The 57,671-nt window shown below is 50.7% G+C and carries 52 protein-coding genes, 6 pseudogenes and 1 riboswitch (2 of these 59 cut by a window edge); of the genes and pseudogenes, 31 read left to right on the forward strand and 27 right to left on the reverse strand.

The window, feature by feature from the left end; all coding sequences use genetic code 11:
* The 3 genes from AXE86_RS10645 to AXE86_RS10655 all read left to right on the forward strand — a co-directional run.
* Window positions 1–504: the 3' portion of a zeta toxin family protein gene (locus tag AXE86_RS10645; RefSeq protein WP_061946740.1), read on the forward strand. The gene continues 318 nt to the left of window position 1, outside the view; only the last 504 of its 822 coding nucleotides appear in the window; the start codon falls outside the window, past its left edge; its stop codon occupies window positions 502–504.
* 28 nt (window positions 505–532) lie between these two features.
* Window positions 533–1,075 (forward strand): hypothetical protein, encoded by a 543-nt coding sequence (locus tag AXE86_RS10650; protein ID WP_061946741.1) that lies wholly within the window; start codon window positions 533–535, stop codon window positions 1,073–1,075.
* 359 nt (window positions 1,076–1,434) lie between these two features.
* Window positions 1,435–2,667: an ankyrin repeat domain-containing protein gene (locus AXE86_RS10655; protein WP_061946742.1), complete on the forward strand. Its 1,233-nt coding sequence runs from the start codon at window positions 1,435–1,437 to the stop codon at window positions 2,665–2,667.
* Between the two features lie 385 nt (window positions 2,668–3,052).
* Here the strand turns inward: AXE86_RS10655 and AXE86_RS10660 are convergent, their stop codons facing one another.
* Window positions 3,053–4,462, reverse strand: a complete 1,410-nt coding sequence (locus AXE86_RS10660; protein ID WP_061946743.1) for a DASS family sodium-coupled anion symporter — start codon at window positions 4,460–4,462, stop codon at window positions 3,053–3,055.
* Window positions 4,463–4,775: 313 nt separating this feature from the next.
* Window positions 4,776–4,951, reverse strand: a riboswitch (cobalamin riboswitch).
* A gap of 298 nt (window positions 4,952–5,249) precedes the next feature.
* Between AXE86_RS10660 and AXE86_RS10665 the strand changes: the two genes are divergently transcribed.
* The 8 genes from AXE86_RS10665 (at window position 5,250) to AXE86_RS10700 (ending at window position 13,090) form a co-directional block, all read left to right on the forward strand.
* On the forward strand, window positions 5,250–6,194 hold the full coding sequence (locus AXE86_RS10665; protein WP_061946744.1) for a LysR family transcriptional regulator: 945 nt from the start codon (window positions 5,250–5,252) through the stop codon (window positions 6,192–6,194).
* Window positions 6,169–7,758, forward strand: coding sequence for a hypothetical protein (locus AXE86_RS10670; protein WP_061946745.1), 1,590 nt, complete (start codon window positions 6,169–6,171; stop codon window positions 7,756–7,758). The genes AXE86_RS10665 and AXE86_RS10670 overlap by 26 nt, the downstream gene beginning before the upstream one ends.
* Window positions 7,759–7,876: 118 nt before the next feature.
* Complete coding sequence (locus AXE86_RS10675) at window positions 7,877–8,944, forward strand: ABC transporter substrate-binding protein (RefSeq protein ID WP_061946746.1); 1,068 nt, start codon at window positions 7,877–7,879, stop codon at window positions 8,942–8,944.
* 8 nt (window positions 8,945–8,952) lie between these two features.
* On the forward strand, window positions 8,953–9,966 hold the full coding sequence (locus tag AXE86_RS10680) for a FecCD family ABC transporter permease (RefSeq protein ID WP_061946747.1): 1,014 nt from the start codon (window positions 8,953–8,955) through the stop codon (window positions 9,964–9,966).
* On the forward strand, window positions 9,963–10,730 hold the full coding sequence (locus AXE86_RS10685) for an ABC transporter ATP-binding protein (RefSeq protein WP_061946748.1): 768 nt from the start codon (window positions 9,963–9,965) through the stop codon (window positions 10,728–10,730). Before AXE86_RS10680 ends, AXE86_RS10685 begins: the two co-directional genes overlap by 4 nt.
* Window positions 10,731–11,073: 343 nt before the next feature.
* Window positions 11,074–12,063, forward strand: a complete 990-nt coding sequence (locus AXE86_RS10690; RefSeq protein WP_061946749.1) for a helix-turn-helix transcriptional regulator — start codon at window positions 11,074–11,076, stop codon at window positions 12,061–12,063.
* Window positions 12,060–12,479, forward strand: coding sequence for a hypothetical protein (locus AXE86_RS10695; RefSeq protein ID WP_009442255.1), 420 nt, complete (start codon window positions 12,060–12,062; stop codon window positions 12,477–12,479). The genes AXE86_RS10690 and AXE86_RS10695 overlap by 4 nt, the downstream gene beginning before the upstream one ends.
* Before the next feature lie 5 nt (window positions 12,480–12,484).
* On the forward strand, window positions 12,485–13,090 hold the full coding sequence (locus AXE86_RS10700; protein ID WP_232294876.1) for an HD domain-containing protein: 606 nt from the start codon (window positions 12,485–12,487) through the stop codon (window positions 13,088–13,090).
* On the opposite strand, the gene AXE86_RS12375 is transcribed toward AXE86_RS10700, so the two are convergent.
* Window positions 13,077–13,571: a site-specific integrase gene (locus tag AXE86_RS12375; protein WP_232294877.1), complete on the reverse strand. Its 495-nt coding sequence runs from the start codon at window positions 13,569–13,571 to the stop codon at window positions 13,077–13,079. The genes AXE86_RS10700 and AXE86_RS12375 overlap by 14 nt on opposite strands.
* A gap of 17 nt (window positions 13,572–13,588) precedes the next feature.
* Between AXE86_RS12375 and AXE86_RS12935 the strand changes: the two genes are divergently transcribed.
* Window positions 13,589–13,735: a hypothetical protein gene (locus AXE86_RS12935; RefSeq protein WP_009442253.1), complete on the forward strand. Its 147-nt coding sequence runs from the start codon at window positions 13,589–13,591 to the stop codon at window positions 13,733–13,735.
* Window positions 13,732–14,640 (forward strand): IS3 family transposase, encoded by a 909-nt coding sequence (locus AXE86_RS10710; protein ID WP_009442252.1) that lies wholly within the window; start codon window positions 13,732–13,734, stop codon window positions 14,638–14,640. The genes AXE86_RS12935 and AXE86_RS10710 overlap by 4 nt, the downstream gene beginning before the upstream one ends.
* A gap of 107 nt (window positions 14,641–14,747) precedes the next feature.
* On the opposite strand, the gene AXE86_RS10715 is transcribed toward AXE86_RS10710, so the two are convergent.
* From AXE86_RS10715 to AXE86_RS10735, 5 genes are read right to left on the reverse strand one after another with little or no spacing between them, the layout of a single operon-like run.
* Window positions 14,748–16,217: an ABC transporter ATP-binding protein gene (locus AXE86_RS10715; protein ID WP_061946751.1), complete on the reverse strand. Its 1,470-nt coding sequence runs from the start codon at window positions 16,215–16,217 to the stop codon at window positions 14,748–14,750.
* A gap of 30 nt (window positions 16,218–16,247) precedes the next feature.
* Window positions 16,248–16,982, reverse strand: coding sequence for an energy-coupling factor transporter transmembrane component T (locus AXE86_RS10720; RefSeq protein ID WP_009442250.1), 735 nt, complete (start codon window positions 16,980–16,982; stop codon window positions 16,248–16,250).
* Window positions 16,982–17,584: an MptD family putative ECF transporter S component gene (locus AXE86_RS10725; RefSeq protein ID WP_009442249.1), complete on the reverse strand. Its 603-nt coding sequence runs from the start codon at window positions 17,582–17,584 to the stop codon at window positions 16,982–16,984. The genes AXE86_RS10720 and AXE86_RS10725 overlap by 1 nt, the downstream gene beginning before the upstream one ends.
* A 36-nt stretch (window positions 17,585–17,620) precedes the next feature.
* Complete coding sequence (locus AXE86_RS10730; RefSeq protein ID WP_061946752.1) at window positions 17,621–19,354, reverse strand: ABC transporter ATP-binding protein; 1,734 nt, start codon at window positions 19,352–19,354, stop codon at window positions 17,621–17,623.
* The gene (locus AXE86_RS10735; protein WP_198145267.1) at window positions 19,347–21,146 is read right to left on the reverse strand and encodes an ABC transporter ATP-binding protein; all 1,800 of its coding nucleotides are present in this window, start codon (window positions 21,144–21,146) and stop codon (window positions 19,347–19,349) included. The genes AXE86_RS10730 and AXE86_RS10735 overlap by 8 nt, the downstream gene beginning before the upstream one ends.
* A gap of 207 nt (window positions 21,147–21,353) precedes the next feature.
* Here AXE86_RS10735 and AXE86_RS10740 point away from each other — a divergent pair, with 207 nt between their 5' ends.
* Window positions 21,354–21,971: a TetR/AcrR family transcriptional regulator gene (locus AXE86_RS10740; protein ID WP_009442246.1), complete on the forward strand. Its 618-nt coding sequence runs from the start codon at window positions 21,354–21,356 to the stop codon at window positions 21,969–21,971.
* A 57-nt stretch (window positions 21,972–22,028) separates the two neighbouring features.
* Here AXE86_RS10740 and AXE86_RS12380 read toward each other — a convergent pair whose 3' ends face one another.
* Window positions 22,029–22,187: a cysteine-rich KTR domain-containing protein gene (locus AXE86_RS12380; RefSeq protein WP_009442245.1), complete on the reverse strand. Its 159-nt coding sequence runs from the start codon at window positions 22,185–22,187 to the stop codon at window positions 22,029–22,031.
* A gap of 126 nt (window positions 22,188–22,313) precedes the next feature.
* On the opposite strand from AXE86_RS12380, the pseudogene AXE86_RS10745 reads away from it, so the two are divergent.
* Window positions 22,314–22,902, forward strand: a pseudogene (locus AXE86_RS10745) (magnesium chelatase domain-containing protein); the annotation flags it as partial.
* 932 nt (window positions 22,903–23,834) lie between these two features.
* Here the strand turns inward: AXE86_RS10745 and AXE86_RS10755 are convergent.
* Entirely contained in the window at window positions 23,835–25,133 is a 1,299-nt protein-coding gene (locus AXE86_RS10755; protein ID WP_061946753.1) for an MFS transporter, read from the reverse strand.
* 79 nt (window positions 25,134–25,212) lie between these two features.
* Here AXE86_RS10755 and AXE86_RS10760 point away from each other — a divergent pair, with 79 nt between their 5' ends.
* Window positions 25,213–26,619 (forward strand): aminotransferase-like domain-containing protein, encoded by a 1,407-nt coding sequence (locus tag AXE86_RS10760; protein WP_061946754.1) that lies wholly within the window; start codon window positions 25,213–25,215, stop codon window positions 26,617–26,619.
* Window positions 26,620–26,712: 93 nt separating this feature from the next.
* On the forward strand, window positions 26,713–27,408 hold the full coding sequence (locus tag AXE86_RS10765) for an aspartate/glutamate racemase family protein (protein ID WP_269465284.1): 696 nt from the start codon (window positions 26,713–26,715) through the stop codon (window positions 27,406–27,408).
* Window positions 27,409–27,481: 73 nt separating this feature from the next.
* Here the strand turns inward: AXE86_RS10765 and AXE86_RS10770 are convergent, their stop codons facing one another.
* Window positions 27,482–28,051: an RBBP9/YdeN family alpha/beta hydrolase gene (locus tag AXE86_RS10770; protein WP_061946755.1), complete on the reverse strand. Its 570-nt coding sequence runs from the start codon at window positions 28,049–28,051 to the stop codon at window positions 27,482–27,484.
* Window positions 28,052–28,135: 84 nt separating this feature from the next.
* Window positions 28,136–28,480 (reverse strand): winged helix-turn-helix transcriptional regulator, encoded by a 345-nt coding sequence (locus tag AXE86_RS10775; RefSeq protein ID WP_061946756.1) that lies wholly within the window; start codon window positions 28,478–28,480, stop codon window positions 28,136–28,138.
* 113 nt (window positions 28,481–28,593) lie between these two features.
* Here AXE86_RS10775 and AXE86_RS10780 point away from each other — a divergent pair, with 113 nt between their 5' ends.
* The 5 genes from AXE86_RS10780 to AXE86_RS10800 all read left to right on the forward strand — a co-directional run bounded on the left by AXE86_RS10780 (window position 28,594) and on the right by AXE86_RS10800 (window position 32,940).
* Window positions 28,594–29,643, forward strand: a complete 1,050-nt coding sequence (locus AXE86_RS10780; protein WP_061946757.1) for an oxidoreductase — start codon at window positions 28,594–28,596, stop codon at window positions 29,641–29,643.
* A 200-nt stretch (window positions 29,644–29,843) separates the two neighbouring features.
* Window positions 29,844–30,941 (forward strand): YifB family Mg chelatase-like AAA ATPase, encoded by a 1,098-nt coding sequence (locus AXE86_RS10785; RefSeq protein WP_083501191.1) that lies wholly within the window; start codon window positions 29,844–29,846, stop codon window positions 30,939–30,941.
* A 113-nt stretch (window positions 30,942–31,054) separates the two neighbouring features.
* Window positions 31,055–31,360 carry a nucleotidyltransferase family protein gene (locus AXE86_RS10790; protein WP_061946758.1) on the forward strand — a complete coding sequence of 102 codons (306 nt, stop codon included), beginning with the start codon at window positions 31,055–31,057 and terminating at the stop codon, window positions 31,358–31,360.
* Window positions 31,357–31,719: a HepT-like ribonuclease domain-containing protein gene (locus AXE86_RS10795; protein WP_061946759.1), complete on the forward strand. Its 363-nt coding sequence runs from the start codon at window positions 31,357–31,359 to the stop codon at window positions 31,717–31,719. The genes AXE86_RS10790 and AXE86_RS10795 overlap by 4 nt, the downstream gene beginning before the upstream one ends.
* Window positions 31,720–31,902: 183 nt before the next feature.
* On the forward strand, window positions 31,903–32,940 hold the full coding sequence (locus AXE86_RS10800) for an IS30 family transposase (RefSeq protein ID WP_061946760.1): 1,038 nt from the start codon (window positions 31,903–31,905) through the stop codon (window positions 32,938–32,940).
* A gap of 193 nt (window positions 32,941–33,133) precedes the next feature.
* Here the strand turns inward: AXE86_RS10800 and AXE86_RS10805 are convergent, their stop codons facing one another.
* Both AXE86_RS10805 and AXE86_RS10810 read right to left on the reverse strand, forming a co-directional pair.
* Window positions 33,134–33,787, reverse strand: coding sequence for a potassium channel family protein (locus AXE86_RS10805; RefSeq protein ID WP_061946761.1), 654 nt, complete (start codon window positions 33,785–33,787; stop codon window positions 33,134–33,136).
* Window positions 33,788–33,797: 10 nt separating this feature from the next.
* Window positions 33,798–35,120 (reverse strand): TrkH family potassium uptake protein, encoded by a 1,323-nt coding sequence (locus AXE86_RS10810; protein ID WP_061946762.1) that lies wholly within the window; start codon window positions 35,118–35,120, stop codon window positions 33,798–33,800.
* A gap of 180 nt (window positions 35,121–35,300) precedes the next feature.
* Between AXE86_RS10810 and AXE86_RS10815 the strand changes: the two genes are divergently transcribed.
* The gene (locus AXE86_RS10815) at window positions 35,301–35,642 is read left to right on the forward strand and encodes a hypothetical protein (protein WP_157064446.1); all 342 of its coding nucleotides are present in this window, start codon (window positions 35,301–35,303) and stop codon (window positions 35,640–35,642) included.
* A 77-nt stretch (window positions 35,643–35,719) separates the two neighbouring features.
* Here AXE86_RS10815 and AXE86_RS12820 read toward each other — a convergent pair whose 3' ends face one another.
* On the reverse strand, window positions 35,720–35,896 hold the full coding sequence (locus AXE86_RS12820) for a hypothetical protein (protein ID WP_157064447.1): 177 nt from the start codon (window positions 35,894–35,896) through the stop codon (window positions 35,720–35,722).
* Window positions 35,897–36,041: 145 nt separating this feature from the next.
* On the opposite strand from AXE86_RS12820, the gene AXE86_RS10820 reads away from it, so the two are divergent.
* Window positions 36,042–37,025, forward strand: a complete 984-nt coding sequence (locus AXE86_RS10820) for an IS5 family transposase (RefSeq protein WP_061947016.1) — start codon at window positions 36,042–36,044, stop codon at window positions 37,023–37,025.
* Between the two features lie 52 nt (window positions 37,026–37,077).
* Window positions 37,078–37,395 (forward strand): annotated as a pseudogene (gene tnpA / locus AXE86_RS10825) (IS200/IS605 family transposase); the annotation flags it as partial.
* Window positions 37,396–37,527: 132 nt separating this feature from the next.
* Here tnpA and AXE86_RS12825 read toward each other — a convergent pair.
* Window positions 37,528–37,668, reverse strand: a complete 141-nt coding sequence (locus AXE86_RS12825) for a hypothetical protein (protein WP_157064448.1) — start codon at window positions 37,666–37,668, stop codon at window positions 37,528–37,530.
* A 194-nt stretch (window positions 37,669–37,862) separates the two neighbouring features.
* Between AXE86_RS12825 and AXE86_RS10830 the strand changes: the two genes are divergently transcribed.
* The 3 genes from AXE86_RS10830 (at window position 37,863) to AXE86_RS12940 (ending at window position 39,998) form a co-directional block, all read left to right on the forward strand.
* Window positions 37,863–38,573 (forward strand): PepSY domain-containing protein, encoded by a 711-nt coding sequence (locus AXE86_RS10830; RefSeq protein ID WP_061946764.1) that lies wholly within the window; start codon window positions 37,863–37,865, stop codon window positions 38,571–38,573.
* Between the two features lie 214 nt (window positions 38,574–38,787).
* Entirely contained in the window at window positions 38,788–39,390 is a 603-nt protein-coding gene (locus tag AXE86_RS10835) for a phosphatase PAP2 family protein (protein ID WP_071884728.1), read from the forward strand.
* A gap of 56 nt (window positions 39,391–39,446) precedes the next feature.
* Window positions 39,447–39,998 carry a class I SAM-dependent methyltransferase gene (locus AXE86_RS12940; RefSeq protein ID WP_061947018.1) on the forward strand — a complete coding sequence of 184 codons (552 nt, stop codon included), beginning with the start codon at window positions 39,447–39,449 and terminating at the stop codon, window positions 39,996–39,998.
* Between the two features lie 71 nt (window positions 39,999–40,069).
* Here AXE86_RS12940 and AXE86_RS12945 read toward each other — a convergent pair whose 3' ends face one another.
* Both AXE86_RS12945 and AXE86_RS13530 read right to left on the reverse strand, forming a co-directional pair.
* Window positions 40,070–40,252, reverse strand: coding sequence for a hypothetical protein (locus tag AXE86_RS12945; protein WP_061946766.1), 183 nt, complete (start codon window positions 40,250–40,252; stop codon window positions 40,070–40,072).
* Window positions 40,253–40,259: 7 nt separating this feature from the next.
* Window positions 40,260–40,519, reverse strand: a pseudogene (locus AXE86_RS13530) (biotin carboxylase N-terminal domain-containing protein); the annotation flags it as partial.
* Window positions 40,520–40,992: 473 nt separating this feature from the next.
* On the opposite strand from AXE86_RS13530, the pseudogene AXE86_RS13440 reads away from it, so the two are divergent.
* Both AXE86_RS13440 and AXE86_RS10860 read left to right on the forward strand, forming a co-directional pair.
* Window positions 40,993–41,142: pseudogene (locus tag AXE86_RS13440) on the forward strand (magnesium chelatase domain-containing protein); the annotation flags it as partial.
* Window positions 41,143–41,559: 417 nt separating this feature from the next.
* Window positions 41,560–42,705, forward strand: a pseudogene (locus AXE86_RS10860) (recombinase family protein); the annotation flags it as partial.
* Between the two features lie 4 nt (window positions 42,706–42,709).
* On the opposite strand, the gene AXE86_RS10865 reads toward AXE86_RS10860, so the two are convergent.
* From AXE86_RS10865 to AXE86_RS13455, 10 genes and pseudogenes are all read right to left on the reverse strand, one after another.
* Entirely contained in the window at window positions 42,710–44,380 is a 1,671-nt protein-coding gene (locus tag AXE86_RS10865) for a ShlB/FhaC/HecB family hemolysin secretion/activation protein (RefSeq protein ID WP_061946769.1), read from the reverse strand.
* 33 nt (window positions 44,381–44,413) lie between these two features.
* Window positions 44,414–44,653, reverse strand: coding sequence for a DUF7336 domain-containing protein (locus AXE86_RS10870; RefSeq protein ID WP_061946770.1), 240 nt, complete (start codon window positions 44,651–44,653; stop codon window positions 44,414–44,416).
* Window positions 44,654–44,658: 5 nt separating this feature from the next.
* The gene (locus AXE86_RS10875; protein ID WP_083501194.1) at window positions 44,659–45,093 is read right to left on the reverse strand and encodes a DUF7336 domain-containing protein; all 435 of its coding nucleotides are present in this window, start codon (window positions 45,091–45,093) and stop codon (window positions 44,659–44,661) included.
* Between the two features lie 619 nt (window positions 45,094–45,712).
* A pseudogene (locus AXE86_RS13605) lies at window positions 45,713–46,795 on the reverse strand (hemagglutinin repeat-containing protein); the annotation flags it as partial.
* A 104-nt stretch (window positions 46,796–46,899) separates the two neighbouring features.
* The gene (locus AXE86_RS10885) at window positions 46,900–47,232 is read right to left on the reverse strand and encodes a DUF2019 domain-containing protein (RefSeq protein WP_061946772.1); all 333 of its coding nucleotides are present in this window, start codon (window positions 47,230–47,232) and stop codon (window positions 46,900–46,902) included.
* Between the two features lie 14 nt (window positions 47,233–47,246).
* Window positions 47,247–48,620: a hypothetical protein gene (locus AXE86_RS13445; RefSeq protein WP_232294880.1), complete on the reverse strand. Its 1,374-nt coding sequence runs from the start codon at window positions 48,618–48,620 to the stop codon at window positions 47,247–47,249.
* Entirely contained in the window at window positions 48,617–49,603 is a 987-nt protein-coding gene (locus AXE86_RS13450) for a hemagglutinin repeat-containing protein (protein ID WP_232294881.1), read from the reverse strand. The genes AXE86_RS13445 and AXE86_RS13450 overlap by 4 nt, the downstream gene beginning before the upstream one ends.
* A complete protein-coding gene (locus tag AXE86_RS10895; protein WP_061946773.1) occupies window positions 49,578–49,997 on the reverse strand; it encodes a hypothetical protein in 420 nt (139 codons plus the stop codon). Before AXE86_RS10895 ends, AXE86_RS13450 begins: the two co-directional genes overlap by 26 nt.
* 23 nt (window positions 49,998–50,020) lie before the next feature.
* Window positions 50,021–55,012: a hemagglutinin repeat-containing protein gene (locus tag AXE86_RS10900; RefSeq protein ID WP_061946774.1), complete on the reverse strand. Its 4,992-nt coding sequence runs from the start codon at window positions 55,010–55,012 to the stop codon at window positions 50,021–50,023.
* The gene (locus AXE86_RS13455; protein ID WP_061946775.1) at window positions 54,924–56,810 is read right to left on the reverse strand and encodes a filamentous hemagglutinin N-terminal domain-containing protein; all 1,887 of its coding nucleotides are present in this window, start codon (window positions 56,808–56,810) and stop codon (window positions 54,924–54,926) included. The genes AXE86_RS10900 and AXE86_RS13455 overlap by 89 nt, the downstream gene beginning before the upstream one ends.
* A 257-nt stretch (window positions 56,811–57,067) precedes the next feature.
* On the opposite strand from AXE86_RS13455, the gene AXE86_RS10910 reads away from it, so the two are divergent.
* Window positions 57,068–57,671, forward strand: the start of a protein-coding gene (locus tag AXE86_RS10910; RefSeq protein ID WP_061946776.1) for a YifB family Mg chelatase-like AAA ATPase. 926 nt of this gene lie beyond the right edge of the window; only the first 604 of its 1,530 coding nucleotides appear in the window; its start codon is at window positions 57,068–57,070; its stop codon lies off the right edge, out of view.

A 57,671-nucleotide genomic window follows, 5' to 3' on the forward strand; every position in this document is an offset into this window, starting at 1 on the left:
TCGCGGTATCATCTTATCATTGAAGGGACACTGTGGACGACCGAGGTGCCGCTACGGACGCATGATCTTCTTGCCGCACGTGGATATGATGTCTCTCTAAATGTGATTCTCGTGCGTCCCGAAAAATCATATCTCAGTACACTGAAACGCTATCGACTGATGGAGGAGGCAGGGCTTACTCCGCGCATGACACCAAGGGAACATCATGACCGTGTTGTTCGCTCTCTCGTCGACAACCTGCATACGCTCTACGAGCAGGACGCTTTTCAAGACATCCGTGTCTACAACCGCGCAGGAGAATGTCTCTATGACAAGGAGAAAACGCCATTTCGCGATCCGTCCGATCTCTTTCGTGAGGAGTTCGCGCGAGACCTGACGAGCCGCGAGAAGACAGATATTGAGGCGGACTATGCACCGTATGTTGGTCGATCGAAGGTCGAGGAGACCCTACGTGCTTATGCGAAGTTCTTCCCACAGGAGGAGCGAGGAAAAGGCGGACACTGAACAGGGAAAATAAACAGGAGGGATTTTCATGTATCGGAATATCTTTTGTTTCACAGTGGCACTGATGCTGCTCCTCATGAGCAGCGCGCTAGCTGCGCCACGTGACATGACACTTGAGGATGCGTCAATCGCAGGGATTTCCCCCGGCAATGATCTGATGTATGTGCGAAGTATCTACGGCGAACCGGATGGAGAGAAGACACGAAAAATAGGAAATTATCCATCCTATTTGGTAGATTATTATGGGCAGGGGTTTGTCATCACATACGACATTATTGGCGGTAAAACGAATCCACTCGTTCAGACCATTGAGAGCACGAACAGTGCACTGGTTATGCCATCCGGGGTACGTGTTGGAATGAAAATTGCTGACGTACTGAAGATCTTTAAAAACTTAGAGGTACGTCCTGCAGCAGAAAAAAAATATGCGAAGGATTACATGCCGCCGTTTGGGGCGCTTCCTTTCTCCCTTCCAAGTGGCGAGGTGGGCATTCGCTTTGTTGTTTTCATGACGGATCAGAATGGCGTTATTCAGAAAATCCTCATCAAGGATAAATACGGTGACGTATAAAACAGCATAGAAAAATTGCCTGTTCCAGCTTCTGCCGGGGGCCAATTCCCCATGGCAGCTGGAACAAGCAATTTTCATATTGTTAGTATTGCACGAAAAACAAGCATGTCAACAAAAAGCGATACCCTTCAAACCAAGCCCAAAGATGGCACGCATCAGTGACTGAGAGGTATCGCTCTTTCTATACGTAGTCGCTACGCGGGGAGGATGCCAAGCCGTTGCCTAATACAATGGTCGATCTGGCAGGGGAGGAATAGGCTCTACTCACAAAGCAGTGGAAATGGTATAATTACTGTCGATTGAATGTCTCTTTCCGATGTCTGTTTCGTTGCTGTTATCTGTTGTAGGAGATGTATAGCATGAATATTTCCGATATCTATAGCGTGAACGATTGTCTGCGAAATGCGGATATACGGACTTATAATTGCGGATATTTTCCAGTGGCGATAAGCAGACCAAAAGAAAGCATTCGGATTTATGGACAAACGCATGATGAATTGCCCTTTGATACGTCAATTCTGAATCAAATTACATCACTTAAGCTGTCCTATGCCATGCAGCTAATCGTTATGTCATTGGGCGTAATGAAATCTAAATACTCCTCGGCCTTTGATGTGAAATGGGTTCCTATCAACAGTTCCTTTAATAAACTGGTCTATAAAAATGGTACACCTAATGATGCAATTGATTCACTGTATGAAACGATGGCGTCGATTGCAGAATCTGGAATCATAAGAGTTTCCGAGGGGTATTCAGTTTCCACGGAATATCAAATAACAGATTCTACCTTTATTGATGGGCCTTCGTTGAGCATGACTCCGGCCCCTGTTCTGAACATTATCATCGACACAGATGACGTAAAAAAAGATTATGGAGCTCACGATTTGCTCAGCTGGAACAGATATAAACGAAAGGACATTTCTTATGGATGGGACGAAATCAAGGATTATTTTACGACGCTTTCTCTCAAGGATATGGAGCTACTACACGGCGAGAAGATAAATCGCTTTACAGAGAAGGATATATCACTATTTAAGGCCTGTGATAATCTCGACATAGATGCCATACGGATTGCAATAGAAGCCGGTGCAGATGTACTGGCGATAGACCAAGACGGTGGGACTCCGGTCTATAAATGTGTTGAGGCTGTCGCAGATGATTATTTGGATGAATGTGATCCTAGGAAATCCATGGACGATGTGGAACAAAAAATTTCCCAGATGCAGAAGTGCGTTGATTACCTTCTCGAGCATGGGGCTGATATCAATTTATACGGATTTGGGTGTCTGTGTACTCCGCTATGCGAATCGGTATATATTCCAGACGCTCGTATTATGGAATTTTTACTAAGCAGAGGGGCTGACCCTAATTACAATACGGATTTCGATTCTATGTGCAGTACGAAGGATGAGTGGCATATTCGGTCATCGGCGTTAAGCATGGTTTATGATGAGCTGTCTGTTGTAGGAGAAAAATACAACGAGGAACAAAAAGAATTGTTGTTGGCACATGGTGCAGAGCTATTTATAGATGGGTTCAATCCAAAAACCGGAAATATGGAGGAAACCTATGAAAATGGCAATTCGTACTGACAGCTGTGATAGTTCATACTGCTTAGTCAGCTGTACTTCATTACAAGCATATGGCAGAGCGATTTGATGAAGGTCAACCTATCACAGGAAAATAGGATATCCGTCCGTACGTCTGAACGAAGAAAAACTCTATCATACAAGAGATCCCAGTCACTGTACTAGCGTTTGGGATCTCTTGTAGTTTTGCAAAGAATCATTAGCCATTTTCCCCTACACTAAGTCATAATTCTCTTATTCTGGAATTATATCAAGAATCAGTTACAAGAGGATATTATGACAGACTCAGGGAGCCTAAAAGAGTTTGTCGTCCTGTTTACGGGCAACGAGGGAGGGGAGAATGGTATATAAAAAGCCCCCACGTAGGGGGCTGCCAGTGATTTACTATTTACCAAAGGCCCAAGACTTTCCACCATGCCGCGCCGATTGTCAGGTAGATCAGCGTCGTAATGGTCGTCATGATGAAGCCGTTCTTCCACCATTCGCTTTGCGAGACATAGCCTCCGCCAAAGTAGATCGGGGCGCAGCCGTTGCCGTAATGCGTGAGGGAGATCGGCACATCGGCGAAGATGCCGAAGATGATGGCGACCAAAAGGGGCGGTGCACCGACGCTGACGCTGACAGCGATGAATGCCGCATAGAGGGCACTGATGCGTGCCGTGACACTGGCGAAGGCGTAGTGGATGTAGGTGTAGAAGAGCAGGATGATGAGGCAGGAAATAAGCCAACCGAAGCCGAGCGAGGAAATCGCCGCGCCCGCACCATTGGCGATCCATGTGATGATGCCCGATTTTGCGAGAGCCGAAGCGAGTGTCATCAAAGAGCCCATCCAGAACATCGCGTCCCATGCACCCTTTTCCTGGATGACGTCCTGCCAGTTGATGATGTCGAGTATCAGCATGAGGCAGACTGCGCCCATGGCAACGGGTGTCGCGTCGATGTTCGTGAGGCCGGAGCTTGCCCAGAGTGCGAGAGAGACAACGAAGATGACGGAAAGTCCCTTTTCCGCAAGGCTCATCGGCCCCATTTCAGAAAGCTCACGCTGTGCCAGATCCTTGGCGTCGGGAATACGCACGAGTTCGGGCGGCGAAAGTTTCATCATGACATAGGGGACGAGCAGGAGCGCGATGAGTCCCGGCACAATTGCAGCGCTCGCCCAGCCCATCCACGTGACCTGAACGCCCAGCGTCTTCTCGGCGAGCGCCACGCAGAGCGGGTTGCCCGCCATCGAGGTCACGAACATCGTGCAGGTCACGGCGTCTGTATGGTAGCCGACCTGCATGAGGTAGGTGCCGATGCGGCGTGCGCTCTCACCGGGTTTTGAGCCTAGAGCCTCCGCGAGTGAACGCACGATTGGATAGAGAATGCCGCCGCCGCGCGCTGTGGCCGAGGGCGTTGCGGGCGAGATCACAAGCTCGCTCAGGGCGATGGCATAGCCGAGCGACAACGCGCTCTTGCCGATTGCCTCGATGATGCGGAAAGCGATGCGTTTGCCGAGTCCGCTCTTGATGAAGCCGCGGGAATAGAGGAACGCACAGACGATCAGCCAGATCGTGCTGTTGCCGTAGCCTGCCAAAGCATCGGACGTCTTTAGCAGGCCTGTCCATGCGGAGAAGGAAATCGCGATGAAGGCCACCGCGCCGATCGGCAGCGGATGCAGAATAAAGCCCAGCACTGTCGCGATAAAGACCGCAAGCAAATGCCAGGCGAGTACTGTGACTCCGTCAGGAACCGGCAGGAACCATAGGATGAGTCCGACGCCGATCGTGATGAGTGCATTTCTTCTCTTCGTGTTCATGTGTTCACCCCATCAAAAATATGAGTTCTCCGCCGCAGTCCCCTTTTGCCGAAAGCATTTCCTGCGACGCCCATGGAAGCTGTAGATTTGCAGAGCATACGTCCGAGGCCGGCGGGAAGAGGGCAGTTCTGCGTCCTGAACGTTCGCAAATAAAAGCAGCCCCTTTCTGCAAATGAGAGAAGAGACTGCAAAATATCCTTGCCTTGCCGCGTGCAGCGTCACAGCGCATAAAACCGCCGTCGAAAGGTCACCGCAAAGATGCGGATCGATCCAGCGCAAGACACAGATCCCCTTCCCGTCGCTCGCAGGTCAGACGGTGATCGTCGATCAGGCAGTTCTTCCTGGCTCCAGTTCATCGCTCCTCTGCGCCTTCCAAAGTTTCCTCAGTGACGTTTTCTGCAGATTCGCTCGCTGACACAGTGGCGGGACTGCGCCGGCTCTTCCGGCTTCTCTATTAAGTCTTGCGACACCTAATTCATCAGTATGCTGTTTGTCGTGATGATGGCTTCCGTGAGGAAGAATATCACTGCTTCTGCCTATTGTCAAGAGAGAGGCGAAAGGAGTTGAACCATCGGCTTGACTGTATGCGCTGATTGACGTTTAGATGTTTGAATACGCGGTATTTTATGGTAGAATGAGCGTCGAATATACTGGTCTTGGCAAAGGTGTTTTGCCGGAGCGATTTTGTATGTTCGACTTTTTATGTGTCCAATTTCATTTTACAATGAACGATTTCTTCTCTACATTTTTTTGAGTATTTCGTACTTGCCAATGAGGATAGATACGGATGGAGCTAAAGATATTCACGACGTTCAAGACAATTGTACGCACGGGCAGCTTTACAAAGGCGGCGCGTCTCCTCAGTTACACGCCGTCGACGATTACGTTCCACATCGCGCAGCTGGAAAAGCTGACGGGCGTACCGCTTTTTGAGAAAAGCGGGCGGCGCATGATCCTGACAAAGGCGGGAGAGGAACTGATTCCGTATGTGGACGAGGTGCTTGCTGCAGTGAAGAAGGTCAAAAGCTTTCAATACGGTGTTGCCGCCTATCAGGGGACGCTCACAGTCGGCGCGCCGGAGTCGCTGCTCTGCTTCCGTCTGCCGCCCCTGCTCAAACGTCTGCATGGGCATGCACCGCGTGTTGATCTGCGTCTGCGTTCACTCACGAGCCGTGATGTTGTTGCGGCACTCCGTGACGGGCAGATCGATGTCGGTCTTGCATACACGATTCAGGAGAGAGACAAGGAGAACCTTGCGTTCCGGGTGTTTGAGGAGTGCCCCGTGCATTTCTATACCTCGGTTGGTGCAGCTGTATGGTGCCCGAACCTTCGTGAGCGGGAGATGGAGATCAACGAGATGCCGCTGATCACGATGCCGCATCCGGGTGAGATTCGGCAGCTGGCAGACGACTATCTGCGGCAGCGGGGGATCTCGTTTACGAATATGATTGAGCTGCGAAGCACGCAGACCATCATCAATCTGGTTGAAAACGATATGGGGATTGCGCTGCTGCCGGATCATGCGGTGCGGGAGCGCATGGCTCTCGGCCGGCTGTCTGCAGCGCAGTCGGATCCGATGACTGTAACATCATACTACGGGGTTCATCGGAATAAATGGCGCAGCCCCGCAATGAATCTCTTCCTTGACATCCTTGGGGAGGAGAACGGAAACCAGGGCGGAGAGGAATTGCTTCACGATGAGGAGGATGTCGATGCAGCCGATTCTCGCTGAGGAAATTCGGGACTTTGACACGAGTCTCGACCGCCTGTGGGCGCGACGTGATCTCGTCGTTGTCGCAGCGGGGGCACTCATCTGTTTTCGCTCCATCTACCATCGCGCAATGCAGATCGGTGCATGCGGGCGGTTCCGTTATGCTGCTGTGCGGGCAGAGGATTACGTGCTTGGAACGGCGGAGGAAACGATCCGAGATGCAGTGCGCGATGCCGCACGCCTGCTCGGTGTACGTGTGGTCGTGATCTATCTCTCCTGTCTCGACATCCTCACACGCCTGGGTTTTGCAGATATCGAGTGTACGCTCTCTGCGGAGACGGGCTGCATCGTGCGCTGTTTCTTTCGTGGGCCGCTGGCAAAGGCGGACAGCATCCGGCACGAGACTGCAGAAGAGCTCCTCGCCGCGCTGCCGCCGGAGGAGGGGACGGTCACGGCATCGGCGCCGCTGCCGCCGCCGATGAGCGATACGGCGGGCGTGTCGGATTTCCTGCGGGAAGAGGGCGCGGCGCATGTCCTTGTCACGCCGTCGGGCTGCCGGAATGCGCTTGCACGCATGGATCTCATGCCGGAGCGCAGCGATGTCTATGCGCTCATCCCACAGGCGGAGGACTATATCTTTGGCATGGAGGAGACCGCTGCCACAGAGATCGGTGCGCTCACAGCAGAGGGAACGTACCGTACGGTGCATCTCCTCAGTTCACCGGTGCCCGCATTTATGGCGATGGAGGCTGCGCCGGTTCTGCAGGCTGCGGAGGAGCAGGGTTGCCGTGCGTGTGCATCGCCGACGGACGGTTTTCATGATGCTGTGTGCGGTGTTGCAGCGGAATTGCTTCGCCTCGTGCAGGAGGCGGCCAATGGGTGGTGGGCGGCGTGGCAGACGGTTCTCATCCTCGGGTACAGCCCGCTGCTGTTCGGCGATATGGCACAGCTGGATGCCCCGACTGCTTTTCTCACTGCATACGGCTGCGACGTGTGCACTGCAGGGCGCGACGCACTGACCGAACGCCCCTCATTGGTCTGGTTGGTATCTGCTGCCGGTGTGTCGGCGGCAGAATGGCTGCACAGGGAATATGATGTGCCCGTTGTCCGCAGCCTGCCGCTCGGGACCGCGGGGCAGACTGCATGGCGGGCTGAGATCGCTTCGGTACTTGGCTTGCCCATAGAGGGGGCATCTGTGGAGCAGACAGCAGGAGATCCGCGTTCGGATAAGATCCTCGTCATCGCCGACCCGATTGCGGCCGCAGCCATTGATCGCTTGCTTCGTGCACATGGATTTCGCAATATCCGCTGTGCAGCCTATGCGTGGGACGAGGAGACGGCGGCACTGTATCGACAGGCAGCTGAGACCGACGTGCTCGTCTTTCGTACGGCTGCGGAGCTGCAGCCCGCATGGGATGCGGCGGATGCTGTCGTTGCTGATCCTGCGCTGCCGCCTGCGATGGGGGAGAAGCGCATTGTTCCTCTGCCGTCGGGGCTGCTCTCGGGCAGAGATGCCGCAGGAGAGGGGAGCGGCGTGCTTGGCACAGACTTCGCTGCGGCGTTGGACGCATTTCTGAAATGTTGATAGTTCAAAAATATTGAAGTATTGCTTTGAATCTATTCGATTGTACTTAATCGTAGACTATGATAATCTTTCCGTCAATTGATCGTTTCATGGGGATTTTTAGAAGAAATAGGAGGACATGATGACACATCGTTTTTCATTCGATCTCCTTGCGGGACTGTTGCTTATATGCGCTGTGCTCGCAGGATGCGGATCACAGCAAACGTCCGCGCCCAAGGCGGAGCGGGTCGTGACGGACACGGCCGGACGCGAGGTGCATTTGCCGGAAGAGGTTAAGAGCATCGCCGTTGTGCCGATTCCGTGGGCATCTGTTGCCTTTGCGGTAGACGGTTCGGCCGACCGCATTGCGGGCATGCACCCGTCGGCGAAGGCGTCGTATGAGAAGTCCATGCTCAAGGTGCTTGCGCCGGGGATGGCGAATGCCGCAACAGACTTTGTCGGGCAGGACTTCTCCATCCACATGGAGGAACTCGGCAAGCTGAACCCGAGCGCCATCATCGTCTGGAACTATCAGGAGGATGAGATTGCGCAGCTCGAGAAGCTGAAGGTCCCCACGATTGCACTGAAGTACGGTACATTGGAGGACGTCCAGCAGGGCATCCGCGTCATCGGGCAGGTGTTCGGCAAGGAGAAGCGTGCCGAGGAGCTAGTGGGCTTTCAGCAAGACATCATGGCGTATTTTGAGACGAAAAAGGCGGCGCTCGAAGGCAAAGAAAAGCCGAAGGTGCTCTATCTGCGCGATCGTGATCTCAAGGTTGCGGCGGGTGGAACCGTCAACACGATGATGATTGAGACGGCGGGCGGTGTGAACGTCGCAAAGGATGTGCAGGGACAGTGGACGCCGGTCACAATGGAGCAGATCGCTGCGTGGGATCCCGATGTTATCATCCTCAGCAATTTTGACCCGATTCAGCCTGCCGATCTCTTCGAGGATAAACTTGAGGGACAGAATTGGAAGAACATCAAGGCGGTGCGCGAGGGGCGTGTCTACAAGGCTCCGATTGGTCTGTACCGCTGGGATGCACCCTGTGTCGAGACACCGCTGATGATCAAGTGGATCGCGCAGAAACTGCATCCGGATGTTTTTAATGACTACCGTCTGACAGACGATCTGCGCGGCTTCTATGAAAAATTCCTCTCATACACGCTGACAGATGCCGATCTCAAGATGATTCTGCACGAGTGAGCCGCCCTATGAAACAAAGCAATGCAGCTCTCTGGACGATCATGACGGTGCTGCTCATCGCTGTGTTCTTCCTTTCGCTTGCAGCAGGACGCTTTGCGATCGAGCCGGTGGCTGTCTGTGACATTCTCATGCGTGCGGCCGGAGGCAATGCGGGTACGGATATGGCATCGACTGTCGTTCTGGAGCTGCGCCTGCCGCGGACGATCCTTGCCATGCTCGTTGGCGCGGGGCTTTCACTCTCGGGGGCAGTCTACCAGGGCATTTTCCGCAATCCGCTCGTCAGCCCCGATGTGCTCGGCGTCTCAAGCGGTGCAGGGTTCGGTGCCGTACTGGGCATCCTCCTCTGGGGGACAGGCACGGGGACTTCGGTCATCGCCTTTGCCTGCGGCATGGCGAGTGTCGGACTTGCGTACTATTTCTCGCGCAGCCGTGGCTCTGTCTCGATGATGTCGCTCGTGCTCTCGGGCATCATCATCTCGTCGATCTTCTCCGCGCTCATTTCGCTCGTGAAATATGTCGCGGATCCTTATGACAAGCTCCCCGCCATTACTTATTGGCTCATGGGCAGCCTTGGCAAGGCGGACTTTGATAAAATCCAGATCATCGGGCTGCCGATGATTGCCGCAGGGGTGCTCCTGATTGCGATCCGTTGGCGCATCAACATCCTTTCGCTCGGCGAGGAGGAGGCACGCAGCCTCGGGGTGAATCCTGCGCGCATCCGCAACATTGCCATCGTCGCGGCGACGATCCTCACGGCACTCTCGGTGACGGCCTGTGGCATCGTCGGATGGGTCGGGCTCGTCATCCCGCACATATGCCGCCGCATGGTCGGTGTCGATCATGCGCGGCTTCTGCCCGCTGCATGCTTTACGGGGGCGATCTTCCTCGCGCTCGTCGATATCTGTGCGCGGAGTCTCCTTGCGGCAGAGCTGCCGATCGGCATTCTCACGGCACTCCTTGGCGCACCATTCTTTGCCTTCCTGCTGAAGCGCACGCGGGAGAAACAGGGGGATTGGTCATGATTACGGTGAAGAATGCCGCCTTTTCCTACGACGGCAGAAATGAACTGTTCTCCGATCTCTCCTTCTCCCTCGCGGCGGGGGAGGTTCTCACCATTCTCGGGCGCAATGGCATCGGCAAGACGACGTTCCTGCGCTGTCTGCTCGGCATTCTGCCGTGGACGCGCGGGGAGTGTCTGGTGGATGGGCAGCGACCCGACCCTGCTGCGGTCAGCGATGTGATCGGCTATGTGCCGCAGAGCCATGCGCCCGCTTTCCCCTACACTGTCTTTGAGATGGTTATGATGGGGCGTGCGCGGCGCATCGGACTCTTTCGGACACCTGCGGCGGCAGACCGTGTACGCGTTGCGGAGCTGCTCGATCTGGTCGGAGTCCTGCCGCTCGCGGAGCGTGCCGCGACCGAGCTAAGCGGTGGACAGTTGCAGATGGTCTATATCGCCCGTGCGCTCGAGGTCGAGCCGAAGTTGATGATCCTCGACGAGCCGGAGGCACATCTGGACTTTCATAACCAGATGATTGTCCTGCGCCTGCTGAAGAAGCTGTCACTAGAGCAGAACATGACCATTGTCATGAACACGCATTCGCCCGAGAACGCGCTCAAGATCTCGGACAAGAGCCTGCTCATGCGGCGCGGGGAGCAGCTCTTTGGACCGACAGAAGCCCTGCTCAGCGAGGAGAACCTTCGTCGGTTCTATGACATTGACTGCCGCGTCACGGAGACGCGCGTCGGGGATGAGGTGCATCGGGGGCTGCTGACGCTGTTGTAAAAGATTATTTTCAATTTATCAGCGATTTCTTAGCAAGAATTGGATATGGAATCAGCCTTCGCGGAGAAGTAATTTTCCGTGAGGGCTTTTTTGATGGAGGTGAAGCGATACCGAGAAAACCGAAGCGACCATATTGCATGACGGGGTGTCCGAATCTTATAGACTGAAAGTGCTGCTGTTGAGGGGTACACGAGAAAATATGCAGCGCCATATCGTGGAGTTGAGATTGAGGTCGATGGATTATTTCTCCATTTACTTATATGCGCATGGAGAAATGTGCAAAAAAATGTATATCACCTGTGCTATACTCTCTGTGTAATCAAGACGAGAGGGAGATAGCGTGATGTACGGTGCAAACAAGAAAATGTTGAATCTGCTGATTCTAAAGGTGCTGCAGGAGCACTCGGATGCAGACCATCGGCTGACACAGGGCGAGATCATCCGTCTGCTGCATCTGCAGTACGGGATTACCTGTGATCGTCGTTCGGTGCGCAGCAACATTCAGTCCCTGCAGGACATGGGCTACGACATAGCAACGCATGGCGGCTGCTGGCTTGTGGAGCGGGACTTCGACGATGCCGAGCTGCGCATGCTGATCGACAGTGTTCTGTTTTCGCGGACGCTCTCTACGGCGCAGGCAAGGCGGCTCGTTGAAAAGCTGCGGTCATTTGGCAATCGCTACTTTCATGCGAAGGTGGCGCACATCTCGAATCTGCCCGAACTCGCACATGCGGACAACAAGCAGGTAATGATCGCCCTCGACGTGCTCAACGATGCCATCGAGGAAAAACGCAAGGTGCGGTTCACCTACAACACCTATGGGACAGACTTCAAGCTGCATCCGAAGAGCAGTGTTCCGTACATCGTCAATCCTTATCAACTTGTTGCGAACAACGGTTGGTACTATCTCATCGGTAACTACGATAAATGCGATGACGTATCGCACTACCGCATTGACCGCATCACGGCGATTGAGATGCTGCCAGATGCGGCAAAGCCGAAGAGTGCTGTGCGTGAGTTCGCCCGTGGATTCAGCCTCCCGCGCCACATGGCAGAGCATATCTATATGTTCGGCGGCGAGAGTGTCACCGTGAAGATGCGGACATTTCCCTATATGATGGATGCGCTCGTTGACTGGTTTGGCAAAGACTTCCGCATCATGCAGGAGGAGGACGATCAGATGATTGTTACGCTTTCGTGTAATGAGGCAGCGATGCAGTACTGGGCACTGCATCGCTGCCTGTATGTTGAGATTTTAGAGCCGCAGAGTCTGCGTACAACAGTTCGTGAGAACCTGCGGCGGATGGCAAGCATGTATGAGGGGAACGTATGAATCTTTGGAGCAACATCTACACCTACGGACTGACACCGGAGGAGATGGAGTGGGTGCGCAGGACATTCGTGACAGACTTTGGGTATCATCTGTATGAAGCGGAGGAATTCAGCGATCTGCTTGCATTTCCGGCGATTGGCCTTTTCGTGCAGCCACACGCAATGGACGCAGACGAGCGTGAGATTTTGCTGAATTTTTATCACGAAGCCTATGCGGAGGACAGGAGTCTCGTTATCGTATTCATGGAGCGCGTGGAGATTCCTCCTGCACTTATAGATACTTCGCTCTATATCTATGACGGGGGGCCTGAACATACTGCGCAGGTGCGCGGGGCACTTGCATTCTGTGCAGGTGTACGGGATTGTGAGCGGAGTGAGGCTCAGGCGACAATGGTCGATTTTGACGAGGAGGAATGAAGGATATGGAACTCATGGAGCGTTACGAGGCTCTCAAGACAAAAGTCGTGCAGCGCAGAGAGGAGTTTCGCGCACTGATGGCGTATATTGAGCAGGAGACGGCCTATCTGACGGTACCTGCCTCGACGCGATACCATTTCTGTCGAGAGCACGGATTGCTTGAACACAGCATCAATGTCGCTGAACATCTGCTGCGAATCAAGGCGGTCCTCGCCCCTGAGATTAGCGACGAGAGCTGCGTCATCGTTGCTCTCCTCCATGACCTCGGCAAGGCAGGAATGCCCGGCACACCGCAGTATCTGCGCAGCGAACCGTCATCTGGTGAGCGAGCATCGCGCAGCCCTTATCAGTTCAACCGCGACCTCCTCTATCTGAGTGTTCCGATTCGCGGACTTTATCTCGCAGCGAGCAGATTCCCACTGACAGAGGAGGAGGTACAGGCGATCGTCTACCATGACGGGCAGTATGTCGAAGATAATAGGAGCGTTGCCACGCGGGAGGAAAAGCTGACGCTTCTCTTGCAGTATGCGGACAACTGGAGTGGAATAACTAAAAATAGCGAAGAAATCCTTATATATCAGGGATTTCTTCGCTTGTTTATTTCTCTGTGACCACCGTTTGACCCCTTTTTGCTGCAGGATCGCTTTCGATGGCATCAATAATTATATCTCGCTCTTGGGGGTATAGGTGTGCATAGGTTTGCAGTGTGGTTTCGATTTTCTCATGACCAAGGCGTTGTGAAATCGCTATAATAGGTATTCCACGATGGATGAGATAGGATGCATGAGAGTGCCTGAGATCATGCACTCGAATTTTCTCTATACCAATACGTGCAGCCACGCGTTTTATTTCATTCCCTAGTGCATCTTTACTTGTTTCAAACAATCGTGTATCTGAATCTACTGCATGTTGCATACAGATAAACTGCTGGATTTCATCGACAAGAAATGCAGGGATGGTAATATCACGTCTGCTTTTTGGCGTTTTGGGTGGACCGATTAAAACTACGTTATCCAGTCGTGCATAGCTTTTGTTTATATGTATCAAATTCTTGTCAAAATCGTCTGGATCTTGGATGTGGCACGCAAACACCGCAGAGCACCTTATCGGTGCATGAGGAACTCACCCGATTGCGTGCACAACTCAAAGCGCAGGATAAGGAGATTCGGCGATTGAAAAAAGAGAACGACTTTCTGGAAGAAGCAAGCGCTTTTTTCGCCGCCAGCCGTCTGAAGTCAACAAAAACGAACGTATGAAGTTTATTGCGTTCAAGACTTCAGATGGCGCGCTCACGGGGAATATCAGCTTCTGTTGCAGGATGCTCCATGTTACAAGGCAGGGGTTCTATCAGTACATGTCAAACAAAGACCGTCCGTGGAAATATCAGGCGCTGGCCGATGCCATGATGCAGATTCATGCAGAGGATGAATGCAATGACACCTACGGAAGAATCCGCATGTGGCAAGCACTCAACATCAAGCAGCCGGAGGGCGTGCGCATTCCGAGCGAACGTACCGTTTACCGTGTCATGGAAGAAATCGGATTAAGCCATCGGCCCAATCGAAAGCCAAACGGTATCACCAAAGCAGATCGGCAGGCACACATGTCGGAGGATCTGCTGCGCCGTGATTTTCATGCCGATATGCCTCTGTCCAAGTGCATTACGGACATAACGGAGCTCAAGGCGTGTGATGGAAACCTCTATATTTCAGCGCTCTTTGATTGCTATGATGCCGCAGTGCTCGGCCTGTCCATGGATACGAACATGAAAGCACCTCTGTGCGTCAAGATGCTCGATAATGCCATGATTTCATATCCAAAACTCAAAGGGGCAACGGTGCATTCCGATCGCGGCAGCCAATATACGAGCTGGCTGTATCGACAAGCCGTTCAGGATTATGGGATTCGCCAAAGCATGAACAGTGCCGGTGGTCGCTGTCATGACAACGCACGCTGTGAGAGTATGTGGGCACGCATGAAGTCGGAACTGCTTTATGGTCGTTATGACACACAAAAGATGACAACGGAAGAATTGAAGGTGTTGATCTGGCGATACTTCATGAGTTATTGGAACAACCGTCGAATTTGTTCGAGAAACGGCGGGCTTCCTCCGATGGTGAAACGCCGTCTATTTTATGCTTCTCTAGACGTTGCTTCTTAAGCGTTCATTCCCTTGTGGAAAATCTGTCAACTGTTCTTGACAATATCATCTTCACCGGAAGTATGAAGTTTCATTCCATAACACCCGTCCTTTCAAATAGCAAGAGACTATCTCGCGTTTTCAAAGTAGCAAGACGCAAACTCAACATTGTCATCCGTCCATTCCCCAAAACGGGACACAGCTCCGTTTTCCATAAACACCATATAATCGCAGCAATGAGCTACAAGCTCAGGGTCATGGGTGATGATCATTTGCGTTTTGCCCATTTCAGAGAGTTTCTGGATACACGCAGAGACCTCCTTCATATGTCGATAGTCCAGGCCGCTGGTAGGCTCGTCGTACACGATGATTTCTTTATGGGAAGCAATGGCCCCTGCTATGGCGACGCGCTGTTTCTGTCCACCTGAAAGAGACATGGGGTGCTTGTCTTTGTGTGCCAGCAGATCCAGCATGGACAGGATGTTCTGGGCATACTCTGTTTTTTCTTCTTCCGCTATATCCTTGATGCCAAGCGTCACTCCATCAAGCACGCTCTCGGCAAAGAGCTGGTGGTTTACGTCCTGCATAACCATATAGCAGAGTTTCAACCGCTGCTTTGGTTTATATTCCTTGCCGAGAAAAACGAAAGCACCGCGCATTTTCTTTTCCAGACCGCATAGGCACCGGGCCAATGTTGTTTTGCCCGCGCCATTATTCCCCAACACGGCAACAACGGCTCCTTTAGGGATCGTCAGGTTTTCAATATGGAGAATGTCTTTCTTTTTGCTCGTAAAGCAAAAGCTCCTCAGCTCCAGGCTCTCCTTCGTTCTGCTCTTTTTTACGCATTGCGGAACAAAACGGTTTATTGCCCTAAGCCCCATTTCATGCAGATCCTGTGGCGGTTTTTCAAAGAAGGCTGCTCCGGTAAATTCCCGTTCAATTTTCCCATCTTTGAAATAGAGCACCCGGTCTGCAAGGAGGCGAAGCCAATCCAACCGATGCTCCGCTACAATGACGGTTTTTCCCTGTGCTTTCCACAAGCGCAGAATGTTCTCCAGTTCGTGGATTGATCCTATGTCCAAATTTGAAGTTGGCTCGTCTAAAACCAACACATCAGGCTGAAGGGCATGGACAGAAGCGCAGGCTATTTTCTGTTTTTCACCACCGGACAGCGTAAAAAGATTCCTTCCAATCAGCGGCTCCAGGTGCATTGCTGTCACGGTGGTATCAAAACGACGCAGGATTTCGCCGCGATCCATACCCATATTCTCGCAGGCAAATACAATTTCCGTATCTGTTATCAACGTGTAAAACTGCGCCTTGGGATTCTGAAACACGGAGCCAACATATGGTGCCAGCTCGTGCAGCTCGACCTCCTCCGGGTTCTTGCCCTCGACCTGAACTTTACCGGTAAGCGCGCCTTCATAGTAGTTTGGGATCAGCCCATTTACCAATCGGCTGAACGTGGTTTTTCCACTGCCTGATTCCCCGCACAGCAGGACGATTTCCCCTTTGGAAATTTGTATGGAATTATCAAGGATTGCCGCATCATTGTCGGCATTTTCATAAGTAAAAGATACGTTCTCAATTTTTATCAAAGGGAAATCTCCTCCTTAAAGCAGTTCCTGCTACCATCCATAGAAGGTTGAGAGAACAAAGCAAGTGATGACCGCGATGCAGAGCAGTAGTGCGACACCGTCCTGCCAATGAAATCCAATCGGGCAGACATTGGTGCGTCGTACAGGGGAATCCAGCCCTCTCGTAAGGGCGGATGTGGACAGTTCGTTCCCGATTGTGACAAGGCCGGTCAGCAGCGGCACCATCCGATATTCCAGCATCTCCATGGGATTGCGCCATGATCCGACTTCCCGGAGCCGCATGGCATCCCGAATCGCTTTGTATTCCTCCCGTATCGTAGGAAAAAAGCGAAACATCACGGATACCGGGATTGAAAACTTCTTGGGTATATGCAGCCTGTCCATAGCTGCAACAAACTCGCTTACCGTAGTTGTCAGCACCAGAAGGCAAAACATGGACATTCCCGGAATCAGCTTTGTAAACATGGCGATCATGCCAGTAAACAAGAGGTTGAACAGGGGTGATACATGCGGCATCAGCAGCCGGGGAACCGTCGCCGTGAACAAATACATCACTGCATAGTAGGCTGCAATCTGCGGTTTTTTGAGTAAAATGAGGAATAACAACGGGATCGCGGCAAGGCACGGCAGTACAATGTTCATAATTCCGAAGCTGTCGCTTGAAATCATAACGCTGGAAACCGTAAGGCAAAGCAGAATCTTTGTCCGCGGATCAAGAAACATCTGCTTTGCTGTCGGCCTTGTGTTTTTTAGCACGGTTTCCATCAGACCAACCCGCTTCTCACAAAGTGTTTTTTCAGTACAGCCCTGCCAAGCAGTCCACCAATCAAACCTCCAATGAAGGCGGAAAGGATAACCAAAGGCAGCATCCACCAATAGTCAAACCAGCCGGAAATTGTGTACATAAAATCCTGTCCATATGTTGCCGCATTTTTATCAAGCCACTCTGCGCTGGCATTCAGCCAATGGATGTAATTGGCACAGGTTGTGATATTCAGGACAGCATACCCCAAAAGGGCACGCTTGGCGCTCTGGTAGTTTCCGGACTTCATAATAAACTCTACAATCAGGCTGATAATAATTCCGCAGATCAGCGCGTCGGGACCCATACCCGTCAGTAAAAGAACAACGCCGTTAATAATCTCAAAAATCAAGATCATTCCAAATTTTTTGATCTTGGCAAAGTAAAGCATCATTGGAATACCAAGGATGATTGCAGCAACAAACGGAATCAACATAAAGCCAATGGGCGTCAAACCAATCGCCACAGCGATCAACACACCGCCTATGACATTGATTGCCGTAAAGATACCAACATTCATCAGGTCTTTTCCGTTCAGCCGGTTTTTGTTCGTTGCTTTTTTCATGTTAATCAGTCCTTTCTAATAAATAAATGATTGAATTCATTTGACTTTCCATGCCAGACTCTCGTTTTGCAGTGAATAGAGGCGATGATACAAGCCGTCCCTCTGCATCAGTTCTTCGTGTGTGCCGGATTCCATCAGTTTCCCTTCGTTCAAAACTATGATCTTATCGCACGCTACTATGGAGCGCAGTTTATGGGCAATAATCAGCACCGTCTTGTTTTCAATAAGCCTTCCGATGGCCTTCTGTATTTTTGTTTCGTTCTCAGGATCAATGGAAGCCGTGCTCTCATCCAGCAGGATTACAGGCGCATCCTTCAGGAATGCGCGGGCAATCGAAAGCCGCTGCCTTTCGCCGCCGGACAGGGTCGTTCCATTTTCTCCAATTATGGTTTCATAACCTTGCGGGAGCCGATCTATAAACTCGTCGCAGCAGGCCAGCTTTGCCGCAGTCAGGACTTCTTCATGGGTTGCATTCTCTTTCCCGATCTTGATGTTGTTATAGATCGTATCATTGAACAGAACCACGTCCTGAAAAACAAAAGAATAATTCTTCAACAATGTGTCCGGAGCAATTTCATTTATGTTGATGCCCCCCAGAGACACGCTCCCTCTGTTTACGTCCCAGAAACGGGCGGCAAGCCGGCAAAGCGTGCTTTTTCCACAGCCCGACGGACCCACCAATGCAGTGATTTGTCCCCGCTTCGCCGTAAAAGAGATATCATGCAGCACATCCTCTTTGTTGTAAGCAAACGACACATGATCAAAGGAAATATCAAAAGATTCTGGTTGCAGATCCGCGTCTCCCTGCTGCTCCGGATAATCCATCAAGTCCCGAATCCGCCCTGCGCTGACCAAAGACGAAATCATTACCCCCAGCGATTCACACGCCTTGGTCAGGGGCTCGTAAATCCTGACCGCAACGAGGAGAAACAAGAGGAATGTAAACAAACTGATTTCTCCCGAAATCAGGAGTGTGGAACCGGTGACGATGACAAGCCCTAAACCGATCCGCATAATGTTATGGGACAGGCCAATCGCAAAGCCAGACAGAAATTCGTACAGAACAAGCCCCCTCAAAATGCGTTTGATCGTGGCTGACAGACGGTTTTGGTAGCCTTTCATTGTTTCTGAGGAACGCAGTACCTTTATGTTTTCCAGGTATTCCTGTAAACCGTCGCTGATGTCCAGCTTTTTTTGCCTGTTTCTTTTATTTGTCCCCTCAGAGATGACCCGGCACAAGGCCATTGCGATCACGACTAATGGGAGGCAAATCGCCAGACTGCCAGCCAGTTTCCAGTTGTAAAACGCGAGGATGACAAGGGCCGTTACGCCCGACAGAAATCCTCCTATAAACTCTGCCACGCTCGTAGAAAGCGCTAACTCCACAGTGGCAACGTCATCCATAACCGTAGAGGTTAAATCGCTCAAGTCGCGCCGCCCGATGTAAGAGAGCGGAAGCCTTCGGATTTTGTCTGCGATCTCCATGCGAAGCCACATGTCTTCTTTTGTGGAAGTCAGGTACTTCTTTCGGTATGTCAGGCGGTAAGCAAAGTAAATTGCGAACAGCAGCAAAAGGGCAGTTCCCCAATATCCCCACAGTGGTATGTTCCCATGTGTTTCGCCAAAGTATCGGTTCATCATTTCATTTGCAACCATTGCAAGCAAGAGAACAGGCAACAGCGTAGCAAGATTGAACAGACACATATACAAACCGGATTTCAGGATGTTCCGACTTCCCTCGTCGCTAATGCGATATATTCTTTTAAGCATATTGCTCCTCTCCAATCCTCCATGAAATACTGCTCTGGTATTCTTCATACATCCTGGCATATACGCCGTGCAAATCCATCAGTTCACGATGGGTTCCCTTCTCAACAATCTTTCCCCGCTCCAAAACACAGATTTGATCAGCGTGTATGATGGTGGAAAGGCGGTGGGCAATCATAATGACGGTTTTCCCTCGCAGCAGTTCGTCCAGAGCTTTCTGTATCAGGTATTCATTTTCTGCGTCAGCAAATGCAGTAGCTTCATCCAGCAGCACCACAGGGGCATTTTTCAGGATTGCGCGGGCCAGGGCGATTCGTTGCATTTCACCACCGGAAAGATAGACTCCCTTTGTCCCGATCACCGTGTCTGCGCCTTGTGGCAGCTTTTCCAAAATATCGTCACACTGTGCCAAATGGAGGGCTTGAAAAATATCCTCACGCGAGGCACTTGGATTGAAAACGGCGACATTTTCCATAATCGACATCTTAAATAAATTCGTGTCCTGGAATACAATACTGACCTGCTCCATCCAATGCCTATAGTCCATTTCCCGCACATCCACTCCGCCGACCCGGATAACGCCGTCATCGACATCCCAAAATCTCGCAACCAGATTTGCAATGGTGCTTTTTCCACCGCCAGACTTCCCGACCAGCGCAGTAATCGTACCCTCCCGCACGTCTAAAGAAACATCGTCCAAGGCTTTTCCGGCAGCATCCTCATAAGAAAATGAAACATGGTCAAGGGATATACCATACCCCGTCGGAAGTTGCGGCGTTTTCGTTTCCGGCAGTGGCTTTTCCTTCAAAATCTGATCGATTGCGTCCAATGACGCCTGGGAGATCATTAGGTTGGACGAGCTGTTCATAATACGTGCTAAGATCGTTACGACGGTAGGAATCAGAACCGAAAAGAACAGAAAACTCAATACCGTTTTTTCAGGGTTGTAGCTTGCGTTGAAAAGGATAATGCCTCCGGGAATCAGGAAAAAGAAGATACCGTTAATTGCGGCATGATAAGCGCTGTCTGTATTTTGCATGGAGAGCGCGTACTTCAGCAAATAATCGCCGTACTCTTTTACCGCAGCTTTATAGCGCTGAAAAGAATTGGCAGTTTGCTGAAATACCTTTACAACAGCAATGCCCCTGACGTATTCCGTAACGGCATTGCTGATGTCCTCGGCAGATTTCTGATATTGCTTGACAAAACCTTCGCTTTCATCCTTCAGCATATAATAAAGGATACCAAAGCCAATCAGAATCGGGATCAGGCAGATGAAAGACAACCGCCAGTCATACACAAACATAAATGCAAGAAAAGCAACCGGCAGCGCAACCGCTCCTGCAAAGTCCGGAATCTGGTGTGCAATCAGCGTTTCCAGATTGTCCGAGTTCTTTTCAATAATTTTTCGTTGTTTCCCGCTGGGATTTGTCGTGTGATACCCCAAAGGCAGATTCCCAATGTGTCGGACAATCTGAATCCGCAGCTTTGCAACCGTATTAAACGCGGTGATGTGAGAAAACAGCAATGCCATCCCGTATAATCCAAAGGATATAAGGATCAAGGATACGGCGCGCCAGCCCATATCGACCATATAGGCCTGATCCAGTGAAGAAATATTGCCAAGAGACTGAACGATCTCTTTTGCCACGTTATACACGCACACAAAGGCATATAGGTTGATAACTGAGGAAACAGCAGATAATACAATGGCGATGCCCATTGTGATTTTGAACATTCCCATATGCCGGAACAGACGCCCCAGCACCCCTTTTTCTTTCATATTGTCTTTCATACTGTCAACTCCTTGATTTGCATATTGGTTAGTCAGAGCTAACTATAGAGCCAAAATTTTTGCCCCTTTCGAGGCATTTGAAACGATGTTTCAAATATGATTTTACAGCTTATATCGCTTATTGTCAATCTGTTCTTTCTTGACATGTAGCATCCTGTTCTATAAAATGAAAACAGAGTTTCAATCTTTCAGGAAGAGAGGATTCACATGAAACGAATTGCCGGTGTATCAGAACGCTTATTAGAATGTGCCAGAAGTGAATTTTTAGATAAAGGGTTCCAAGCTGCCTCCATACGGGAGATTGCCAAAAAAGCAGAAACCAGCGCACGTGCTGTCTATACGCGCTTTCCAAATAAAGAGGGCCTTTTTGACGCAATCGTTTCGCCCATTACAGATGGGCTTATCGAACTATATCAGAACTATGCAGAGCAGTTTTGGTCGAAGGGTATAGGTCAGGATGGAGCAGATGCCATTTCTTTTGATGATACTGCGATCTATGTTGACATGATTGACTATATTTATGATCATAAAGATGAGTTTCTGTTGATTCAAACATCCTTAGGGGGCACACGGCATACGGCGCTGATTGAAGATTTAACTGATAAGAATCTTTCTTATGTCTCTATATGGCCGGAACCATCGGGGGGTGCAGGGACCGAAAAAGAATTGATGATGAGAGTACTGCACATGCTGACCAATTCCTTTTACGCATCTATGTTCGAACCTCTCCGCCACAACATGAACCGTAGGGAAGCACGTTTTTATGTTGAAACGCTATGTGCTTTTTTTGTCGCAGGAATTAATCGTCTGTTGAAAAAGGAATGATGCCTTCTAAATTATTTTTATCAAAAAGAGCCGATGATCACAGCCACGGACTGTCGATCATCGGCTCTGCGTCTGTGCGTCAGGCTCTTTGATGATAGTGACATTTCCTTGTTTCAGATCAATCAGCGTTTCTTTCCGGCACTTAGGACAGAACAGGGGGAAGTTAATCAATACCGTATCCTTTCCGTGCTTTTCATGTTCGCTTTTGTAAACCATATCACAGATTCCATTCGCCCGACCTAGCGCTTGGAATCTCTTTTTCTTTGCAAAGAATTATTAGCCATCTTCCCCCCCCTCTTGTGTCATAATTTTCTTATATTTGAAACGTAGGAGGGAAGGCCGTTGTTTGCAAAGACCTATGGTGTGACGACCCTCGGGAATGACGGGCGGATGATCGACGTGGAGGTGGATGTGTCACCGGGACTGCCGGGCTTTGAGATGGTCGGGCTTCCCGATAGGTCGGTGAAGGAGTCAAAGGAGCGGGTACGCACTGCAATCCGCAACTCCGGCATTCAGCTGCGGCAGGAGCGGGTGACGGTGAATCTTGCGCCCGCCGATGTGCGAAAGGACAGTTCCGGGCTTGATCTGCCGATTGCGGTTGGTCTCCTTGCATCCTACGGCATGGTTCTCGAGGCGGCGATGCAGCAGGCACTTTTCTCTGCGGAACTCTCTCTCGATGGGAACTGCCGTCCGACCAGCGGCATTCTCCCAATGGCGATTACGGCGCGTGAGCGGGGACTTACGGAGTTCTACGTTGCACCGTCCAATGCAGATGAGGCACTGCTCGTTTGACGGACTAAAGGTCTATGCGGTCGAGAATCTGGCGCAGCTCGTGCGTCATCTGACGGGAACGGAGACGCTGACTCCTGCTGTGCCACATCCAACAGAACAGAAAAAAGACGCTGCATTTACCGATGACTTTGCGGACGTATAGGGACAGTATCAGGCGAAGCGTGCGCTTGAGGTTGCAGCGGCGGGAGAGCATAGTGTATGGAATCTCTTGCGTAAGGGTATATTTCCACCCGACGATCATGTATATATGACACATTAGCTTTCAGATACTCCAGATAAATCAGGTCAATTACTTGATCTGCATTCACTAAACGCCGCACATTCAAACACTTAAACGCTTATCTGCACGGTCCGATCGAAGCGATGCTGCGTCTTGGAATTCCTAAGGTGAAAATCGCCAAAAACCTCGGCATCGCATGCTCCACTCTGTACGCTGAAATAAAGCGCAGTACAGCAAGGCAGATGCGTTCAGACTGGACATACTATGACCAGCATTTTGACGAAACTGGTCAAATCGTTTATGAGCGTAATCGCAAGAACGCAGTAAAGTCCTCCAAGCTCATTGCGCGAGGGATTTCATCCGATATGTAGAAGCCCCCGCATTCTTAAAGACAAGCATTCCCCTGGTGCGATCTGCGGGCTCAACAGACGTACATATATCTATTTGAGGTCCAGATCTGCACGAAGACCACCTAACTAAGAGATTGCCGCGGGGCACAATTTTCACAGGTGTTTCATACGACCATCTGCGACAATGGGAGCGGTTTGCTCGTCTGCAAGACGCTGTTCCGGAGGCGAAGGCGTACTATGCTCGTCTCGTCCCTACGTCCATAGGGAATGTGGAACGAAGGGGAAGCAGAATGCGCTCATTTGGTATTTCATTCCGAAGGGGATGGATATGACGAACTTGAGCGAGGAAGAAGTGGAGCGCGTAGAGGATTGGGTCAATACGCTGCCACTCAAAATTCTAGGTTATGAGGCGCTGCAAGAATGCTTCGATGCCGCACTAAAAAATCTTCGGCCATAGTTTTTGATTCTGTTATGTTCTGCTGTCTGATTTGATATTGCGACTTAGGATACATTTTGCGTGGAGTCAGGGATACGGCTGAGGAGAGCGGCGCAGCAGAGTGCAGCCGATGCGGCGCACACCTGAAGGGCGAGACCGTCCACATAGGTGGCGGGAGAGCTGAGGGATGCGCCGTCTCCCATGAGAAACTCGCCTGCAAGCACAATCCCGAGTGCACCTGCGAGCTGCTGCCCCGTCGTCAGGATGGCACCGCCAACGCCTGCGTCCTCCATCGGCAGATAGCGCAGGACAATACCCGTTGCAATGGGAATCACTGTGCCGTTGCCGACACCGAGGACAAACAGCGCGAGAATGACGAAGGGAATCGCAGTGGACAGTCCCGTGATCGAGCCGAGCAAGACGGCGAGGATGCCCGCGCTGGTACAGACCGTTCCGCAGATCAGTACGCGCGGCGGCGCGAATTTCCGCATGAGTGCAGGACCTGCGGACGAGGCGAGGACGAATCCCGTGCCGACCGCCATAAAGACGAGCCCCGCCGTCTGCGGCGAGAGTTCACAGATATTCTGCAGGTAGAGACCGAGCACGACAAAGAAGGGGACAATGGCGGCGTACAGGCATACGTTGAGAAAAATTCCGACCGTATAGCCACGATAACGAAAGAGTCGAAGAGGATTTCCGAACTGCTTTTGGTATGCCTCCTCGTGTGCAGCGTTTGGGCATGCGGGCAGCGACCTGCAGCCAATGCCGGCGATCAGGCAGATCGGCATGTTGGCAAGGAAAATCATACGCCAACCGAGTCCGAGGAAATCCCATGCGGGAATCCAGCCGCCAAGTACCTGCCCCATGATCTGCCCGAGTCCGATGGACACACCGAATGCGGATAGTGCCTGCACACGTGCATTCTCTTCGTATGAAACACGAATCAGAGCAAGTACCTGCGGCACCATGACGGCGCCCGAAAGCCCCTGCAGAAGGCGTGCGATAACAAGCTGCAGTGCTGTCTGAGCAGTACCGCAGAGCACCGAGGTCACGGCAAAAAGAAACAGTCCGAGACGATAGATACGCCGCCGTCCGAAACGGTCGCCGAGGTGTCCGCCGACCATCAGCCCCGCCCCATAGACGAGCGCGTATCCGCTCATAATGCCCTCGAATTCTGCAGCCGACGGATGTAAGGAGGAAATGATGGCGGGGGCGGCGACATTGATAACGAACTGGTCGAAGATGGACAGAAACGAGCCGACCAGGATAAAGGGCAGGATATAAAGTGAGGCGGATATCGCTGTGCACGTTGAAGTAACGTTGTTTTTCATCTCCACTGGCATACCCTTTGTGATATAATACATACAATTATTATGTTAGACTGCCTATTGTGTGATTTCAACAGTAAAATTGTATGTATGACAATGTTGCAGGAGCTGTTATATGCCCATCAATTCGTTCGATGATTATCCGATGACGTGGCGTCCAGAACGTATCCATCTGCATCCTCCGTTCTACCGTGCACTTGCCGCGCAGCTTGAACGTGATATCCTCAGCGGACGGCTGTCGCCGCATACAAAACTCCCGCCGCAGCGGGAGCTTGCCGACTACCTCGATCTCAATCTGAGCACGGTGACGCGCGCCTTTCGTCTCTGTACGGACAAGGGGCTGGTCTATGCAGTCATTGGGCGCGGGACGTTTGTTTCGCCGAATGCAGCGTTGTCGAATACAACAGGAGATACGAAAAAGTTTCTTATTGAACTTGGCAGCATTCATCCGTACGATTCACTTAGCGAGATTCTTGCGGATACTGCACGGGAGATCCTGCGCGGCAGGGATGCAGCGCGGCTCTTCACGCTTGGCAGTGCGCAGGATGAGGACCGTCATGCACGGACTGCGTGCCGCTGGCTCGCGCGTTTTTCTCTTGCGGCAGAGCCGACGAATCTCCTCCTTACTGCCGGAACGCAGAGTGCACTTGCAATCGTACTCACTGCGCTGTTCGATGCAGGGGATCGAATTGCGGTGGACAGGTATACGTATGCGAATTTCATCAGCCTTGCAAAACAGCTGAACATCCGACTCATCCCCATCGAGGGAGATGTGGACGGGATGCTGCCGGATGCGCTCGCGCAGCAGCATCAGCAGATAAACATCAAGGGTATCTATCTTATGCCGTCCTGCGCGAATCCGACTGGCATCGTCATGCCTGAGGAGCGGCGCAGGGATATTGCAGCAGTGCTGCGTAAGCACAACATCCTTTTGATTGAGGACAATGCCTACGGCTTTACGGCACGCGGGAACGCTGCGCCCATGACCGTGCTCCTCCCGCGGCAGTCCGTTTATCTGCACAGTCTTTCAAAACTTACCTGTCCCGGACTGCGTGTTGCATACATGCTTGTTCCATCGCATTTTAGGCAACTCATTCGAAGAGCGGCGCGCAGCATCAGTATGGCGATCCCGCCGCTGAGTGCCGCGATTGCATCAGAGCTGATTGCCAGCGGCGCGGCGGAGCGTATAATGCGGGAGAAATGTCGGATGTCAGAGGAGCGCAATCACATCTTTCGAGGGATCTTCCCTGCACATACGGGGAATACACGCAGCTTCTTCCAATGGATGCCGCTGCCTGTGGGATGCGGTGGGGCGAATTTCGAGGCGCAGGCGCAGCATCGCGGTGTTTGTGTCCTCTCGTCGGATCACTTTGCCGTCGGCGGGGAAGCGGATCATTCCTTTATCCGTCTTGCCCTCTGCTCGCCGCCAACGAATGAGGAGCTCGTGCGCGGACTGCGGATTGTTCATGATCTGATGGAGGAAAATACGATCCCGCCGCAGACGGAGACATTGATCCTTTAGGAAGAATAAAGGCAGAGCGGGGTGAATTGTCCTTCCTACAATTTTTATCTTGTCATGACGGACGGGCGGTGCTATCATAATGGAAGAGGTGATATGATGAAAACAATAGGACTGATCGGTGGCATGAGCTGGGAAAGCACCGTGACATACTATCAGGTCATCAACGAAACGATTAAAAATCAGCTGGGTGGTCTGCACTCTGCAAAATGTATTCTATACAGTGTCGATTTTGATGAAATCGAGAAATATCAAGCGAGCGGAGAATGGGATAAGAGCGCAGATGTTTTGTCTGAAGCCGCACAAGCATTGGAACGGGCGGGTGCAGATTATATCGTAATCTGCACCAATACGATGCACAAGGTAGCGCCTGAAATCGGCAGGAGAATTCATATCCCAATCCTGCATATTGCGGACATGACCGCGGTACAGCTAAAGAAACACGGCATCCGAAAAGTCGGCCTGCTCGGCACGAAATATACCATGCAGCAGGATTTCTATAAGAACGTTCTAATCAGACAAGGGATTGAGGTCATCATTCCGAACGATGATGATGTCGATGTCGTCAATCGCATTATTTACGATGAACTGTGTCTTGGGAAAATCTTGGAGGAATCCAAAGCCGTATATCTGGATATTATTCATGAACTCGCACGGAACGGGGCGCAGGGCATCATCCTAGGATGTACTGAAATCGGACTTCTTATCCAGCAATCCGATACCGATATTCCACTCTTTGATACTACACTCATTCATGCGAAGCAGGCAGCACTCAAATCACTTGAGCGATAAAAAGAGATTCCAAACGCCAATAAGACGAATGGAATCTCTTTTCTATTTCATCGGCCAGGTATTCTATTTGTCATTATTCCATCATGCGAGACAGTACATCGGCAACAATGGGGAGTGTTGTCACGCCGTCAACGTCCAGATAGTGTCTGCCCGTCTTGGTCTCATAAAAGACTGCGTCGAATCGTTCGGCAAACGAGCGGCTGAACTCGTGGGGGACAATCGGATCGTCTATGGCGGAAACAACAGCTCTGTTTGGGATTGTTCTTGAAAGCAGTTTATAGTTTGGGGGTGTGGCGGTGAATTCATCGAGGAACGAAAAGTCTGGAATCGACTGATCGAATCCGGAAACGAGTACAACGCCACCGATTGGTGCAGCGACTGTTTGTAAATATCGCAGCGTTGTAATGCATCCCAGACTATGGGCAACAAAATAGGTGTTTGATGTTACGCTCGTGAGATGCTCTGAGAGAAATGATATCCATGTTTTGCAGTCCGGCTGTGCTGGTGTCGGCATATCGATGGATTCAGTGGTAACACCTTTGTCTGTCAGAAATTTGTTCAGCCAGGGGAACCAGTGCCGCGTGGATGATGCGTCAAACCCGTGAATGATATATACGTTCTTATCATGTGCCTGCTTACTCATTTCATTCTCCTTTGCAGTATTATATGTCGCAAAACGCTTGATTTATAGTACTGCGTATCGGAGACTGGCACAAGTAGGCACTTTTTAGTGAGTGCCGAATGAGCTGTTGATGGGATACGCTTTTCCCCAATCGCACATTGCGTTGATGATGGGGACGAATGTTTTTCCTTTATCGGACAGGGAGTATTCGACCTTTGGGGGCACCTGTGGATATTCCTTGCGGATAATCATGCCATCTTTTTCAAGCTCCTTCAGCTGCGTACTCAGCATTTTGTGCGTGATAGGAGCCAGATTTCGTTTCAGAGCGCCATATCGTAAAATGGAATCACATGAAAGCTCATAGAGGATGCGCATTTTCCACTTGCCCCCGATGATTGCTAAGGTTGATAAAAACGGAGCCTCTTTGCTGCGGCAGAGATTTTGAATCATGTAATTCTCTCCTTTTGGATAGTATCTTACAAATTAGTGCGTACTATATTGAGTGGTATACAATGATTATAATGATGCTGACAAAAATAGCAAGATTTAGGAGGGAGTCATGTATGAGCAATATTTTTTCATCCTATCAGATCAAAAAAGTGATGTTCAAAAACAGAATCGTTATGGCGCCGATGGTACGGTTCGGGTTTCCTTGCAGTGACGGGATTATGGGAGATGTGCTTATCCGCGAATACCTTGAATATTGCGATCAAGAGATTGGGCTTCTCATCAGTCAGTCTCTGAGCATATCAGCATCAGACGATCCCATGGCGCGTTCTGCTGGAACATCCGGTGGAGCAGGAGCGTATTCAAAGCGACATATTCCATATCTGCAGCAGCTTGCAGATCGTTGTCATAGGTGCGGAAGCAGGTTCTTTGTACAGTTGGGCAAAGGTGGATATGATTTTTTGGCATTTGATTCCAAAGATGTCAACACGCTGACAATAGCAGATTTGGAGCGCATACGAGATGATTTTATAAATGCCGCATATATTTGTTTCTGTGCGGGAGCAGATGGTGTCGAACTACACGGCGCACACGGTTTTTTTCTGAATATGATGTCCTCTGCCGAGGCGAACCGACGCAGCGACAAATATGGAGGAGATCTGTATGGGCGGCTGACGCTTGCCCGGGAGATCGTGGGCGGTATTCAGAAATTCGCCGATGATCATTTCATCCTGTCCTATCGAATGGGCTGGACAAATTCACTGGAGGAGGATATTGCAGCAGCGCAGGCGTTCGAGGATATCGGCATCGAAATGCTGCATGTCTCGCACGGGATACCGCAGACACGGAGCTTCCATCTGCCTGCCGATTATGAATATAGCAGCATTGTCTACGCAGGTTCTTCGATCAAGCCGCACATACACATCCCCATCATCACCGTATGGGGGATTGACACGCTTGCACGAGGCAACGTTCTCGTGGAACATAATTCCTGTGATTTTGTCGCCTATGGCAGGGCGTTTCTTGCCGATCCATCATTTGTCGTGCGATCAATGGAGAATATGAATTATCGCCCCTGTCTTGGTTGTAAAACATGTCGATGGTTCACCGATGGCAGGAAATGTCCCGCACGCATTATGCGGAAAAAGAATCCTGCGCGAAGATGATCTTCAAGGCGCGGTTGGCGTTATATGATACGTTCAAATTTTTATGGCTGAGAGAGCCTGCTTGTTGAAGGATGCCTCTCAAACCAACAAACGAGAGATTCCAGTCGTCCTACCTAGCGTTTGGAATCTTTTTTATTGCAAAGAATCATTAGGCATCTTCCCCCTATCCTGTGTTATAATAAACGTGGGAGCGAAGACCGTTGTTTGCAAAGACCTATGGTGCGACGACCCTCGGGATTGACGGACGGATTATCGATGTTGAGGTGGATGTGTCACCGGGGCTGCCGGGCTTTGAGTTGGTCGGGCTTCCCGATACGTCGGTGAAGGAGTCGAAGGAGCGGGTACGGACGGCAATTCGCAACTCCGGCATTCAGTTGCGGCAGGAGCGGGTGACGGCGAATCTTGCACCTGCCGATGTGCGAAAGGACAGCTCGGGGCTTGATCTGCCGATAGCCGTTGGACTCCTTGCATCCTACGGTATGGTTCCCGAGGCGGCGGTGGAGGGCGCACTGTTCTCGGCGGAGCTTTCTCTCGATGGGAACTGCCGTCCGATCAGCGGGATTCTTCCGATGGCGATTACGGCGCGTGAGCGGGGACTTACGGAGTTTTACGTTGCACCGTCCAATGCAGACGAGGCACTCCTGATTGACGGGCTGAAGGTCTATGCGGTCGAGAATCTGGCACAGCTTGTGCGTCATTTGACAGGCACGGAGACGCTGACTCCCGCTGAGCCACACCCAACAGAGCAGAGAAAGGACGCTGCATTTACCGATGACTTTGCGGACGTGCAGGGACAGTATCAGGCGAAGCGTGCGCTTGAGATTGCAGCGGCAGGAGGGCATAATGTTCTGATGGTCGGTGTGCCGGGTTCGGGCAAGACGATGCTGGCGCGCCGCATGAGTTCGATTCTGCCGGAACTGACGAAGGAAGAAGCCATCGAGATCACGAAGATTTACAGCATCTCGGGCCTGCTGGGTAAAGATACGGGGCTTGTGGCCACGCGCCCCTTCCGCAGTCCGCATCATACGTCCTCGACGGTGGCGATGATCGGAGGCGGCAGCATCCCGCGTCCGGGAGAGGTGACACTTGCGCATCACGGCGTACTCTTTCTGGATGAGCTGCCGGAGTTCAGCAAGAAGACACTTGAGGTGCTGCGTGAGCCGATTGAGGATCGGCAGATTACCGTGTCGCGTGCGAATGCGACGCTGACCTTTCCCTCCAGTATCATTTTGGTAGCAGCGATGAACGAAGTAACGTCGATAACGATACAATGTAATGATGAACAAGATGCCGCCTAAATTTTAACATGAAGGAAGAGTACACTGACCGTAGTTCTTGCCAGCATCGTAGGCAATCAGAGGAAAAGCTGCGCGGTTATGTGATATAATGATATGAGTGAACAGGAGGGATTATGATGCAGAAGCCTGTATTTACAATGGAACATATTGTTGCGAAGGTAAAACCACTTGCTGATAAATACCATGTGAAAGAAATTTATTTGTTCGGCTCGTATGCGAGAGGTGAAGCAGACGAAAATAGTGATTTGGATTTTTTGGTTTACGGTGGAGAAAAGTTTAAGAGAACAATGATTTTTGCTCTGGCAGAGGATTTGCGAGAGACGCTAGAGAAAAAAGTAGATGTTTTTGAGATAGGTGAAGTCAATCCGGACAGTAATTTCTACAAAACAATTATGAAAGAAAAGGTTTTGGTGGCATGAAGTATTCCGATCGACAAAGAGTACAAAAGATCTATGACTATGCCGTTCGGTTGCAGGAATATATCCTAAAAAATAGCATTGAAAAAGAAGCACTGATGACACAGTTGCCGTTGCAGTGGCTTGTCACAACGCCGTTATATAATATGGGAGAGCATTGCCATAATTTATCTGCGGAGTATAAAGTCAAACACAGTGAAATTCCATGGGCGATGATTGCAGGATTGCGGCATCGTCTTGTGCATGATTATGATGGAACAAATTGGAGCATTTTATCAGAAGTCATTTTTGAAGAATTGCCAATCTTGATAGAGCAGCTAAAGTTGTGTTTGACGGAAAGTGAGCATGTGGATGATGTGTGAAGACTGTGAAGTTCATCGTGTGAATGTAGAGACTGTTTCGTGCCATGCACGTTGCTGCTTTACGTCCAAGCATCTAACAAGTTGTTGGTTCATTGTAAAATGAAATCGGACACATAAAAAAGTAGAACATACAGAATCAATCTGGTAAAATATCTTTGCACAAACACTACCAGGAGGTTCTGTATGTCCCACACTCATTCTACCACAAAACGCCGCACATTCAAGCACTTAAACGCCTATCAGCGCGGGCAGATCGAAGCGATGCTGCGTCTCGGTGTCCCCAAGGTGAAAATCGCCAAAGATCTTGGCATCGCCCGCTCCACCTTGTACGAGGAAATAAAGCGCGGCACGGTAGCGCAGAAGCGTTCCGATTGGACGTACTATGAGCAGTATTTTGCACAGTCCGGTCAAATGCGCTATGAGCGCAATCGTGAGAACTCCGGAAAACCGTCCAAATTTAATGCTGCACAGGACTTCATCCGGTATGTAGAAAACGCCATTCTCAAAGACAAACACTCTCCTGATGCAATCTGCGGGCGTGCCAAGCGTATGAATCTGTTCGAGGTGTCTGTCTGCACAAAGACCATCTACAACTACATTGCGATGGGGCTGCTCAAGGTCAAAAACATCGACCTGCGACAGAAGGTACGCCGTCGTAAGCGCAAAGAGAAAAAGAACCATGACGACGGCAGGACGCTCGGTGAGAGTATTGACCGCCGTGACCCTCTTGTTGATGAACGCTCCACCTTTGGAAATTGGGAACTTGACACCATCGTCGGGAAAAAGGGAACGGATCCTGTTCTGCTTGCCGCAGATGAACGTAAGAAGCGAAAGAGACACCTTATAAAGATTCGTGCAAAGACCGCAGAGGCAGTTGCCGAGGGGATTGCCAAACTAAGAGAGCTCTATGGGGCACAATTTTCACAGGTATTTCGTACGATCACCTGCGACAATGGGAGCGAGTTCGCTCGTCTGCAAGAAGCTGTTCCAGAGGCGAAGGTGTACTATGCTCATCCTTACGCACCTTGGGAACGTGGAACGAACGAGAAGCAGAATGCCCTCGTTCGGTATTTCATTCCGAAGGGCATGGATATGACGAACTTGAGCGAGGAAGAAGTGCAGCGCGTAGAGGATTGGATCAATTCACTGCCACGTAAAATTCTAGGTTATGAGACGCCACAAGAGCGCTTCGATGCCGCGCTAAAAAATCTTCACCCATAATTTTTGATTCTGTTATGCTCTACTGTCCGATTTGATATTGCAATTTAGGGATCTGTGCCGGTCAAGAATTTAGGCCGGATGAATCTTGGTGAGGATCTGCCCGAAGAATACAGGGGATGTCCCTGCTTTCATTTTTGACAGAGACCGGGGCGGGGGGATGAAATCGTCTTCCCGCCATATTTTATGGGAACGATCAGCCATTTCTTTGAAAGACATGAGCGACATCTTCCTGTCTGCCGGCGACGAGAACGGCGGCATCCGGCGCGAAGATCGTCTGGGCAGAGATATTGAGGTCGATGCTGTCGCCTGCTTTTATGCCGAGGATGTTCAGGTGATGCCGGCGGCGGATATCAAGCTCGATGATGCTTTTCCCTTCCCATGCTTTGGGTACGGGTACTTCGTAGATGGCGTATTCGTCGCTGAGCGGGAAGTAGTCGAGGATATGATTGGAACTGCAGCGGATGGCCGTCCAAAGCGCGAATTGGCGCTCCGGGTAGACGGTTTCGTCCGCGCCGTTCCGCAGCAGGAATTTTTCGTGAATGTCGCGCGAGGCGCGCGCTACGACATAGCGTGCGCCAAATTCTTTGAGAAGCGAGGTTGTTTCGAGGGAGCTTTGGAAGTCATCGCCGATGGCGACGATGCAGACATCAAAGTTGGGGATGTCGAGAGAGCGCAGAAAGTCGGCATTGGTGCTGTCGGCGATGAGTGCGTTCGTCACGAACGGCAGAATGCTGTTTACGCGGTCTTCGTCGTGGTCGACGGCGAGGATCGCGTGCTGCATGTCGTGCAGCTTTTCTGCAATGTAGCGGCCGAAGCGGCCAAGTCCGATGAGCAGAATGGATTTCATGATGTTCCTCCTATCCGATGGTGATTCGTTCTTCCGGGCTGCGGCCGGAGTCTTGTCTGCTGTGTGCATGGGCAGCAAAGATGACAGTGAGACCTCCGATGCGCCCGAAGAACATCAAAAGCATCATGACGTATTTGGAAAGCGGCCCCAGATCGTCGGTGACGCCGATGGAAAGGCCGACGGTTCCCAGCGCAGAAGCCGTCTCAAAAGCGCTGTCGATCAGGCGTATGCCGTCAATGAGGTTGAGCAGTACGCTGCCCGAAGCGAAAAGCAGGAGATACATCATGAGGATGGTGACGGCATGACGCTGTGTTTCGGAGGAAAGACGCCGCGAGAAGCAAGTCGGATCCTTCTTGAGGCGGAAGGTGGCGATCATGATGGCAAACAAGGTGAAAGCTGTTGTTGTCTTGATGCCGCCTGCGGTGGAGCCGGGCGAGCCGCCGATGAGCATCAAGGCGATGAGGGCGGCTCGTCCCGTTTCGCTGAAATCCTTGATGTCGATCGTGTTGTAGCCTGCGGTGCGGGTCGTAACGGATTGAAAGAAGGAGATCAGGAAGTGTTCGCTGAGGGACGTGCTGGGATCGAGTTCGAAGAAAAAGAAGAAAAGCCCCGGAATCAGGATGAGAGCTGCCGTCATCGTCAGGGCGATCTTGCTTTGCAGGGTGTAAGCATGGAAATTTCCGCGGTTCAGACGGATGTCCGCCCAGGTGGTGAAGCCAAGTCCGCCGGCGATGATGAGGAGCATGACCGTGACGTTTACGATAGGATCGCCGACGAAATCCATCAGGGAATTGCCGAAGAGATCGAAGCCTGCATTGCAGAAGGATGAGATGGAATGAAAGACCGCGAAGTAAATGCCGCGTAAAAGGCCGACTTTTTGGCAAAAGGAAGGGGCGAGAAAAAGGGCGCCGAGAAATTCAATGAAGAAAGTCAAGCGCAAAATGAAGTAGAGGAGCGGTACGATGCCGCCAAGCTGCGGAGCGGAGACAGCGTCTTTGGAAAGACTGCGCTGCATGAGACCGATGCGCTGCCCTGAAAGGGCGGCGAGAGAGACAGCGACGGTAATGACGCCGAAGCCGCCGACCTGAATCATGGCGAGGATGACGAGCTGACCGAAAAGCGTCCAGTATGCAGCGGTGTCGACAGTCGTAAGGCCCGTCACGCAGCTGGCAGAAACGGAGGTGAAGAGCGCATCGGAAAAGGAGGCGCCTTCGCCGTTTGCCGTGGCCCAAGGCAGCATCAAAAGCCCGGTGCCGCAGAGAATCAAACAGAGAAAACTTAAGATGATGATACGAAAGGGCGAGAGCCTTCGCAAACGTATAATAATGTTCATAAAACAGCCTCGATTTAAAATGGCAGCTTGCTTTGAGAACAAGCTTCTGCTACTGGTCGCTTTTCATTGTAACTTCCTTTTTGTGTTCGTGCAAGAAGCGATTTATGCCATAGGCATCGCCGTGTTTTGAGGGTGTCTTTCTTTTATGAGGATCTTGCCAAACAAGGGCGTGTCGCACCTTTGTTATTCGTGCTTTTTGCCGCAGACGACAGCGGCGGAAGGGAAAAATGCATCCGTGAGAACGCCCGCATTGCACAGAATCAGGAGGAGTATCAGAAGCACTACGAGGCGCTTGTGGCGAGATATGATGCTGCCAAGGCTCGGTTTGACAAGGTGACGGAGGCTATTTCTGCCAAGGAAGCACAGTCGGAGCAGTTGGCGGGATTTATCAAGCGGCTCAAAGCACAGACCGAGCCTGTGGCAGATTTCGATGAGTGGCTCTGGGCGAGCATGGTAGAGTGCGTGACCGTAGGTAAGGGTATGACGGTGGTGTTTCGGGATGGGACAGGAGTGAGAGTGTAAGGATCTCAAACTTCGCACATCAAAAACACTTGTCAAGGCTTGAAAACCATAGCTTTTCGGCTGGAAAAACATCCTCGTCATGCACATTTTCGCAGCTTTTGTGACAGCAGCGACGGCAGATCGGACAGGAAAATCTCCAGCTGCTCCTGTATCTTCCCCTCATCACACATCGGCTGCTCCTGAAGCTGCTTGGCAAAGAGAGACACCAGAAGCCGCAGAGCCTGTGCAATACAGACATTAGGAAGCTCATCCACAGACAGATAGAACAGCTCCCCTATGCTTCGGTCATCCTTAGGGAAACACTGATAAATTCTTTTGTTGCTTGTTTTATCTCCGAAAGATTACAATAAGAGGAAGAAGCAATGCAATGAGGGAGAGAAACAAAATGGTGCAACAAACATTTATGGACTGGAGTACGCAAACCGCAAGAGAACAACACGGCGTGAAGCCTTTTTGCAAGCCATGGAATCCATCATCCCATGGAAAGAATGGATGGAACTCATCGCGCCGTTCTACATCCAAAAAGAGCGCGGCAGAAAACTGATTCCACTGGAAACGATGCTGCGCATGTACCTCATGCAGAACTGGTTCGGTCTTTCCGACGAGGGCATCGAAGATGCCATTTACGACAGCTATGCCATGAAGCACTTTCTGAAGATTGACTTTTCCACAGAACAGACCCCCGATGCCACGACACTTCTGCATTTTCGTCACCTGCTCGAAAAGCACGACATCGCCCGCAAGATTTTCGATGATGTGAAACAACGCCTAGACGCGTCTGGGCTCATCCTGCGCGGAGGTACGATTGTAGACGCAACGATCATCCATGCACCGAGTTCGACCAAGAACGCGACAAAGTCCCGCGATCCTGAGATGCACTCCACGAAGAAAGGGAATCAGTGGTACTTCGGTATGAAGATCCATTCTGGTGCGGATGCCGGAACAGGCTATGTCCATACGATTACCGCAACAGCTGCCAACGTGCACGACATCGCGAAGGCTCATGAACTGGTTCGCGAAGATGACCATACGGTCTATGGAGATTCCGGCTATCTCGGTGTGGAAAAGCGCACGGAAATAGGGGAGACCCCCGACCTTTCAGGTGTGGAGTACCGCATTGCCCAAAGACCCTCGCAGAACCGCATGACAAAAGCATACAAAGGAACGAATTGGGAAAGGCAGATCGAGCACGCGAAAGCCTCGGTTCGCAGCAAGGTGGAGCATTCTTTTCTCATCGTGAAGCGTCTGTTCCAAGCGGGCAGGACGCGGTATCGCGGACTTAGGAAGAATCTTCTGCAATACTATCTGCTCTTTGCGTCGGCAAATCTCGTGATGTGTCTGCGGGCGGGAAGGCAGAGAGAATTTTGCATGACAACGGGATAAGTGTACCCATTTTCCCGATGAAACGGGAGATTCGGGAAGAAAAGGGAGAAATAGGGGTGTAGAGATTTTGGAAGGACACTTGATGGTCGACCATGTGCACATGTTGGTAAGTATTCCGCCGAAACTTAGTGTATCACAATTTATGGGATATCTCAAAGGGAAAAGTGCGTTAATGATATTTGACAAACACGCCAATTTGAAATACAAATTTGGCAATCGGCACTTTTGGGCAGAAGGATATTACGTGAGTACAGTTGGGTTAAATGAAGCAACCATTCGCAAGTATATCCAAGAGCAAGAAAGTCATGATATCGCGATGGATAAGTTAAGTGTGAAGGAATACGAAGACCCATTTAAGGATAGTAAGTAGTACGAACGCCCTTTTAAGGGCGGTGACGAGTCAAGAGCAATCTGGCTTGAACGTAGTGAAAGCCAGCGCCTTTAGACGCTGGCTGGTAACTGCCCCTTATAGGGGCGAGCAAACCACCCGTTTGACGGGTGGTCATGATTGGAGTGTGCCGGTATGGCGCAGGCCGCCGTGCAGTGCCGCACCGATGGCGATGAGTACCGCAATCGGAATGACGACCATCAGCACATTGGCTGCCTGCAGTTTTGTCTTGAGCGACAAGTCGCGCAGACGCATGAGTGCACCTCACTTTTCATAAGAAATAGTCCTTGCCATTATAATCGAAATGCGACGAAAAATCTCAGCACACGGGAGAATTTCAAAAAAAGTTATTTTTGTGTTTACACTTTGTTTAACATTTCCCCGTATGATGTACCCATCAGCAATGATAAAGACAATTTGAACGCCGGAAGGCAGAGGAGGAACACATCATGGAAATGCAGAATCTCAAGGATCAGGTCACGAAGGTATTCACCCCCACGCGCCTCAAAAAGGCGGCAGCACTTGCCGTACTCGTCTGGATCGTCTCGGCAGGCGGCGCGTACTACCACCACGGCCAGGCGGAAGCACGCTCGGTCGCCGAAAAGCAGGCACGCGTAGAGATGATTGCCGTGCAGGCAGAGCAGCGCGGTATCGTGCTCCTCGATGAGGCAAAGGTACGGTCGATTGCGGTGGAGGCGATCGAGAGGTCCGAGTCGGAGCTGAACTTCCGCTCCATCTATCTGACGGAGAAGGATCACGACAAGGACGGAAAGCATGACAAAAGGCATCGTGACGGCAAACACGGCGACAAACATGATGCCCGGCGCGATGGGAAGCATGATGAACAGCACTATGACAGAGAGCACCGTGACGGACGCTCTATGCATGACCGTGACGAACATCCCGGCATGATGCCGCAGCCGCCTGCACAGGCGGCAGATGCCGGAAACGATCAGCCCGCACCGATGGCAGACGGCACTGCGAGTGCGCCCGCAGCACTTACCGTGAATGCCGAGCCGCAGGACGTATCTCATCCGATGTTCCATCCCGCCTACAAGGTGAAGTGCAACGCAGGCAACATCGAGTATAAATTCCGTATTGACGCTGTGACCGGAACGGTACTTTCGAGCAAGGTGGATGTAGACGACGATCTCTTTTGATGGTAAAACACGGATAAAATGAAGTCTGCCGGATTGGCGTAGATTTTTCGTCCGAACAAGGCGGAAAACTGGACGCAGAGTGGTGCTCTGTGGAGGATTTTCCGCCGAAGTGCGGGCAAAAAAGATGCGTCAAGATGATAGTACTGAATCTATCAGTGTTTCCTTAAATATAGGAGGTTATACTAAGCGGATCAAAAAAAGAGGCGCATGCAAAATGGATTATTTGGTGTTGGCGGACAGAACGGTGAGCTTCTGGGTGCAGGCACATGTGGTGTCGCAGACATTATCGCCCCTGATGGTCGGCCTTTCCAAGGTGGGAGCTATGGGGACGGTCTGGATCCTTATCGGTACTGTGCTGCTGATGAAAAAGCGCTGGCGGCGTCTTGGCATTGCCGTTTTTATCGGGCTCCTCTTCAGCCTGCTCGTCGGCAACGGCATATTGAAGCATCTTGTCATGCGCGCCCGTCCCTGCATTGACTTCCCATGGATGCCTTTGCTCATCCAGGCTCCGACGGATTTTTCCTTTCCATCGGGGCACACGTTCGGCTCGTTTGTGGCAGCTACTGCCATCTTTTGCGACGTGTCCCATCGCTGGGGTGTCGCTGTACTCGGGCTTGCAGCAGGAATCGGCCTTTCACGCATTTATCTCTTTGTCCATTATCCGAGCGATGTGCTGGCGGGAGCACTCCTCAACATCGTCTTTGGCACTTTGGCATGGCGTATCTCGGGCAAGGTCTTCGCCTCTTTTCCGCCCTCCTGGCGCGTTGAACATCGGCTCGCAGAAATTCCTGTGTCTGTTGAGGAGCCTCGCTCATGAAACCGTATCGCAAGGGACGCCGATTCATTCGTATAAAAGTGAAGGGAGCAAGAATCATGTTGGCAGAACGCAGTATCTTTTTGAAAAAGTTCATTGCTCGTCCAATGCAGATCGGCAGTGTCACGCCGAGTACGAAGTACCTCGCAGAAACAATGATGAAGAGGCTGGATTGGGAAAATGTGAAGCAGGTCGTAGAGCTGGGTGCCGGGACAGACGTTTTTACATCATATATCGAGGTGCATAAGCGTCCGGACTGCCGCGCGCTCATTATCGAGCAGGACAAGCTGCTGCGCGAGGATCTGATGGAGCGCTTCCCTCGTATGGAATTTGGCGCACAGGCGGAAAATCTTCCTTTCCTCATGCAGAAGTTCGGCATGAGGAAGGCAGATTGCATTATCTCTGGACTTCCCTTCGCTGTGCTCGGCAAAGAGCTCAGTAAAAAGATTCTCTATGGCGTGTGCGAGTCGCTGAAAGAGCGTGGTGAGTTCGTCGCGTTTCAGTATTCGCTGCAAATCTATCCGCTGCTTCATCAGATTTTTCGTGAGGTGCGACTCGGATTCGAGGTGCGCAATTTTCCGCCCGCATTCGTCTATCATTGCAGGCTGTGAGATTAGGGTGATGGACTGAACAACAAAAAGCCGCCGGGAAAATTCGGCGGCTTTTTGTGTGTGGAAAGGCTTCATGCGTAATACATGCTCGCGTTGATGGAGGCGGCGAGGTCGAGTTTGTCCTTGAGCTTGAGCTTTTTCGGCTCGTTCTCGTAGTAGGTGATGCGGCACTCGATGGCGTGACCGCGGCTCTTGATGTTCTTCTGCATGAGCCCGAGGGGATCGCCGTCGGCGATTTGGATCTGGCGGCGCACGATGTCGATCGGAGAGGAAGCCGTAGCCCGGATGGATGGCTTCGGACTTCGTTTTGATCGCCGCCTCAAGAACGGCTTCTTTGTAGGGGTAGCTTTCTGCGGCGTCGGCGGGACCGACGCGGTAGGTGAGGTCGTCAAACTGGACGTGCAGGGCGTTCTTGTCGGCGTCCGAGTAGATGGCGACGGCTTCGATGCCGAGCCCTGGCAGGCACAGGTGACGCGGACGGCGATTTCGCCGCGGTTGGCGATGAGGATTCTCTTGGACATAGGTGCAGCCTCCTTTTGCATAGTGAATAGGACCTCAGAACGATAACTTTCATTTATTGACGATAGCTTGTATTTATCGTAATGAATTTATTTTAGGGAAACACTGATAAAGGAAGAACTGATAAATTCAGCTTGTTTCCCTTTGGGGATCCTTTTCGCTTGCTCTTCGCACCAATCCTCCGCATAATCCTTGGTTCGTATAGCGCAGGATCTCGCAACTTTGGCAGAATGCCTTAAAACACTGATTCATGAAAATACAAGAGTGGCACAGGACAGACAGCATATCTGAAACAGGAAAATGATGTAAATTTCCACGAATGAGCCGCTCACCCGTATGGATGGGCAGCTTTCTATATATGTCGATCGCATTATCAATTGTTTGGAATCTCGTTTCTTTTGCAAAGAATCATTAGGTAATCTGCCTCATTCTGTGTTATAATTTTCTTATATTTGAAACGTGGGAAGGAAGGCCGTTGTTTGCAAAGACCTATGGTGCGACGCCCCTTGTGATAGACGGACGGATTATCGACGTTGAGGTGGGTGTGTCGCCCGGGCTGCCGGGGTTCGAAGTGGCATGGCTTCCCGATACGTTGGTGAAGGAGTCGAAGGAGCGGGGGCGCACTTATGCAACTGTTGTGAATGTTCATGAGTAATTGAGCCGCTTGGTTTAATCTGATAATTCAGTAAAGCAAAGTGGCGCACTTTCATAATCATCTGTCTCAAATTTTCGTTAGCATTTACACAGCTGTGGCGGGCGCAGGTGACGGTGAATCTCGCATAACATCATTACTAGATCGATATCCAGCTGTCCATGATCAAGTTTTAGATTCTCGTGTCCAGCTTTTGTTGCCAGGGGGGTGCACAATCACGACGTAGGGGGGTGCAAATGCACCCCCCTTTTGCTATGCCGAGGAGCCTTGATTTATGCGGCTTTTCGACAGATACTCGCTTAACGATAGGCAGGGGGGTGCAAGGGGGTGCATCGTTAATCGGGTATAGGGGGTGCATCGTTAGATTGTATCAATATCAGGGGTAAGACGGAACTTCTTATAACGATTATGAGCTCGCTGGCTCAGGAGGAGAGCCGCAGCATCTCGGAAAACACCACATGGGGCAAGCGCAAGCAGTTCGCCGAGGGAAAAACCAGTGTGGGATACAGCGCATTCCTCGGCTATGACAAGGACTTCAAAATCAACGAGGAACAGGCGAAAATCGTAAGGCTCATCTACAAACTCTTCCTTGGTGGGCGATCCTTTTATGCCATTACGAAGGAACTGGAGAAGCGCGGCATCAAATCTCCGTCTGGAAAAGATAGATGGTACATTTCCACGGTGCGCTCCATCCCTACCAACGAGAAGTATCGTGGGGATGCGCTGATCCAGAAAGAGTATACGGCAGACTTCCTCGATAAGACGCGACGGAAGAACACGGGCGAGATTCCGCAGTATTATGTGGAGGAGCACCACGAGGCGATTATCCCGCCGGACTTGTTCGACTTTGTGCAATCCGAGATAAAGCGTAGAGAACAGAATGGCAAGCACAGCGGCGTGAGCATCTTCGCGAACAAAATCAAATGCGGATGCTGCGGCGGTTGGTACGGGGCGAAGGTGTGGCACTCCACGGACAAGTACCGCAGAGTCATCTACCGCTGCAACAAGAAATATGCCCACAAGGGCATGCCATGCAGCACGAGGCACTTGACGGAGGAGGAAATCAAACAGATTTTCGTCAAGGCACTGAACTCCTTGGTGGAAGTCAAGGAGCGTGTGATTGCGGAACTGCGGTCTCTGATTGACAGCGTTTGCCAAACGGGGGATCTGACGGAGGAACGGGATAAAGTAGAGCAGGAACTTTGTGTTTTGGCAGAACGGATCGAAATACTGATTCAGGAGAATGCGCGGGTGGCACAGGATCAGAATGCGTATCTGAAACAGGAAAATGAGATTCGCGGACTCTATGTGGAAAAGCAGGGAAATTTGGAAAAATTGGACGACCAAATCGCCGAGAGGGAGGGCAAGAGAAATACCTTAGAGGGCATGATTCAAGTGGTATGTGGTATCAACGGGGAGCAAGTTGAGTTCGATGAGGAGCTATGGGGCGGACTGCTCGATCACATTGTGGTCAAGGAGGACGGACAGATTACCGTTGTTTTCAAGGGCGGGATTGAGATTGGCGTTGGAGGATGAAACGCTAGAACTTCATCCCGAGGGAGAATCCATACGTCACATCCGGTGTACGGAATCCCTCGGGTTTTTGTATGGGTTTGGCAGCGAATACGTCATAGGAAAGCATATCCATCGTGCCGCGCAGCCCGAGCACGGTGCCCGCAATCACGTGTCCGTTGTAGACCTCCGTACCGTACCCATAGACCGCACCGACATCAAGCCCGAGATAGAGTTCTGCCTTTTGTTTCGGGAATCGTGTCGAAAGCTCATTTCGGAGATACCATCCGTTCGTCCCCATCAGTGTGACCTCACCGTCGAAGCCGCGCACCGTATAGCGATTGCCCATGCTGATCATATCCACGCCGTAGAGCCGCATCCCATCCATCGTATACTGTCCGTGAAAGGATGTTGTAAATGTTGCGGGATGATGACAGAACTCGAACGGATGCACAAAATCTACATCGAGCAGCCACATCCGATAGAGTGTCTTAGGGGCATCGGGATAAGTTTTCTCCTTCTGTGCGCCAAGCCATCCGAGACCGAACCTGTGTGCCAGACGGAAATAGAGCGTGTCGCGCTGCAGATAGAGCCGCTCAGCAAAGCCGACCTCCATCGACGTTTGGTGCATCGCTTGAATGGGCAGCTCAACACCGTTCAAGAAACTGTGTGAATTCCGTTTTCGCAGACGGATATCCATGCTCGTCTTCATCGTAGCCGAGCGATGGAGAACATAGTCCCATGACAGCATAGAAATATTGGAATCGCCTGCACTGATGAAGTTATAGGGAATGCTCTCTATCGTTTGATGATATTTGGAGCGTTGATAGGAAAACGAGAATGTATGCCGCCCATAGGGATAGGTATAGCTGATATTATGCCCGCGCGTTCCTTTCTCATACCCGTCGCGCGCACCGTCGAGATTCATCCCGATGCGGAGCATATCATTCTTGTGAAAGGGCTGATCGATACCGATGGAGGTATACCATTGGAGCTTTCCCGTGTCCTCAAGCCCCGAGTCATCCACCGAGATTGTACCGTAGAAATTTTTCCCGCGTTTTACCGTGAGCACGACATTCGTCCGCTGCGCCTGATCCGAGGGAAGGAGCTGAACAGAGATATCCTGTGAGGGAAGACGCTTCGCCTGTTCGATGCCCTGTTCGATGTCCCGCACATTGAGGATATCTCCCTCGTGAAAGGGAAAGAGATTCTTCCAGTAGAGTGCATCACTACCCTCTGCGAAACGAACCGTGCCGATATAGCCGATCTGCAGAACGAGACGGAGCTCCCCGGAGGAAAGATTTTGTTCCGGCACGACAATACGGCTCGTGGAGAAGCCACGAGCCATGAGGGACTGATTCATCGCATGGATGAGCTTGTTGATGTCGCTGAGAGACAGCTCCTTATCCTTATAGGGGCGAGCGATACGTTCGAGGAAGCGGAATCGCTCTGATTGGTTCTCAATCCTGATATGAGAGATGTGGAAGCGGACGCTCTCATCTGCGGGAAGATCCGTAGAAGGAGGAGGGGCGACAATCGTCTCCACACGCTCCTCACCGAGCCGCTCCTGCCGCTCTGCCTCCTGCGCTCGCGACTGATCGAGCTGTTCCTGCTGTGCAGGGGCAGCGATAGCAGGAGGAGCAGAGAAGGAGAGGAGGGGGATGAGGAGTAGTAAAGAGGGGCGTTTGAGTGTTTTCAAGTGGAGTCACCTCGAAGTTCTTAGGGCGCAGCTTTACTCATCAAAGTCGTCATCGTCATCATGCACAAATCCTGTATCCCAACTTCCGATGTTTATGTGATGCTTGTCGATATAAAAGCAGTCCATCGGATAGTCTCGAAATCCGGGTTTTTTGCTGTACATGATTTGCGCTTGTTCAGCTTTTTCTCTCGTTGAAAAGATGCCAAGTATCTTGAAAATATCCATGCCGCGTTCGTTTTCATAGTAGTGTCCCAGTTCATAACAGTATTCCATACGTATCACTCCTTCGCTTCCATGATAATTCTGGCATAGCGTACCAAGGCGCCAGATTCTTCAGAGAAGAACCTGCTTTTGGGTTTTTCGGATTTTCCGTGCTTTGCCAAGATCCTCTTGAGAAATTGCCGAGGACGTTCTCCTTTGTGCACTTGTTCTTCGCTTGCCCAAAGAGGGATATCGCAAGAGATGTTTTGCGGGGTCATTCGGGCGATGAATCCTTCTTGCCAATAACAAGCATCGATTTCATATTCAATCACGTAAAAGCAAGAATATGGATAGTCGCGGAAACCACCAAGCTTCATGTATCTTGCCGCTTCCGTCTGCGCTTTTTTGCGAGTGCTATAGACTCCGATTCCTTTTGCTTCTATATCGTATTTGGCCAGATCGTAAACATGCAATAACATATATACAACGGTTGCCTTATTTGTTCTTTCCACCGCGATCCCCCCATTTCTTTAATATATTATATTCGCTGGTTGGTCCTTTTTTGTAATTTCCTTCTCCATAGCGTTTATCCATAACTCGTTTGGCAAAATCCTTTCCACTTTCCCCAGGCTCGGGCCGTTCTCCCAGCGTCCATGATGGTCGATTGCTTGCTTTCTCTTTTCCGGAAGCCTTTGTATAGAATCTATTATCGTCAAGAAGGTTTCTTATGCTCCACTCCTCTTTAAACTCTAATAATGAATTGGGAGATTGTTTATATTTAAAATCGAGTACATTAGGAGATAGATCGAAAGGAAAACGCACATGATCTGGTGGAGTCACGATTATGGTAGGTAAGAAATAGTAGTAAATTCCACTGTTCGAATATGTCTGAGCATATGAAACATGAAGGTTCTGGAGAATAGATTCTAATGTCGAATCTACTTGATCGAATAACCAGATCCCATCGTGTTGTAGTCGCGCTACAACTTCGTTCGTACCCTTTTTTTGAATGATCTGTACTCCTTCAAGGGTCGTAATCGAATATGCTGTATGAATTAAGACCTTATCAAGATTTGTGGCGGCTCTTTCAACGATCTTAGCCATTTGAGGCAGACGCGGAATGAGAGCGGCAAAGATATTATATTTCGTTCCGCTTGCGGCAGCAGACGCTCCAGCTTGTGCATTTCCTCCGATTGCCTTCGCCGCAGCTGCGCCGATGATGCCGCTGACGATTTGGGCGGTGCCGGGATCTAGACCCTTTAGATTGTTAATGAGTGCTTCGTTGAGTCCTGCACCGATGGCACCTGAAGCGAAGCCAGTTCCTGTGATCTGGCTCATGAGTCCGCCGATGATGGCGTGTGCGGCAATCTTGCGTCCGCTGCCATCGTCCTTCATGTTGTGTAAGAGACGGAATGCCTCCTCTCCGAATACGGCGGCAAGCTCCTGCTGTTCCTCGATTTTCGCTTTGTCAAAGATTTTACCGAGTTCGTTGAGTGAGTTTGCCGTGTCACGGCTGAGGGCAGAGATATCCTGTGTGGGATTCTCTCGGATGTCGATTGTTCCTGGTGCGACGGCAGATTTTGTTGTGCTGCTTGCATCTCCCTTGACGGGCATGGAGATGTTCGGGGCAAGACCGATGGTGTTGTAGACTTTGTTCTGCTCGTCCTCGATCATGTTTTTATAGTTGCCGTATTTGTGGTAGGAGGCACCGATACTCTTTGCACTGTAATCCGCTTCATTATGGAGGTCGCTAAAGGAGAGTGTACCCGTTGAGAGATAGTTCTTGTCCGAAGTCGCCTTGCTCGCGATCACGCCGCCCTTAAGGTCGGTATTCTTTTCGACGTAGATATCAAAGCCTTTGCTTCCTGCGAAGAATCCTGCCTGATCGCGTGCGCTGCGATAGTGGGAGTCGATATTTCCTTTGTTCCAAGATGCGCTGAATGTGGGATTGGAGAAGGAACGAAGCGTTTCTATCTTCGTATTCCCGTTGGCGTCCGTCGTTTCCTTTTTTGTTTGGTTGACGTTCCATGAGACACCAAAGCCGGTGGAGTGGTTGTCTTCCTCGTAGGTCTCCTTCTCCTGCAAGGTCTCAATATTGAGATTCCCGCCGACCTTTGCGGTGATCTTCTCGCCCTGTGCCTTGCTCCCGATGATGTCCATGTCCTTGCCGGATGTGAGGTTGAGGTTGTTTGCTGCGGAGAGAGCGGTTGTGCCGTTTGTGCTCGCAACGTCTGCCGCGCTCATTGAGTGCGTTGTTTGTATCATGACTGAGGGCAAAGATGTCCTGTGTTGGATTCTTGCGGATGACGATATATTTATTACACATTTAATGTACCTTTTCTCCATTCCTCCAATGTAATTTCTGCGCTAAAACCAAGGTGTCCATGTTCTTTTGACAATTTTTCTAAAGTATCTTCTGCTTCATTGGGGAAGATATTTAATAATGCAAAAGAGGCATTTAAACGCACAAATCCTTCAGTGTGTTTTAGTGCAAGTAATAGTTGTTGAATACCTTGTTCTGTTTGTTTTAATTCAAACTCTGTTTTCCTAATTTTGTCAAATAATATATTGGCTTTACGAGGATCTTTACTTGCTCCCCAGCGTATACACATATCTTCATACTGAGAAATTAAATTTTGCTCTTTATTCATGATATAACTCCTCTTTATTTGGTTGAAGATTCTTTAAATGGCGTAAAAACCCATTTTCCATCTTCTAGTGTTACTGTACCAAATTTCTCCAATTGCCTTTTCCCGAACTCGAATTGTTCTTTAAAGCTCTTTGTGGATAACCAGTCTCGTACAGTTTTTCCTCCTGTAAACAGATCCTTACTAGAATAATATCTACTTATCTCTGAGTGTATACTTCCTTTTCCGCTTGGTAAAGCAATAACATTGCCGACATTATGGATTTGTTCTGGAGTAAAACCAGCCCTATCAGTTTTGAGTTGGGATTGCTCGACAATATGATGCCATTGCATATTTTCTCCTGCGGGTTCTAAATACTTTTTCAATGCAGTAAAACTATCAAATCCTTTATCTGTTGCCCCTGGTGGAAAAAGATTTTTATTAGCCTCTTTGGGAGGTAATCCGGACTGTGGAATATCTGAATCATTGGAGTTTTTCTTTGGTATTTGTGAAGTTCCTCTTTTATCAAAGACGCTGAATTTTTCTGAAGACAAATGAGACGGGATGTTCTTTTTCGTCCGTATGAAACTCGAAATTCCTAGCACACCAGTCAATTTCTTTGTGGCTTTGATATATTTTGCACCAGGGATGATCATTCCGACAGATCGTATAGCTTCTTCATAATTTCCATCTGCAGCGTATAGGATTCCATCTGCTATACTTGCTACAGAACCAATCGGTCCTGGAACATAGCCAATCAAATCCAATCTTTCGTGTGCTGTTGTGGAAAAAGACTTATACTCTGTATTTTTATCTTTTTGTTCCTTTAATGGTAAGGAGATTCCTGCAGCTGGTATAAGCTTACCGATATATTTTCTATCTTGGAATATATAATCTTGCTGCGAACCAGTAATGTTTTCATCATAAATGGTATAAGGGACATAAGCTAATTCAGGTAGCTTGGCATTATAACCGTGATCTCCAAGATATACATCCCATGCATTTCCCTTATTATTCACTGCAACGCAGACGATGTATCTGTTTTCTTCAAAATCGTAAAGAAGAATATAGTCTCCATCTCTTAAAGACTGATAAATCTCCTGTTCAGGAAGATGTTCAAGTTGCTCTTTGATTCTCGGCAACTTTTCATATTTGTTCCACTTCGTTCCTGCCGCCGCCGCACTCGCACCTGCAGCGGCACTTCCTCCGGCGACTTTCGCCGCGGCGGCCCCAAGGATGGCACTGACGATTTGCGCTGTGCCGGGGTCTTTGCCCTTGACGGCGTTAATCAGTGCTTCGTTGAGTCCTGCGCCGATTGCACCCGAAGCAAAGCCGGCTCCTGTGATCTGGCTCATGAGTCCGCCGATGATGGCGTGTGCGGCAATCTTGCGTCCGCTGCCATCGTCCTTCATGTTGTGTAAGAGACGGAATGCCTCCTCTCCGAATACGGCGGCAAGCTCCTGCCGTTCCTCGATTTTCGCCTTGTCGAAGATTTTACCGAGTTCGCTGTGTCACGGCTGAGGGCAGAGATGTCCTGCGTCGGATTCTCACGGATGTCAATGGTTCCCGGTGCGATGGCAGCTTTTGTTGTGCTGCTTGCATCCCCCTTGACGGGCATGGAGAGATTCGGCGCTAGTCCTTTGGTATTGTAGATCGCATCCCGATCTTCCTTCTCCATGTCGTTATAGTTGCCGTATTTGTGGTAGGAGGCACCGATGCTCTTTGCACTGTAATCGGCTTCGTTTTTGAGATCGCTAAAGGAGAGTGTACCCGTTGAGAGATGGTTCTTGTCAGTGAACGCCTCACTTGCGATCACGCCGCCCTTAAGGTCGGTATTCTTTTCTACGTAGATATCAAAGCCTTTGCTTCCTGCGAAGAATCCTGCCTGATCGCGTGCACTGCGATAGTGGGAGTCAACATTTCCTTTACTAAAGGAACCTCCGATGTTGGGCATGGAAAATTTGCGATAGGCATTTTTAGAACCTGGCGCAACAAGTTTATCGGTGGTTTTATCAAAGAAGTTGACGTTCCACGAGACACCAAAGCCGGTGGAGTGGTTGTCTTCCTCGTAGGTTTCTTTCTCCTGCAAGGTCTCAATCTTGAGATTCCCACCGACCTGTGCCGTGATCTTATCACCCTGTGCCTTGCTCCCGATGATGTCCATGTCCTTGCCGGAGGTGAGGGTAAGGTCGTTCTTTGCAGAGACGAGAGCGGGGGAGTAGGAGGTAACAGATTCTTTGCTGTCACCATTGCCTTTGTTTGCATTGATGCTGATATCCGTCAGTCCCGACGGGGCAAAGGATGCACCGATGCTTGCCGAGCTGAATTTGTTTTCGGTTGAGATAATGGCTGTGTTTATTTTTCGTGAATCATAGTAGCTGAATTTCAGGATCATAGCTAGTGATGATATCGATAAACTCGTCCGATGTAATTAGGGTAAATTGCTTCACATGACGATACATTTCGATAGCGTCATTGCAACCGCCATATATTGATTCTTCTCGTGCCCATTTGAGTAGAACAGAATCCTGCACTTCAAACAGCGTCCATTTTGCATAAAAATCTGTTCCGTATTCTTTATCTAAAAAGCCAAGTGTTTTACACCGGTTCTCTTCCTCTGTACTTTGATAGGAAATAACGGAGAAGGGGAAAATTATCTTAATGCCGCGACTGTCATCGCGTGCCATCAAGGTAATCTCCAAGCCATCACAAGTTTCGATCAATTTCTCTGTATACATCTTTCCAGGAAGATCCGACACCGGCTTCCATTGACTCCATTTTCCATACATTGTATTTTCCTCCAAATCTATAATTAGTCTTTGTACCTTATTTTTATCCGTGTATTATCAGGCTGAATGATTTCTAGAGTGGGATGCCCTTCTGAGCTCTTCTCTCGTACATTTACATCCCTGCCATCACGTAGTTTCCCTGTTTTTATCTTTCCTCTTTCAGCTGTTGTTCTATCTTTAACACTTCCTTCTTCTAAATCTAATGAGTTGAAGTCTTTTTCTGCCTGGTCATATCCTCCTGTCTTATCGTATTGTTTTGCCCGTCTTTTTTCAGGTCTAGGTTCTGCTTTTTCCAGTATCTTGTCTACCGAGTCATTTGCATTTTTACCAGAAGTACTGGCACTAAATCTTGAAAGGTCATCGGCAAGGTTTTTGCTTGCCTGTCCAACGTTTATTGCTCCGTGTGTTGCCATAGCGGCTCCAGCGGCTGCCACTGCAGGAACAGCAGGAGCCGCTACAACAGACGTTCCCGCCGTAGCACTTCCTCCGACAGAGGTTCCAACTCCAGCTACGAACTCTACTACTCCCCCAATAGCAGAGAATCCATGTCCTACGATTCTTCCACTAAGACTATAGGGGGTATCAAAGGAATAAGGATTCCTATTCTTTGTAGGCATTTGTGCGCCAGACAGGAAGTTTGGAGTAAAGTCTTCAGCTACAGCAGTTGAGAAACCTTTGCTGAACTCGGCGTATTTCCATCCAAAATCAGCGAGTATGGACAATGGTGATAGTATGATTTGACGGATAGTCTTTGTAGCTTTATTGATAACTTTTCCTTGAAAAGGCTTTGTTGGAACATATGTGGAGGAGGAGTTTGAGGAAAAAACGATAACAGGAGTTCCGTCAAGTGTGAGTTCGACAGAATCATATATCGCATCAATTTGCTCAAAACCAGTCCGATTCTGTTTCTTTGATACGATTTTATAATCTTGACCGTTTCCAGAACCATCTTCATCATCTTTCCAAATGTACATTCCCTCTTCAGGTTTTTCGATTTCGTCCTCTTTGTCCCTAGCCTTATCATAACGGTAATATTTTCCGTCACGATAGACAACCTCTCCGTCAAACCATCGTCTATGCCCGTGTGCATTATAATGAACGGCATAGACTGCCGCTTCGGCAGAGGTATGCGCGTTTCGATTTAACAGTTTTGCTGTTGCTCCGGCAATGAAAGCGGTAGCAAGAAGTTGTAGATTATCGTCGGGGATTTTTGCAATCTCTTTGGCAAAGAGATCGTGTGCTATGCTCCCTGTCGCACCAGACAGAGCGTCTTTTCCTCCAAAAGAGGCGGCAATTCCGCTTCCAAGAGCACGTAAAAGAGTTATATTGATACTTTCTTCAGCCCATTTCTTTCGTTCTTCTGGCGTTTTGGCTCTCTCCTGCATCCGCTGAGAAAAATCACCGATTTCTTGGTTCAGAAGACGTGAGAAGGTTTCCGCCAATTCTTTTTGTTCATTGACATCTTCTCTAGAGAAAATTCGGTCTAGGGCGTTCAGTGTATTTTCTGTACTGCGAAGAACTTTATTAAGTGCATCTCTGTCACCTGCGCGGACAATGATCGTCCCCGGTGCAATTGCACTCTGTGTTGTTGTAGAAGCATTATCGCTAATAGTAATGCCAGGGATTGGCGTAATGGTCAATGTATTATGTGGACGAAGCTCATCATTGTCGACTTTGTACTTCGTCGTTGTTGTAAGCCCCGTTTCAAAACTGCTTGCACTGTAATCTGCCTCGTTTTTGAGGTCGCTAAAGGAGAACGTCCCCGTTGAGAGACGATTTTTGTCTGCACTTGCCTTGCTCGCGATCACGCCGCCCTTAAGGTCGGTATTCTTCTCGACGTAGATGTCAAAGCCGCCGCTTCCCGCGAAGAATCCTGCCTGTTCACGTGCACTGCGGTAGTGGGAGTCGATATTTCCCTTGTTCCAAGATGCACTGAATGTGGGCTTGGAGAAGGAACGAAGCGTTTCTATCTTCGTATTCCCGTTGGCATCCGTCGTTTCCTTTTTTGTTTGGTTGACGTTCCACGAGACACCAAAGCCGGTGGCGTGGTTGTCTTCCTCGTAGGTCTCTTTCTCCTGCAAGGTTTCAATGTTCAGATTCCCACCGACCTTTGCCGTGATCTTCTCGCCCTGTGCCTTGCTCCCGATGATATCCATGTCCTTGCCCGAGGAGAGGCTGAGGTCGTTCTTTGCAGAAACGAGAGCGGGGGAGTAGGAGGTAACAGATTCTTTGCTATTCCCATTGGCTTTGTTTGCACTGATGCTGATATCCGTCAGTCCCGACGGGGTAAAGGATGCGCCGATGCTTGCCGAGCTGAATTTGTTCTCCGTGGTGGTGATGCTTGTATTTTCGCCCGCTTCTAGGCGCACGTTTCCCTTAGCACTGAGGGAGACGTTATTTCCTGTGACGGCACTGCCCTTGACAGTTAGGTCACGCTCTCCTGCGGTGAGGTTGGTATTTCCACCCGACGCGATGCGGCTTCCCGCATATTCGGTTGTTGTATTCTCCATGCGGCTGTAGGATTTGCTCGTCCCGAAGCTGATGTCGAGGGAGAAGGTCTTACCCGTGAGGGGATTCTTCTTGAACGCGTCGTGAATCATTCGCCCCGTCTGCCATGCGTATACGGCTTTGAGTCGGTCGTCCTGTACCTCACCCATGCGGCTGATCTGTGCATAGAGCGACTGTCCGAGATCAAGGAGTCCGTGACTGAAGCTGACGGTAAGCCCTGTCGTCTTGCTTTCCTGTGTGATGCTCTCGCGGTAGATATTGCTCTTGCCGTCGAGATGTGTCTCTTTCGCGGTGACCGTTGCATCTTTGTCCGCGAGGATATTGCTTGATGAGATATGTGCGTTCTCTCCGGCAGAGATGGAGACATTTCCACCAAGTGCCGCAATATTCGTCCCCTGCCGGGTGAGGCCGTCACTGTCCTGTGTGGTCTTGGTCTGCTGCGTGCCGATGGTAAAGCCGAGTCCGCCGCCCGCCGAGAAGATGCCGGACGTTTTGACCGATTTGAAATTCTCCGTATGGACATAGTTATCCGCTGAGGCGGCAGAGACATTCCGTCCCGCCGTGACAGTTACATCGTGATCTGCCGCGATATCTGCCGCCGTAAAGGAGGCGTCGCGTTTTGCCGTGATGCTGACATTCTTCCCCGTGACTTTGCTCGTGATCGCAGTATCGGATTCCGTATCTGTACGGATGGTTGTGGTCTTGGTGGAGAGAAGTCCGCTCTCCTTGTACCGAATGCCATAGTGATCCTCGGATATCTCTCGTCCTTCCGTGAGGGAGATGTCATTTCCTGCGGAGAGGGAAGCTGTGCCGCTTTTGCTCTCGATAGTCGCAGCTCTGGCAGTAAGGTCATTTCCTGCAGCAACTAAAACGTTCCCATCTGCATGAATCTCTGCAGCGAGTTCCGTACCGCGCTTTGTACGAAGATAATTCTCCGCACTTACTGTCATATCCTTCTCGCTTTGGAGTTTCTTAGTATCAAGGGAGATATTTTCTCCTGCCGAGAGAAGGACACTGCCGTTTTTGCCGAGTGCCGCAAGTGTTGCTCCTGCAAGAGCAATGTTCTTTCCTGCGCTCATAACAAGAACGCCCTCATCACCTTTGACGGCGATCCCGGCGGTCGTATTCAGTACATCCTGATGGGTAAGCTTTTCTGTCGTGCTCTCTGCCGTGATGTTGTTCTTTGCATCAAGGATAACCTTCTTGTCGCCGATAACAGAACCACGTATGTTAATGTCTCGTGCGGATGTCAGTCCGATGTTTTTTGCACGGATGAGTCCCGTGTTTTCGATCTCGCCTGCATTTACGAGGATGTTCTCTCCATAGAGCGTGCCGGCGTTCTTTAGTGCATCTTTCGTCTCGACGATGATGTTTCGAGCTGAGATGAGACTGCCGCCTTTCGTGAGACGAAGCCCCTGTGTGTTCTTTGTGTAGAGGACGGGATAGACGGCACGTTCCTTCTTGCCGTTCACATAGACCTCACGCTCTTCGAGCCAGATCATATCCGAGGTGAGAGATGCGACCTGTTCTTTGGAGAGCTTGATGCCGGGGGAGAGATTCATCTCCTTTGCATAGGAAATACCCGCATCCATCAGTGCCTTGAATGCGGTTTCATCGTCGGTATAGCCGTCAAGATGACGTTTTCCTGTTTGTTTTAGGATTTGCTCGGCGAGAAGCTGCTGTTCGTAGAAGCCGTCGCCGATGCGTTTGGGGATTTTGTCGGAATCCCATTTGAGCCGATTGTACATGTAGTCGGAGGAGAGGAATTTCTTCCGGTCGGTAAAGGCGGGATCCGTTTCGACAAGATACTTTGCCGTGCTCTCGGGATGAACGCGGTAGAGTGCGCTGAGGGAAATGTGTTCGGGAGATGGTGATTCTCCTGCGGCAGTGTCTGCCGTTTGCGCAGTGGAAGAAAGTCCAAAGGGGGAGAGTGCGTTTGCGATGCGCTGTCGCTGTTCACTCTCAATGGTCTCAGTGGCGGCGTTTTCCTCCACTCGGCTGACACCGATGGACGTTGGATTCGTACGCACGACTTCGGGGGTCATGTAGACACGGCTGTTATAATAACGCGAACGCCCCTTATGAAATCGGGGGACTTTGGTATAGCTTCCCCGCGTCGTCCCAAGGGTGACGGTCTGTTCCTGCTGCTGATGTGCGTTTTCGGTGAGCGCACCGTCGATGCGAAGTGTCTCGCCCGCACTGATGGTGCTGTCCGTGTTCGCTGTGTCGCCGTGAAGTGCAATATTGTTTCCGGCACGGATGACGGCGGGCAGGGAGGAGGTAACCGTCTCCTTTGAATGCACGTCTGCCGTCTCAATGAACGTCAACAGGTCAATCTTCTGTCCTGCCGCCTGTGCGGTCGTGCGGTTGTATTCCTCTGCCTCACGGTTATATGCGTCGATCTTTGTGTTCAGTGTATCAAGGATGATGCGGTACTGTGCATCCCATGGCGCTTGTGCGGGCTCTCCGTGTGCAGGACGGGGGGGATGACATGGATGTAACGCCAAGTTCCTTGAAGATGGGATCGTCATAGTCATAGTTCGGAGAGAGTGTGCCGACGAGTTCTGCTGGAACGGGCGCTTCTCCTGCGGCGATTTCAGCAGGAGTGGGCTGTTTGATCTCCTCATAGGCGGCGTGCTCGTAGATGGGCTTTTTGGCGATGTGACTGTGGTATGCCCCGTAGCCGCTGTCGATGTCGCGAAACTCCCATTCCGGGAATGCCTTTCCCTGCTCAATATGTCCAGGCTCGTCGATGCGGATCTTGGTGGGATTAACTACTGCGCTTGTGATGGTTCGCTTTGCCGCAAAGGCTGCATTCTCATTCTCTATATGGGGTGCCGTGATGGCGATGCTGCCTTGTGCCTCGATGCGTGCGCCGCTGTTTTTGAGCGTCTCTTCTGCGGTAAGAGCAATGCCCCCACCGGAGTAAAGCAAAGCATTCCCGGTATTTTGGATCGTGTTGGCGCTGACATCGAGCTGACTGTGTGCGGCAATGACACCTGCGGGATGGGCGGAGAGTTCATCCTTGATGCCATCTACGACACGTTGCTGTGCATCGTAGGCAGCTTCTGCCTGTCCGATCCTCTCCCGATAGGCAAGAAGGTGTTTGGACAGGTCTGCACGTCTGCGGAAAAACCCAGAGGAGGAAGTGGAGGGCGTTGACAGATCCCTGTGTGCGGCTTCGACCTGCACTGCGTACTGCGAAAGTGTATGTGCCTCAGCGGCAAGTCGTGCCTCAAGGGCGGCATCCGTCTCGTTCATGACGCTTTCTGCACGCACCGTGACCGTATCGCCGTAGATTCTTCCGCCGCTTTTGTTGGTCAGTTCTTTTGCACGGATGGAGGTATTCTTTCCTCCATAGATAAGATTCGTGTTTTCAACCCTGTCAGCATGTACGGAGAGGTCCCCGTCACTGTAAAATGTGCCTGTGGTTTTGAGGTTGCCGCTTACATCAAGGGAGGCGGCCTGCGTGGCGGAAAGCTGCCCCGTGAGATTGACACCGAGACCTTTTTCCGTACCGATCATCGTGATGCGGTTTGCATACATCCCGCCAATGTCCGCGAGATCAATGGCGTACTGCGGGGCAGTGGATGTTGTTTCTGAGGTGATGGGGGAGATGCTGCCGTCCTTTGCGATGCTGTTTTGTCCTACGACGATCTTCGCATGATTCGCCCAGAGTCCTGCGTTCACCGCAACAGCACGGGCATAGATTTCGGCACTGTCCGCACCGCGAGCATCAAGCCCTTTGCCCGTAATGTAAGCCCTGCCGTCCTCGATACGAAGCCCCGCATAGCCACCTGCGGCATCGCGCTCCGTGCGGCCTGCGGCAAGAATGGCACGAGAGGTATTCAAAAAGCCGGCCCCATCGGCGTAAATCCCGTTCGGGTTTGCAATGATGACGTCGGCTTTTGTGCCCGCCACTTCGAGGAAGCCCCGCAGCTCCGAGGGGCGGTCGCTCATGACCTCGTTCACGATGATGCGTGCGGGGCCTCCGCTGAGGTTCGGATTCCCCTCGATATACTTGGCAAGCTGTGTATTCGAAAAGAGAAAGGCATTATTGAGGATGGCACCACGCTCCGGGACACTGAATGCCTCGTAGTGGTTCACGGAGACATCACTGCCGTCGGGGCGTGCGATCTGTACGAGAGGAATCCCGTTTGCCGTCTCCGTCACATAGGGACGCTGCGCCTCGGGCGTAGAGGCATCGGCGACGATGTCGGCGGCAAAAGTAAGAGCCGGCTGCAGTGAAAAAATGCCAAGCGTCATCCAGCAGGTAATCTTTCGTGCAAGCTCTTTCTTCCTCATCTTCAGTAGCCTCCTTGAAACTATGTCCCTACACAATATAACGAAGCAATGATAACACGAATCAATGGATTCTTACAAGGATATTATTTCAACGAGGTGAGAGAAGCAATTTTTGCTAAATTTTTATGATTGTGTATTTTCAAGGGCATAGGAAATCGTTGTTTGGAATCTCTCTTTCTTTTGCAAAGAATCATTAGCCATCTTACCCTCTCTTGTGTTATAATTTTCTTATATTTGAAACGTAGGAGGGAAGGCCGTTGTTTGCAAAGACCTATGGTGCGACGACCCTCGGGATAGACGGACGGATTATCGACGTGGAGGTAGATGTGTCGCCGGGGCTGCCGGGGTTTGAACTGGTGGGACTTCCCGATACGTCGGTGAAGGAGTCGAAGGAGCGCGTGCGTACTGCGATTCGCAACTCCGGTATGCAGCTGCGGCAGGAGCGGGTGACGGTGAATCTTGCGCCCGCCGATGTGCGAAAGGACAGCTCGGGGCTTGATCTGCCGATTGCCGTTGGTCTCCTTGCATCCTACGGTATGGTTCCCGAGGCGGCAGTGCAGAGTGCACTTTTCTCGGCAGAGCTTTCCCTTGATGGGAACTGCCGTCCGATCAGCGGCATTCTCCCGATGGCGATTACGGCGCGGGAACATGGTCTCACAGAGTTCTACGTTGCTCCCTCCAATGCAGATGAGGCACTCCTGATTGATGGACTGAAGGTCTATGCGGTCGAGAATCTGGCGCAGTTGGTACGCCATCTGACGGGAACGGAAACGCTGACCCCCGCCGCGCAAAAACAAATCAAAGACACAAAAGACAACGCCTTTACCGATGACTTTGCGGACGTGCAGGGACAGTATCAGG

Origin of the sequence: Selenomonas sp. oral taxon 136 (assembly GCF_001554015.1) — a bacterium.
Taxonomy (GTDB): Bacteria; Bacillota; Negativicutes; order Selenomonadales; family Selenomonadaceae; genus Centipeda; species Centipeda felix.

Excerpts from the sequence above, each read along its gene's own strand:
- AXE86_RS10685 (WP_061946748.1), top strand. The coding sequence starts at position 9,963 with ATGATTACGGTGAAGAATGCCGCCTTTTCCTACGACGGCAGAAATGAA.
- AXE86_RS10870 (WP_061946770.1), bottom strand. The coding sequence starts at position 44,653 with ATGGAATACTGTTATGAACTGGGACACTACTATGAAAACGAACGCGGC.
- AXE86_RS10770 (WP_061946755.1), bottom strand. The coding sequence starts at position 28,051 with ATGAGTAAGCAGGCACATGATAAGAACGTATATATCATTCACGGGTTT.
- AXE86_RS10895 (WP_061946773.1), bottom strand. The coding sequence starts at position 49,997 with ATGTATGGAAAATGGAGTCAATGGAAGCCGGTGTCGGATCTTCCTGGA.
- AXE86_RS10720 (WP_009442250.1), bottom strand. The coding sequence starts at position 16,982 with ATGGAAACCGTGCTAAAAAACACAAGGCCGACAGCAAAGCAGATGTTT.
- AXE86_RS10835 (WP_071884728.1), top strand. The coding sequence starts at position 38,788 with ATGGATTATTTGGTGTTGGCGGACAGAACGGTGAGCTTCTGGGTGCAG.
- AXE86_RS10775 (WP_061946756.1), bottom strand. The coding sequence starts at position 28,480 with ATGATTCAAAATCTCTGCCGCAGCAAAGAGGCTCCGTTTTTATCAACC.
- AXE86_RS10665 (WP_061946744.1), top strand. The coding sequence starts at position 5,250 with ATGGAGCTAAAGATATTCACGACGTTCAAGACAATTGTACGCACGGGC.
- AXE86_RS12825 (WP_157064448.1), bottom strand. The coding sequence starts at position 37,668 with ATGCGTCTGCGCGACTTGTCGCTCAAGACAAAACTGCAGGCAGCCAAT.
- AXE86_RS10800 (WP_061946760.1), top strand. The coding sequence starts at position 31,903 with ATGTCCCACACTCATTCTACCACAAAACGCCGCACATTCAAGCACTTA.
- AXE86_RS10730 (WP_061946752.1), bottom strand. The coding sequence starts at position 19,354 with ATGCTTAAAAGAATATATCGCATTAGCGACGAGGGAAGTCGGAACATC.
- AXE86_RS10810 (WP_061946762.1), bottom strand. The coding sequence starts at position 35,120 with ATGAACATTATTATACGTTTGCGAAGGCTCTCGCCCTTTCGTATCATC.
- AXE86_RS10695 (WP_009442255.1), top strand. The coding sequence starts at position 12,060 with ATGAATCTTTGGAGCAACATCTACACCTACGGACTGACACCGGAGGAG.
- AXE86_RS13445 (WP_232294880.1), bottom strand. The coding sequence starts at position 48,620 with ATGAAGGACGATGGCAGCGGACGCAAGATTGCCGCACACGCCATCATC.
- AXE86_RS12380 (WP_009442245.1), bottom strand. The coding sequence starts at position 22,187 with ATGGTTTACAAAAGCGAACATGAAAAGCACGGAAAGGATACGGTATTG.
- AXE86_RS10690 (WP_061946749.1), top strand. The coding sequence starts at position 11,074 with ATGTACGGTGCAAACAAGAAAATGTTGAATCTGCTGATTCTAAAGGTG.
- AXE86_RS10740 (WP_009442246.1), top strand. The coding sequence starts at position 21,354 with ATGAAACGAATTGCCGGTGTATCAGAACGCTTATTAGAATGTGCCAGA.
- AXE86_RS10660 (WP_061946743.1), bottom strand. The coding sequence starts at position 4,462 with ATGAACACGAAGAGAAGAAATGCACTCATCACGATCGGCGTCGGACTC.
- AXE86_RS10735 (WP_198145267.1), bottom strand. The coding sequence starts at position 21,146 with ATGAAAGACAATATGAAAGAAAAAGGGGTGCTGGGGCGTCTGTTCCGG.
- AXE86_RS10670 (WP_061946745.1), top strand. The coding sequence starts at position 6,169 with ATGTCGATGCAGCCGATTCTCGCTGAGGAAATTCGGGACTTTGACACG.
- AXE86_RS13450 (WP_232294881.1), bottom strand. The coding sequence starts at position 49,603 with ATGATCCTGAAATTCAGCTACTATGATTCACGAAAAATAAACACAGCC.
- AXE86_RS10885 (WP_061946772.1), bottom strand. The coding sequence starts at position 47,232 with ATGAATAAAGAGCAAAATTTAATTTCTCAGTATGAAGATATGTGTATA.
- AXE86_RS10725 (WP_009442249.1), bottom strand. The coding sequence starts at position 17,584 with ATGAAAAAAGCAACGAACAAAAACCGGCTGAACGGAAAAGACCTGATG.
- AXE86_RS10780 (WP_061946757.1), top strand. The coding sequence starts at position 28,594 with ATGAGCAATATTTTTTCATCCTATCAGATCAAAAAAGTGATGTTCAAA.
- AXE86_RS10830 (WP_061946764.1), top strand. The coding sequence starts at position 37,863 with ATGGAAATGCAGAATCTCAAGGATCAGGTCACGAAGGTATTCACCCCC.
- AXE86_RS10710 (WP_009442252.1), top strand. The coding sequence starts at position 13,732 with ATGAAGTTTATTGCGTTCAAGACTTCAGATGGCGCGCTCACGGGGAAT.
- AXE86_RS10805 (WP_061946761.1), bottom strand. The coding sequence starts at position 33,787 with ATGAAATCCATTCTGCTCATCGGACTTGGCCGCTTCGGCCGCTACATT.
- AXE86_RS10675 (WP_061946746.1), top strand. The coding sequence starts at position 7,877 with ATGATGACACATCGTTTTTCATTCGATCTCCTTGCGGGACTGTTGCTT.
- AXE86_RS10650 (WP_061946741.1), top strand. The coding sequence starts at position 533 with ATGTATCGGAATATCTTTTGTTTCACAGTGGCACTGATGCTGCTCCTC.
- AXE86_RS10755 (WP_061946753.1), bottom strand. The coding sequence starts at position 25,133 with ATGTATTATATCACAAAGGGTATGCCAGTGGAGATGAAAAACAACGTT.
- AXE86_RS10680 (WP_061946747.1), top strand. The coding sequence starts at position 8,953 with ATGAAACAAAGCAATGCAGCTCTCTGGACGATCATGACGGTGCTGCTC.
- AXE86_RS10795 (WP_061946759.1), top strand. The coding sequence starts at position 31,357 with ATGAAGTATTCCGATCGACAAAGAGTACAAAAGATCTATGACTATGCC.
- AXE86_RS10760 (WP_061946754.1), top strand. The coding sequence starts at position 25,213 with ATGCCCATCAATTCGTTCGATGATTATCCGATGACGTGGCGTCCAGAA.
- AXE86_RS10790 (WP_061946758.1), top strand. The coding sequence starts at position 31,055 with ATGATGCAGAAGCCTGTATTTACAATGGAACATATTGTTGCGAAGGTA.
- AXE86_RS12940 (WP_061947018.1), top strand. The coding sequence starts at position 39,447 with ATGTTGGCAGAACGCAGTATCTTTTTGAAAAAGTTCATTGCTCGTCCA.
- AXE86_RS10700 (WP_232294876.1), top strand. The coding sequence starts at position 12,485 with ATGGAACTCATGGAGCGTTACGAGGCTCTCAAGACAAAAGTCGTGCAG.
- AXE86_RS13455 (WP_061946775.1), bottom strand. The coding sequence starts at position 56,810 with ATGAGGAAGAAAGAGCTTGCACGAAAGATTACCTGCTGGATGACGCTT.
- AXE86_RS10655 (WP_061946742.1), top strand. The coding sequence starts at position 1,435 with ATGAATATTTCCGATATCTATAGCGTGAACGATTGTCTGCGAAATGCG.
- AXE86_RS10765 (WP_269465284.1), top strand. The coding sequence starts at position 26,713 with ATGATGAAAACAATAGGACTGATCGGTGGCATGAGCTGGGAAAGCACC.